This window comes from Pseudomonas sp. Irchel s3h14, from assembly GCF_900187425.1.
GTDB lineage: Bacteria > Pseudomonadota > Gammaproteobacteria > Pseudomonadales > Pseudomonadaceae > Aquipseudomonas.
Genome location: NZ_FYDJ01000021.1, coordinates 1 through 56,221, shown reverse-complemented (window position 1 = coordinate 56,221; position 56,221 = coordinate 1). Strand labels below are relative to the sequence as shown.

58 protein-coding genes and 4 tRNA genes (1 of these 62 cut by a window edge) are annotated in these 56,221 nt (G+C 59.2%); 13 read left to right on the top strand and 49 right to left on the bottom strand.

The annotated features are described in order from the left end of the window. From CKW16_RS26685 to CKW16_RS26625, 13 genes are all read right to left on the bottom strand, one after another. Window positions 1-92, bottom strand: partial view of a TatD family hydrolase gene (locus CKW16_RS26685; protein WP_033056960.1) — the beginning only. The gene continues 694 nt to the left of window position 1, outside the view; the window shows 92 of its 786 coding nt (coding positions 1-92); its start codon is at window positions 90-92; the stop codon falls past the left edge of the window. Between the two features lie 14 nt (window positions 93-106). Next, window positions 107-463 (bottom strand): PilZ domain-containing protein, encoded by a 357-nt coding sequence (locus tag CKW16_RS26680; protein WP_033056958.1) that lies wholly within the window; start codon window positions 461-463, stop codon window positions 107-109. A gap of 42 nt (window positions 464-505) precedes the next feature. Beyond that, window positions 506-1,495 carry a DNA polymerase III subunit delta' gene (locus tag CKW16_RS26675; protein ID WP_033056957.1) on the bottom strand — a complete coding sequence of 330 codons (990 nt, stop codon included), beginning with the start codon at window positions 1,493-1,495 and terminating at the stop codon, window positions 506-508. Continuing rightward, window positions 1,488-2,120: a dTMP kinase gene (gene tmk / locus CKW16_RS26670; RefSeq protein WP_046049079.1), complete on the bottom strand. Its 633-nt coding sequence runs from the start codon at window positions 2,118-2,120 to the stop codon at window positions 1,488-1,490. The genes CKW16_RS26675 and tmk overlap by 8 nt, the downstream gene beginning before the upstream one ends. A 19-nt stretch (window positions 2,121-2,139) precedes the next feature. Further along, entirely contained in the window at window positions 2,140-3,405 is a 1,266-nt protein-coding gene (gene mltG / locus CKW16_RS26665; protein WP_095132063.1) for an endolytic transglycosylase MltG, read from the bottom strand. 3 nt (window positions 3,406-3,408) lie between these two features. Next, on the bottom strand, window positions 3,409-4,224 hold the full coding sequence (gene pabC / locus CKW16_RS26660) for an aminodeoxychorismate lyase (protein WP_095132062.1): 816 nt from the start codon (window positions 4,222-4,224) through the stop codon (window positions 3,409-3,411). Next, complete coding sequence (gene fabF, locus CKW16_RS26655) at window positions 4,224-5,468, bottom strand: beta-ketoacyl-ACP synthase II (RefSeq protein WP_095132060.1); 1,245 nt, start codon at window positions 5,466-5,468, stop codon at window positions 4,224-4,226. The genes pabC and fabF overlap by 1 nt, the downstream gene beginning before the upstream one ends. Before the next feature lie 111 nt (window positions 5,469-5,579). Then, a complete protein-coding gene (gene acpP / locus CKW16_RS26650) occupies window positions 5,580-5,816 on the bottom strand; it encodes an acyl carrier protein (protein ID WP_003442511.1) in 237 nt (78 codons plus the stop codon). 191 nt (window positions 5,817-6,007) lie between these two features. Continuing rightward, a complete protein-coding gene (gene fabG, locus CKW16_RS26645; RefSeq protein WP_095132058.1) occupies window positions 6,008-6,751 on the bottom strand; it encodes a 3-oxoacyl-ACP reductase FabG in 744 nt (247 codons plus the stop codon). A 16-nt stretch (window positions 6,752-6,767) separates the two neighbouring features. Beyond that, window positions 6,768-7,706, bottom strand: a complete 939-nt coding sequence (fabD, locus tag CKW16_RS26640; protein ID WP_095132056.1) for an ACP S-malonyltransferase — start codon at window positions 7,704-7,706, stop codon at window positions 6,768-6,770. Window positions 7,707-7,831: 125 nt separating this feature from the next. Further along, window positions 7,832-8,842 carry a phosphate acyltransferase PlsX gene (plsX, locus tag CKW16_RS26635; RefSeq protein ID WP_095132053.1) on the bottom strand — a complete coding sequence of 337 codons (1,011 nt, stop codon included), beginning with the start codon at window positions 8,840-8,842 and terminating at the stop codon, window positions 7,832-7,834. 4 nt (window positions 8,843-8,846) lie between these two features. Then, window positions 8,847-9,029, bottom strand: coding sequence for a 50S ribosomal protein L32 (rpmF, locus tag CKW16_RS26630; RefSeq protein ID WP_008152339.1), 183 nt, complete (start codon window positions 9,027-9,029; stop codon window positions 8,847-8,849). Window positions 9,030-9,042: 13 nt separating this feature from the next. Next, the gene (locus CKW16_RS26625; RefSeq protein ID WP_004371317.1) at window positions 9,043-9,570 is read right to left on the bottom strand and encodes a YceD family protein; all 528 of its coding nucleotides are present in this window, start codon (window positions 9,568-9,570) and stop codon (window positions 9,043-9,045) included. A gap of 106 nt (window positions 9,571-9,676) precedes the next feature. Between CKW16_RS26625 and CKW16_RS26620 the strand changes: the two genes are divergently transcribed. Continuing rightward, window positions 9,677-10,255 (top strand): nucleoside triphosphate pyrophosphatase, encoded by a 579-nt coding sequence (locus CKW16_RS26620; RefSeq protein ID WP_095132051.1) that lies wholly within the window; start codon window positions 9,677-9,679, stop codon window positions 10,253-10,255. Window positions 10,256-10,460: 205 nt separating this feature from the next. Here CKW16_RS26620 and sppA read toward each other — a convergent pair whose 3' ends face one another. From sppA to rluC, 3 genes are read right to left on the bottom strand one after another with little or no spacing between them, the layout of a single operon-like run. Next, window positions 10,461-11,450 (bottom strand): signal peptide peptidase SppA, encoded by a 990-nt coding sequence (gene sppA / locus CKW16_RS26615; protein WP_095132044.1) that lies wholly within the window; start codon window positions 11,448-11,450, stop codon window positions 10,461-10,463. Between the two features lie 26 nt (window positions 11,451-11,476). After that, the gene (locus tag CKW16_RS26610) at window positions 11,477-12,139 is read right to left on the bottom strand and encodes an HAD-IA family hydrolase (protein WP_095132040.1); all 663 of its coding nucleotides are present in this window, start codon (window positions 12,137-12,139) and stop codon (window positions 11,477-11,479) included. Then, window positions 12,126-13,088, bottom strand: coding sequence for a 23S rRNA pseudouridine(955/2504/2580) synthase RluC (rluC, locus tag CKW16_RS26605; protein WP_046049069.1), 963 nt, complete (start codon window positions 13,086-13,088; stop codon window positions 12,126-12,128). The genes CKW16_RS26610 and rluC overlap by 14 nt, the downstream gene beginning before the upstream one ends. Window positions 13,089-13,788: 700 nt before the next feature. Here rluC and rne point away from each other — a divergent pair. Then, entirely contained in the window at window positions 13,789-16,986 is a 3,198-nt protein-coding gene (gene rne / locus CKW16_RS26600; RefSeq protein ID WP_095132038.1) for a ribonuclease E, read from the top strand. A gap of 185 nt (window positions 16,987-17,171) precedes the next feature. Here rne and CKW16_RS26595 read toward each other — a convergent pair whose 3' ends face one another. From CKW16_RS26595 to CKW16_RS26540, 12 genes are all read right to left on the bottom strand, one after another. Beyond that, window positions 17,172-17,765, bottom strand: a complete 594-nt coding sequence (locus tag CKW16_RS26595) for an NTP transferase domain-containing protein (RefSeq protein WP_095132036.1) — start codon at window positions 17,763-17,765, stop codon at window positions 17,172-17,174. Then, window positions 17,762-18,745, bottom strand: a complete 984-nt coding sequence (locus CKW16_RS26590; protein ID WP_095132034.1) for an XdhC family protein — start codon at window positions 18,743-18,745, stop codon at window positions 17,762-17,764. Before CKW16_RS26590 ends, CKW16_RS26595 begins: the two co-directional genes overlap by 4 nt. Further along, window positions 18,745-21,066 carry a xanthine dehydrogenase family protein molybdopterin-binding subunit gene (locus CKW16_RS26585; RefSeq protein WP_095132032.1) on the bottom strand — a complete coding sequence of 774 codons (2,322 nt, stop codon included), beginning with the start codon at window positions 21,064-21,066 and terminating at the stop codon, window positions 18,745-18,747. Before CKW16_RS26585 ends, CKW16_RS26590 begins: the two co-directional genes overlap by 1 nt. Next, window positions 21,063-21,536, bottom strand: coding sequence for a (2Fe-2S)-binding protein (locus CKW16_RS26580; RefSeq protein ID WP_095132030.1), 474 nt, complete (start codon window positions 21,534-21,536; stop codon window positions 21,063-21,065). The genes CKW16_RS26585 and CKW16_RS26580 overlap by 4 nt, the downstream gene beginning before the upstream one ends. Before the next feature lie 246 nt (window positions 21,537-21,782). Further along, window positions 21,783-22,802: a UDP-N-acetylmuramate dehydrogenase gene (gene murB / locus CKW16_RS26575; protein ID WP_095132028.1), complete on the bottom strand. Its 1,020-nt coding sequence runs from the start codon at window positions 22,800-22,802 to the stop codon at window positions 21,783-21,785. Next, window positions 22,799-23,263, bottom strand: coding sequence for a low molecular weight protein-tyrosine-phosphatase (locus CKW16_RS26570; protein ID WP_095132026.1), 465 nt, complete (start codon window positions 23,261-23,263; stop codon window positions 22,799-22,801). The genes murB and CKW16_RS26570 overlap by 4 nt, the downstream gene beginning before the upstream one ends. After that, window positions 23,263-24,027 (bottom strand): 3-deoxy-manno-octulosonate cytidylyltransferase, encoded by a 765-nt coding sequence (gene kdsB / locus CKW16_RS26565; RefSeq protein ID WP_095132024.1) that lies wholly within the window; start codon window positions 24,025-24,027, stop codon window positions 23,263-23,265. The genes CKW16_RS26570 and kdsB overlap by 1 nt, the downstream gene beginning before the upstream one ends. After that, entirely contained in the window at window positions 24,024-24,209 is a 186-nt protein-coding gene (locus CKW16_RS26560) for a Trm112 family protein (protein ID WP_007945752.1), read from the bottom strand. Before CKW16_RS26560 ends, kdsB begins: the two co-directional genes overlap by 4 nt. 22 nt (window positions 24,210-24,231) lie before the next feature. Next, entirely contained in the window at window positions 24,232-25,242 is a 1,011-nt protein-coding gene (gene lpxK, locus CKW16_RS26555) for a tetraacyldisaccharide 4'-kinase (RefSeq protein WP_095132022.1), read from the bottom strand. Beyond that, window positions 25,242-25,673, bottom strand: a complete 432-nt coding sequence (locus tag CKW16_RS26550) for a biopolymer transporter ExbD (RefSeq protein WP_095132020.1) — start codon at window positions 25,671-25,673, stop codon at window positions 25,242-25,244. Before CKW16_RS26550 ends, lpxK begins: the two co-directional genes overlap by 1 nt. After that, window positions 25,670-26,305 carry a MotA/TolQ/ExbB proton channel family protein gene (locus tag CKW16_RS26545; protein WP_176471607.1) on the bottom strand — a complete coding sequence of 212 codons (636 nt, stop codon included), beginning with the start codon at window positions 26,303-26,305 and terminating at the stop codon, window positions 25,670-25,672. Before CKW16_RS26545 ends, CKW16_RS26550 begins: the two co-directional genes overlap by 4 nt. A 98-nt stretch (window positions 26,306-26,403) precedes the next feature. Further along, window positions 26,404-28,626: a DNA internalization-related competence protein ComEC/Rec2 gene (locus CKW16_RS26540; protein ID WP_095132016.1), complete on the bottom strand. Its 2,223-nt coding sequence runs from the start codon at window positions 28,624-28,626 to the stop codon at window positions 26,404-26,406. A 135-nt stretch (window positions 28,627-28,761) separates the two neighbouring features. Between CKW16_RS26540 and CKW16_RS26535 the strand changes: the two genes are divergently transcribed. Further along, window positions 28,762-29,280 carry a DUF2062 domain-containing protein gene (locus CKW16_RS26535; RefSeq protein WP_095132014.1) on the top strand — a complete coding sequence of 173 codons (519 nt, stop codon included), beginning with the start codon at window positions 28,762-28,764 and terminating at the stop codon, window positions 29,278-29,280. 143 nt (window positions 29,281-29,423) lie between these two features. Here CKW16_RS26535 and CKW16_RS26530 read toward each other — a convergent pair whose 3' ends face one another. The 4 genes from CKW16_RS26530 to CKW16_RS26515 form a co-directional block, all read right to left on the bottom strand. Beyond that, a complete protein-coding gene (locus CKW16_RS26530; RefSeq protein ID WP_010461900.1) occupies window positions 29,424-30,203 on the bottom strand; it encodes an ABC transporter permease in 780 nt (259 codons plus the stop codon). Beyond that, window positions 30,200-31,132, bottom strand: coding sequence for an ABC transporter ATP-binding protein (locus CKW16_RS26525; RefSeq protein WP_033056918.1), 933 nt, complete (start codon window positions 31,130-31,132; stop codon window positions 30,200-30,202). Before CKW16_RS26525 ends, CKW16_RS26530 begins: the two co-directional genes overlap by 4 nt. A 133-nt stretch (window positions 31,133-31,265) precedes the next feature. After that, window positions 31,266-31,889, bottom strand: coding sequence for a glutathione S-transferase family protein (locus CKW16_RS26520; protein WP_095132012.1), 624 nt, complete (start codon window positions 31,887-31,889; stop codon window positions 31,266-31,268). Between the two features lie 43 nt (window positions 31,890-31,932). Next, a complete protein-coding gene (locus tag CKW16_RS26515) occupies window positions 31,933-32,592 on the bottom strand; it encodes a transglutaminase family protein (RefSeq protein ID WP_095132010.1) in 660 nt (219 codons plus the stop codon). Window positions 32,593-32,841: 249 nt separating this feature from the next. On the opposite strand from CKW16_RS26515, the gene CKW16_RS26510 reads away from it, so the two are divergent. Both CKW16_RS26510 and CKW16_RS26505 read left to right on the top strand, forming a co-directional pair. Beyond that, the gene (locus tag CKW16_RS26510) at window positions 32,842-35,289 is read left to right on the top strand and encodes an acyl-CoA dehydrogenase (protein WP_095132008.1); all 2,448 of its coding nucleotides are present in this window, start codon (window positions 32,842-32,844) and stop codon (window positions 35,287-35,289) included. An 83-nt stretch (window positions 35,290-35,372) separates the two neighbouring features. Then, window positions 35,373-35,780 carry a PA2817 family protein gene (locus CKW16_RS26505; protein ID WP_008152400.1) on the top strand — a complete coding sequence of 136 codons (408 nt, stop codon included), beginning with the start codon at window positions 35,373-35,375 and terminating at the stop codon, window positions 35,778-35,780. A 165-nt stretch (window positions 35,781-35,945) separates the two neighbouring features. Here CKW16_RS26505 and CKW16_RS26500 read toward each other — a convergent pair whose 3' ends face one another. Further along, window positions 35,946-36,944: a LysR family transcriptional regulator gene (locus tag CKW16_RS26500; protein ID WP_095132006.1), complete on the bottom strand. Its 999-nt coding sequence runs from the start codon at window positions 36,942-36,944 to the stop codon at window positions 35,946-35,948. A gap of 91 nt (window positions 36,945-37,035) precedes the next feature. On the opposite strand from CKW16_RS26500, the gene CKW16_RS26495 reads away from it, so the two are divergent. The 6 genes from CKW16_RS26495 to CKW16_RS26465 all read left to right on the top strand — a co-directional run bounded on the left by CKW16_RS26495 (window position 37,036) and on the right by CKW16_RS26465 (window position 42,152). Next, window positions 37,036-37,662 (top strand): hypothetical protein, encoded by a 627-nt coding sequence (locus CKW16_RS26495; protein ID WP_095132004.1) that lies wholly within the window; start codon window positions 37,036-37,038, stop codon window positions 37,660-37,662. 92 nt (window positions 37,663-37,754) lie between these two features. Next, a complete protein-coding gene (locus CKW16_RS26490; protein ID WP_095132002.1) occupies window positions 37,755-38,525 on the top strand; it encodes a 2OG-Fe(II) oxygenase in 771 nt (256 codons plus the stop codon). Window position 38,526: 1 nt separating this feature from the next. Next, entirely contained in the window at window positions 38,527-39,165 is a 639-nt protein-coding gene (locus CKW16_RS26485) for a LysE family translocator (protein ID WP_046049049.1), read from the top strand. 636 nt (window positions 39,166-39,801) lie between these two features. Next, window positions 39,802-41,034, top strand: coding sequence for a type II and III secretion system protein family protein (locus CKW16_RS26475; RefSeq protein ID WP_095131998.1), 1,233 nt, complete (start codon window positions 39,802-39,804; stop codon window positions 41,032-41,034). Between the two features lie 119 nt (window positions 41,035-41,153). Continuing rightward, on the top strand, window positions 41,154-41,864 hold the full coding sequence (locus tag CKW16_RS26470) for a hypothetical protein (RefSeq protein WP_095131996.1): 711 nt from the start codon (window positions 41,154-41,156) through the stop codon (window positions 41,862-41,864). Between the two features lie 18 nt (window positions 41,865-41,882). Continuing rightward, window positions 41,883-42,152 carry a DUF3613 domain-containing protein gene (locus CKW16_RS26465; RefSeq protein WP_095131994.1) on the top strand — a complete coding sequence of 90 codons (270 nt, stop codon included), beginning with the start codon at window positions 41,883-41,885 and terminating at the stop codon, window positions 42,150-42,152. Between the two features lie 323 nt (window positions 42,153-42,475). Here CKW16_RS26465 and CKW16_RS26460 read toward each other — a convergent pair whose 3' ends face one another. The 12 genes from CKW16_RS26460 to CKW16_RS26405 form a co-directional block, all read right to left on the bottom strand. Continuing rightward, window positions 42,476-43,438 (bottom strand): type II secretion system F family protein, encoded by a 963-nt coding sequence (locus tag CKW16_RS26460; RefSeq protein ID WP_095131992.1) that lies wholly within the window; start codon window positions 43,436-43,438, stop codon window positions 42,476-42,478. 29 nt (window positions 43,439-43,467) lie between these two features. Beyond that, window positions 43,468-44,454, bottom strand: a complete 987-nt coding sequence (locus CKW16_RS26455; RefSeq protein WP_095131990.1) for a type II secretion system F family protein — start codon at window positions 44,452-44,454, stop codon at window positions 43,468-43,470. Next, the gene (locus tag CKW16_RS26450; RefSeq protein WP_095131988.1) at window positions 44,451-45,884 is read right to left on the bottom strand and encodes a CpaF family protein; all 1,434 of its coding nucleotides are present in this window, start codon (window positions 45,882-45,884) and stop codon (window positions 44,451-44,453) included. The genes CKW16_RS26455 and CKW16_RS26450 overlap by 4 nt, the downstream gene beginning before the upstream one ends. Before the next feature lie 3 nt (window positions 45,885-45,887). Further along, complete coding sequence (locus CKW16_RS26445; RefSeq protein WP_095131986.1) at window positions 45,888-47,108, bottom strand: AAA family ATPase; 1,221 nt, start codon at window positions 47,106-47,108, stop codon at window positions 45,888-45,890. Continuing rightward, complete coding sequence (locus CKW16_RS26440) at window positions 47,102-47,596, bottom strand: TadE/TadG family type IV pilus assembly protein (protein ID WP_095131984.1); 495 nt, start codon at window positions 47,594-47,596, stop codon at window positions 47,102-47,104. The genes CKW16_RS26445 and CKW16_RS26440 overlap by 7 nt, the downstream gene beginning before the upstream one ends. Further along, on the bottom strand, window positions 47,596-48,075 hold the full coding sequence (locus CKW16_RS26435) for a TadE/TadG family type IV pilus assembly protein (RefSeq protein WP_095131982.1): 480 nt from the start codon (window positions 48,073-48,075) through the stop codon (window positions 47,596-47,598). The genes CKW16_RS26440 and CKW16_RS26435 overlap by 1 nt, the downstream gene beginning before the upstream one ends. Window positions 48,076-48,083: 8 nt before the next feature. Next, window positions 48,084-49,430, bottom strand: coding sequence for a TadE/TadG family type IV pilus assembly protein (locus tag CKW16_RS26430; protein WP_095131980.1), 1,347 nt, complete (start codon window positions 49,428-49,430; stop codon window positions 48,084-48,086). Between the two features lie 75 nt (window positions 49,431-49,505). Beyond that, entirely contained in the window at window positions 49,506-50,312 is an 807-nt protein-coding gene (gene cpaB, locus CKW16_RS26425) for a Flp pilus assembly protein CpaB (RefSeq protein ID WP_095131978.1), read from the bottom strand. A 15-nt stretch (window positions 50,313-50,327) separates the two neighbouring features. Then, window positions 50,328-51,656 (bottom strand): AAA family ATPase, encoded by a 1,329-nt coding sequence (locus CKW16_RS26420; RefSeq protein ID WP_095131976.1) that lies wholly within the window; start codon window positions 51,654-51,656, stop codon window positions 50,328-50,330. A 2-nt stretch (window positions 51,657-51,658) separates the two neighbouring features. Further along, window positions 51,659-52,189, bottom strand: a complete 531-nt coding sequence (locus tag CKW16_RS26415; RefSeq protein ID WP_095131974.1) for a prepilin peptidase — start codon at window positions 52,187-52,189, stop codon at window positions 51,659-51,661. 27 nt (window positions 52,190-52,216) lie between these two features. Next, window positions 52,217-52,411 carry a Flp family type IVb pilin gene (locus CKW16_RS26410; RefSeq protein WP_095131972.1) on the bottom strand — a complete coding sequence of 65 codons (195 nt, stop codon included), beginning with the start codon at window positions 52,409-52,411 and terminating at the stop codon, window positions 52,217-52,219. A gap of 158 nt (window positions 52,412-52,569) precedes the next feature. Then, entirely contained in the window at window positions 52,570-52,761 is a 192-nt protein-coding gene (locus CKW16_RS26405) for a Flp family type IVb pilin (protein WP_095131970.1), read from the bottom strand. 410 nt (window positions 52,762-53,171) lie between these two features. Between CKW16_RS26405 and CKW16_RS26400 the strand changes: the two genes are divergently transcribed. Further along, a complete protein-coding gene (locus CKW16_RS26400) occupies window positions 53,172-54,041 on the top strand; it encodes a helix-turn-helix transcriptional regulator (protein WP_095131968.1) in 870 nt (289 codons plus the stop codon). Window positions 54,042-54,113: 72 nt separating this feature from the next. On the opposite strand, the gene CKW16_RS26395 is transcribed toward CKW16_RS26400, so the two are convergent. From CKW16_RS26395 to CKW16_RS26380, 4 genes are all read right to left on the bottom strand, one after another. Then, a tRNA-Gly gene (locus CKW16_RS26395) sits at window positions 54,114-54,189 on the bottom strand. 3 nt (window positions 54,190-54,192) lie between these two features. Then, window positions 54,193-54,268: transfer RNA gene (locus CKW16_RS26390), tRNA-Glu, on the bottom strand. A 105-nt stretch (window positions 54,269-54,373) separates the two neighbouring features. Next, window positions 54,374-54,449, bottom strand: a tRNA-Gly gene (locus CKW16_RS26385). Between the two features lie 2 nt (window positions 54,450-54,451). Beyond that, window positions 54,452-54,527, bottom strand: a tRNA-Glu gene (locus tag CKW16_RS26380). A 389-nt stretch (window positions 54,528-54,916) separates the two neighbouring features. On the opposite strand from CKW16_RS26380, the gene CKW16_RS26375 reads away from it, so the two are divergent. Then, complete coding sequence (locus CKW16_RS26375; protein ID WP_176471606.1) at window positions 54,917-55,675, top strand: hypothetical protein; 759 nt, start codon at window positions 54,917-54,919, stop codon at window positions 55,673-55,675. Window positions 55,676-56,221 lie beyond the last annotated feature (546 nt).

Below are 56,221 nucleotides of genomic sequence, written 5' to 3'. Positions count from 1 at the left end.
CGCAGACGGGCCGCATCAAGTGCAGCATCCAGTGAGCCGTCGTGGGCGGCGAGGTCGAGGCGATCAAGGTGGCAATGGGAATCTACGAGCATAAAAGGGCTGCAACTTACATCGTATGAGTGGGACGGTCGGACTTCAGGGCTCCGGCCAGATGGGTTTCGATTCGACTGCGCGCGGTATTGTCGCCATCGTTGAATTGTACGCCGACCCCGGCGGCCCGGTTGCCCTGCGCACCTTTGGGGGTGATCCAGGTGACCTTGCCGGCGACCGGAATCTTCTCCGGCTCGTCCATCAGGTTCAGCAGCATGAATACCTCATCGCCCAACTTGTAGCTCTTGTTGGTCGGGATAAACAGGCCACCGTTCTTGATGAACGGCATGTAGGCCGCGTAAAGCACGGACTTGTCCTTGATCGTCAGGGACAAAATGCCGTTGCGCGGCCCCGGATTGACGAGTTCATTCATGCTGACCTCCGTTGCTGATGCTCAGAGTCTAGGCACAGACGATCACTTCTGGGTAGGCAAACCCACCCATTGCACCAACAGCGCCTCCAGCAACAACACCCGATTGAGGTTGGCTTTGCTCATCACTTTCTGGCGCTGGGCGAGGATCCAGTCCTGGATATTCAGGACTTTGTCCTGGCCGGCTTTCTGCGCCAGGTACTGAATCACCTTGCGCATGTCCGTCAGTCCCAGGCCTTCTTCGTCCTGAGTCAGTTGATAGCGCAGGATCAGGCTCGACCAGTCGCAGAACCAGTCGAACAACAGCAACAGCGGAATCGCATTCCAGCCTTCGGCCAGTTGCGTCGGTGACTGTTGCTGCTTGAGCAACTTCTTCACGCCATCGACCACCAGCGCCCGCTGCTCACGCACGCCCTGGGCCTGCAAGTTGACAGCGGCCAGTGGCGAACCGGCGGCCAGGGTCAGCAACTCGACACGCTCTTCTTCCGAGCAGTCCGGCAAGGCTTTCGCCAGCCACGCCAGACTCATGGCTTCGCTCGGCAATGGACAAGCCTGCTGCACGCAGCGGCTCTTGATGGTCGGCAACAGACGACTGGTCTGGTGGCTGACCAACAGCAAAACGGTATCGCCGGAAGGTTCTTCCAGGCTTTTGAGCAAGGCGTTGGCGGCGTTGATGTTCATCGACTCGACCGGCTCGATCAGCACCACTTTGCGGCCGCCCATCTGCGCGGTCTGAACCACGAAGCTGACCAGATCACGAACCTGATCGACCTTGATCGCCTTATCGGCTTCTTCCGGTTCCAGAATGTAGTTGTCAGGGTGACTGCCGGCCTTGAGCAACAGACAGGATTTGCATTCGCCGCAAGCATCATGGGCGGCGCTCGGACGCTGGCACAACAAACTCGCCATCAAACGCTCGGCCAGTGCACGCTTGCCGATTCCGGCCGGGCCATGCAGCAGATAGGCGTGGGCATGTTGCTTGCGACCGGCCAAATGCTGCCAGAGACTGTCCTGCCACGGATAGGCTTCAGCCACGGGTCAACTCCAGCAGGCGCGGCAGCAAGGCATCCAGTGCCTGCTGAACCTGCGCCAACGGCTGGGCGGCATCGACCAGGACATAACGCGCAGGATCCGCTTCAGCACGCTTGAGGAAAGCACTGCGCACCGCATCAAAAAAGGTTCGGCCTTCGAGTTCGAAACGATCAAGACGACCACGAGCACTGGCGCGGGCCAGGCCCACTTCCACCGGCAGATCGAAAATCAACGTCAGGTCCGGGCGCAGATCGCCCTGGACGAAGGCTTCCAGGGTCGCGATGCGCTCCAGCGACAGGCCGCGGCCGCCACCCTGATAGGCATAGGTCGAATCGGTAAAGCGATCACACAGGACCACCGCACCGCGGGCCAGTGCCGGGCGAATCACCTCGGCCAGATGCTGGGCTCGCGCGGCGAACACCAACAGCAACTCGGTGTCGGGGTTCATGACTTCGTCAACCGGCGCCAGCAGCACTTCGCGAATCCGCTCGGCCAACGGCGTGCCGCCTGGTTCGCGAGTCAGCACGACCTCGATACCCGCGGCGCGCAGGCGCTCGGCCAGGTATTCGCGATTGGTGCTCTTGCCGGCCCCTTCCGGGCCTTCCAGGGTAATAAACAAGCCAGTCACAGGCAGTCCTTAGTCAGAGTCATTGCGGGCTTTGCGGCGCGGTTGCATCCGGTTCGGGCGCGGGTGCGGCTGCGGGTTCTTGAGCGGGTTCTTGCGCCGGCTCCGGTGATGGCGACGGGTCAGGCGCTTGCGGCTCTGGTGACGCCGCCTGAGCAGGCTCTTGCGGCGGCACTTGCGGCAAAGCCTCGGAGGCGGTGTCGGGCGAAGCAGCCGGGATCGGTGCCTGCTCATCCGTCGCCTCTGGCGCCGTGGTCGGCGCGGGGCTGGAGCGGTAGTCGGCACGGCGCTTGATCTGGAACTCACGCACAGCGTTATTGTGCGCGTCCAGATCATCGGAGAACACGTGACTGCCATCACCACGAGCCACGAAATAGAGGCTATTGCCAGCCACCGGATTCAACGCTGCATGAATCGCTTCGCGGCCGACCATGGCGATCGGGGTCGGCGGCAGTCCCGAAATCATGTAGGTGTTGTACGGCGTCGCTTCCTTGAGGTGGGCGCGAGTCAATTTGCCGTTGTAACGATCACCGAGGCCATAGATCACGGTCGGATCCGTTTGCAACAACATGCCCATTTCCATGCGCCGTACAAATACGCCAGCGATTTGCCCGCGCTCCTGCGGCACGCCGGTTTCCTTCTCCACCAACGAGGCCATGATCAGCGCCTGATAGGGTTCGGTGTACGGCACGTCAGCGGCGCGCTGGCTCCACTCCTTGGCCAGGACTTCGTCGAGGCGGTCGTAGGCTTTTTTCAGCAGCTCGACATCGGTCATGCCGCGCACGAAGCGATAGGTGTCAGGGAAAAATCGCCCTTCCGGAAAAATCCCGGTGTGGCCGAGTTTGTCCATCACCTCGCTATCACTCAAACCGTTGAGGGTCTTTTCGAGTTTTTCATCCTTGGCCAGAGCAGCGCGGACCTGATGAAAATTCCAGCCTTCGACCAGGGTCAGGCTGTACTGAACCATTTCCCCGCGTTTCCACAGGTCAATCAGGCCTTCGACGGTCATGCCGGGCTGCATGCGGTACTCGCCCTTGTGCAACGGTTGTTTGGCGAGATTGAAGCGCCAATACACACGCAGCCAGAAAGCATCCTTGATGACGCCATCGGCTTCGAGTCGATAGAAGGTGCGGGTCGGTGTCGTTCCTTTGGGCACTTCCAGCAGCTCTTCCTGAGTGATGTTCAGCGGCTGTTCCAGCGCCGAATGGATTTTCCAGGCGGAAGCGCCCAGACACAGCCCTGCCAGAACCAATCCGGTTTCCAGCAGCAGCAAGAATTTACGTCTCACGTATCAAGCATCCAGTAGCGCGCGGGCAATGGTTTGGAGTTTACGGGTGAGCGGACCAACCGGCCAGCTTAGTGCGGCATAGGCGCGCACCGGCCAAACGCCATACACGCTGTTGCAGACAAAGACTTCATCAGCCCATTGCAGCTGATCGAGGGTGATGTCGGTGATTTGCGTGGGGATCCCCAATGACTCGGCTTGAAACAATAATTCGGCACGCATCACGCCGGCCACGCCGCAGCGTTTCAAATCAGCCGTGATCAACACGCCATCGCGGATCAGGAACAGATTGCTGAACACGCCTTCAATGACGCGCCCGGCCTGATCGAGCATCAAGCCTTCGGCATGATCGGTGTCTTGCCATTCGGAGCGGGCGATGACCTGCTCAAGACGGTTCAGGTGTTTGAGTCCGGCGAGCAGAGGCTGTTTGGAAAGCCGCGTCGCACAGGGGAACAGGCGAACGCCCTGCTCCGCATGGGCAGCAGGATAAACCGCAGGAGGGTTGCCCAGCATGATGCGGCGCGCCTGAGCCGAAGGATCGGGCGCATAGCCGCGCGCGCTTTCGCCACGCGTGATGATGAGTTTGAGCACACCTTCGCCCAACGCTTGGGCATAGGTCAGTAACTCAGTGCACACAGCCGCATGGTCGAGATTAATTGCCAACCGCTGGCAACCCTTGACCAAACGCACCAGATGCCGATCCAGCAGCACCGGAGTGCCGTTGCGCACAGCGATGGTCTCGAACAGACCATCACCGTAAGCCAGGCCGCGATCCTTCAGCGACAAAGCGTCAGCCGGCTGACCGTCGACCCAGCTGTCCATCAGTCAGCGAACCGGCGGAACACCAGCGAGCCGTTGGTGCCGCCAAACCCGAAGGAGTTGGACAACACCACATCGATATCCATATTGCGCGCGGTATGCGGTACGAAATCGAGGTCGCAACCTTCGTCCGGCTCATCAAGGTTGATGGTCGGCGGCGCTACCTGGCTGTTGATCGCCAGCACACTGAAGATCGCCTCGACCGCGCCCGCCGCACCCAACAGGTGACCGGTCATGGACTTGGTCGAACTGACCGCCAGCTTGTAAGCGTGATCGCCGAACACCGACTTGATCGCACAGGCTTCGGCAAGGTCGCCGGCCGACGTCGAGGTGCCGTGAGCATTGACGTACTGAACCTGATCGCCATTGATCTTGGCATCGCGCAGCGCATTGGTAATGCAACGTGCAGCACCCGCACCATCGGCCGGAGGCGAAGTCATGTGGTAGGCATCGCCACTGGTGCCAAAGCCGATCAGCTCGGCGTAGATCGTCGCACCACGGGCCTTGGCGTGTTCCAGTTCTTCCAGAACCAGAGCGCCGGCACCGTCGGACAGCACGAAGCCATCACGGCCCTTGTCCCATGGACGGCTGGCGCGGGTCGGTTCGTCGTTGCGGGTCGACAGTGCGCGGGAGGCTCCGAAGCCGCCCATGCCCAGACCGCAAGCCGCCATTTCAGCGCCGCCGGCAATCATCACGTCGGCTTCGTCGTACATGATGTTGCGTGCCGCCATGCCGATGCAGTGCGTACCGGTGGTACACGCAGTGGCGATGGCGTAGTTAGGTCCCTGTGCGCCCAGATGGATGGACAGGAAACCGGAAATCATATTGATGATCGAGCCTGGCACGAAAAACGGAGAGATCCGTCGTGGGCCGGAATCATGCAGTGTGCGGCTGGTTTCTTCGATATTGGTCAGTCCGCCAATACCCGAACCCATGGCCACGCCGATGCGCTCACGGTTGGCGTCGGTGACTTCCAGACCGGCGTTACGAACTGCCTGAAAACCTGCGGCAAGACCGTATTGAATGAACAGGTCGAGCTTGCGAGCTTCCTTGACCGACAGGTATTCCTCGACATTGAAGCCCTTTACCGAGCCGCCAAAACGGGTGGAATAGGCAGAAAGGTCGGTGTGTTCGATCAGACCAATGCCACTGCGGCCAGCCAGAATGCCCTGCCAACTGCTCGGCACATCCGTGCCCAGTGGCGACAACATACCCATACCGGTGACTACGACGCGTCTACGCGACACAGCACTCTCCTTTTTCAAATGACGACGACTTTGCATCAGGCCTAAAGAAAAAACCGCACGCCGTGATGGCAGTGCGGTTTTTCCATGACAGCAAGCAACGATTACAAGCTATTAAGCCTGATGGTTAGTAACGTAATCGATTGCGGCTTGTACAGTAGTGATCTTCTCAGCTTCTTCGTCAGGGATTTCGGTCTCGAATTCCTCTTCCAGAGCCATCACCAGCTCAACAGTGTCAAGGGAGTCGGCACCCAGGTCTTCAACGAAGGAAGCAGTGTTGACCACTTCTTCTTCTTTAACGCCCAGTTGCTCAGCAACGATTTTCTTGACGCGCTCTTCGATGGTGCTCATACCTTGTTTTCACTCCTAATGGACAAATTCAGGCAGCTGGCCAGTGGGTAAGTGTATAGAAAGACTTTTCAGTTTTTCAACTGAAAGCTTCACTCCTCAAACCCGACGACCCTCTGCCTATAAATAGATTGCAGCTTTATAACGGATTTTAGACAGCTCGTATGACATTTTTTTGAAGCAACCCGTCACATTTAACTCATGTACATCCCGCCGTTCACCGGGATTGTAGCCCCAGTAACGTAAGCCGCACCGTCGGATGCAAGAAAAGCGACCACAGACGCGATCTCTTGAGCTTGCCCCAGACGGCCCAGCGGAATCTGCGTCTGCAAGGCTTCACGCTGTGCCTCGGGCAGTTCGCGGGTCATATCGGTGTCGATGAACCCAGGGGCCACCGAGTTTACCGTAATCGAACGCGAACCGACTTCACGCGCCAGTGAACGGCTGAAACCTTCCAGACCGGCCTTGGCGGCTGCGTAGTTTACTTGGCCTGCGTTGCCCATGGCACCCACAACCGAGCCAATACTGATAATTCGTCCCCAACGGGCTTTGGTCATACCGCGCAAAACGCCCTTGGACAGGCGGAACAGACTGTTCAGGTTGGTATCGACGACGTCATGCCATTCGTCATTTTTCATGCGCATCATCAGATTATCGCGGGTGATACCGGCATTATTGACCAGGATCGCCGGAGCACCGAACTGCGATGTAATGCTCGCCAGTACTGCAGCAACGGATTCGTCGCTGGTGACATTGAGTTCCAGGCCAGTGCCTTGAATCCCGTTTTCCTTCAGGGTTGCCGCAATGCGCTCGGCACCCGAGGCAGATGTCGCGGTGCCGATAACGATGGCGCCCTGACGACCCAGTTCCAGGGCGATAGCCTGGCCGATACCGCGGCTCGCGCCAGTGACCAGTGCAACTTTACCTTGCAGACTCATGCAGGCTTCTCCTGATTCAAGCCAACGCTGCGCGGGCGGCAGCGAAGGCGTCGGGGGTATTGAGGTTGGATGTCGACACGCCTTCGGCGCAACGCTTGTTCAGACCAGCCAGCACTTTACCTGGGCCACATTCGACCAACTGGGTAGCACCTTTGGCGGCCAATGCCTGAACCGATTCGACCCAGCGAACAGGCTTGTAGAGCTGTTCAAGCAGATCGCGCTTGAGGGTTTCCAGATCGGCCGGCACAGTGGCGCTGACGTTTTGAACCACTGGAATCTGCGGCGCCTGCCAGTCGATCGCAGCGATCGACTCGGCGAAACGCTCGGCCGCCGGACGCATCAGCTCGCAATGGGACGGCACGCTGACCGGCAATGGCATGGCGCGCTTGGCACCACGAGCCTTGCAGCCTTCGATGGCACGCTCGACCGCAGCCTTGGCACCGGCGATGACCACTTGACCAGGGGAGTTGAAGTTGACTGCACTGACCACTTCGCCTTGCGCCGCTTCGGCGCAGGCTGCCAGCACATCAGCATCGTCCAGACCGAGAATGGCGGCCATGCCTCCTTGCCCGGCCGGAACGGCTTCCTGCATCAACTGACCACGGCGCTGGACCAGCTTCACCGCGTCACCCAGGCTCAGACTGCCCGCGGCAACCAGTGCGCTGTATTCGCCCAGGCTGTGCCCGGCAACATAAGCCGGACGCGCGCCACCTTCAGCCAGCCACAGACGCCACAAGGCAATCGAGGCGGTCAGAATGGCCGGCTGGGTTTTATCGGTTTGATTGAGTTGCTCTTCCGGCCCTTGCTGGGTCAGTGCCCACAGGTCGTAACCCAGAGCATCGGAAGCTTCTTTGAATGTTTCGAGGACAACCAGATGTTGCGCGCCCAACTCGGCCAGCATGCCGAGGGACTGCGAACCCTGTCCCGGAAAGACGAATGCGAGGGAAGCAGACATGTAACAAGCCCCTAATGATCTTGTCGTCGGAGAATTGACGTCCCGCTTGGGGGACGCAAGAAACTGACAGTTGGATGGCAAATTGAACTGAGCGGTCACATTTAAGCATTGTCCGACGAAAACGCCTAAAGCAACAAATCCTCCAGGCGACCGTGAATGCGTTCCGGCAGGTTTTCCTGGATCTCGATCAAGGCGCGCTGAATCGCACTCTGGAAGCCCTGAACCCCCGCCGAACCATGGCTTTTCACCACAATTCCCTGCAAACCAAGGAAACTTGCGCCGTTATGTCGCGCAGGCGCCAGATCAGCTTGCAAGCGCTTCATCAGCGGCAATGCCAAAGCACCGACCACTTTCGACGCAAGGTTTTTCTTGAACAAGGCTTCGATGCGCCCGGCAATCATGGTCGCCAGGCCTTCGCTGGATTTGAGCAGGATATTGCCGACAAAACCGTCACATACCACCACATCCGCCTCGCCACGGTACACACCGTCACCTTCGACAAAACCGATGTAATTGATGCCGCGAGCACTCTGCAACAAGGTGGCCGCCAGCTTGACCTGCTGATTGCCCTTGATGTCTTCAGTACCAATGTTCAGCAGCGCCACTCGCGGACGAACGATGCCCAGTGTTTCCGCCGCCACCGACCCCATCACGGCGAACTGCAACAAGTGCTCGGCGCTGCAATCGACATTGGCGCCCAAGTCGAGCAACTGGCAATAACCCTTCTGCGTCGGAATCGCCGCCACCATCGCCGGCCGATCAATGCCCGGCAAGGTCTTGAGCACGAAGCGCGACAACGCCATCAGCGCACCGGTATTGCCGGCACTGACACAGGCCTGGACCTTGCCATCGCGCAGCAACTCCAGCGCCACGCGCATCGACGAGTCGGGCTTGCCGCGCAGGGCTTGAGCAGGTTTTTCGTCCATGGTGATGACTTCGGACGCCGGAGCAATCGACAGACGCGAGCGATCCACAGCCGATTGGCCAGAGAGCAATTCTTCAAGAAGGGAGGATTGACCGACGAGGGTCAGATGTAGCGAGGGCGTAGCAGACAGACAAGCAAGGCTGGCCTGAACAATGCTGCGGGGACCGAAGTCCCCGCCCATTGCGTCAATCGCGATGACTTGAGCAGACAAGTGATTACTCGTCAGCGCCCTTGTCGATCACTTTACGGCCACGGTATACGCCTTCTGGCGATACGTGGTGACGCAGGTGAATTTCACCGGTGGTTTTTTCTACAGACAGAGTGCTTGCCGTCAGGGCGTCGTGCGAACGACGCATGTCACGGGCAGAGCGGGATTTTTTGTTCTGCTGAACAGCCATAATTGATTAACTCCTAAACGTTTGGGTCACGCTTTAACTGCGCCAATACACTGAACGGGTTGGACCGCGTTACCTCGTCCTCGCTCGGTTCGGGCTCATCGAGACCCGCCGGCTGCTGGCATTCTTCCGGATGATGAGCAGGCACAATGGGCAAGGCGAGCAGAAGCTCCTCCTCGATCAGTGACTGCAGATCCAAAGGATCTTCGCCCAGTTCCAGCACGTCATAACCTTTCGGCAACGACTGGGTATTCGCACCCTCCTTCACCACAGCATAACTGCATTCGCTATGGATCGGCAGGGTGACCAGCTCAAGACAACGCTGGCAAACCATTTTGACTTCGGTGTCGATAAAGCTGTGGATTACCACAGACTTACGTTCATCTCGTTCAAAAACGAATTTAGCCTGCACCGTACCGACAGTGTCGGAAAGCGGGTCGCAGAGTCTCTCCAAATCGGCCAGCAGCAGTTCACCTTGAAGGGTGGTGCCACGATCAGCCAATTTGCGCGGGTCAACGTGAGGTGGAATCGGGTCATTCAACATAGGCGCAGCATTATAGGGATGCCCCCAGCCATGTCAAAGGAAATTCAGCCCTGTCCGTCACTTGCAAGCCTCCGCTAGAATTCGCGCCTGTCTTCTGGAGATGCGCATGCTGCCTTTATTACTCGCTTCAAGCTCGGTTTATCGTCGGGAATTGCTGGCCCGCTTGCAGCTGCCGTTTACCTGCAGCTCGCCGGATATCGACGAAAGCCATCGTCCGGGCGAGTCCGCTATCGAGCTGGTCAAGCGCCTCGCCGAGGAAAAAGCACGCGCGCTGGCCGGCAGCCACCCCGCTCATCTGATCATCGGCTCCGATCAGGTCGCGGTACTCGGCGAGCGGATTATCGGCAAACCGCACACCTTCGAAAAGGCCCGCGAACAGCTTCTGGACTCCAGCGGTGCCAGCGTGACCTTCCTCACCGGCCTGGCGCTACTCAACAGCCAGACCGGTGAATGCCAGGTCGACTGCGTGCCGTTCACCGTGCACATGCGCTCGCTCGATCAGGCACGCATCGAACGCTACCTGCGCGCCGAACAGCCCTATGACTGCGCTGGCAGCTTCAAAGCCGAGGGTTTGGGGGTGAGCCTGTTTCAAAGCACCGAAGGCCCTGACGCCACCAGCCTGATCGGCCTGCCATTGATTCGCCTGGTGGACATGTTGCTGGCCGAAGGCATTGAAATCCCCTGAACACCACAGCTCTGTAGCAGCTGGCGAAGCCTGCGTTCGAGTGCGCAGCGCTCGCAAATCCGGATTGCGCGGTTTATCTGAAAGGTTGCGGTGTATGGTTTGGCGAGCGCTACGCACTCGAACGCAGGCTTCGCCAGCTGCTACAGAGACCGCGCAGACATAAAAAAACCGGCCACTTGGGCCGGTTTTTTATGCCGAAGGAGAATCAGCGCAACGAAGGTCCCTGGAAGCCCATCCACATCGCCAGATGCTCAGCCACGCTGGCACCCAGTTTTTTCGAGAAGCGATCGAATGGCGACTCCTGAACGGTGAAGTCCACCAGCTCTTTCTCGCCGATCACGTCACGCGCCACCGAACTGGCATTTCCCAGGCCATCGATCAGGCCCAGCGACAGTGCCTGCTCACCAGACCAGACCAACCCGGAGAACAACTCCGGATGCTCCTTGTCCTTGAGACGGTCGCCACGACCTTTCTTGACGCTGCTGATGAACTGCTGATGAGTGGTATCGAGTACGCCCTGCCAGAACTGAGTTTCTTCAGGCTTCTGCGGCTGGAAAGGATCGAGGAACGATTTATGCTCGCCGGACGTGTAAGTGCGTCGCTCGACACCCAGCTTCTCCATCGTCCCGACAAAGCCATAGCCGGCTGCCGTCACACCAATGGAACCCACCAGGCTCGCCTTGTCGGCGTAGATCTGATCCGCCGCACTGGCGATGTAATAAGCACCGGAAGCGCCCAAATCCGAGATCACCGCGTAAAGCCTGGTGTCCGGATGCAGGCCGCGCAAACGGCGGATCTCGTCATAGACGTAACCCGACTGCACCGGACTGCCACCCGGACTGTTGATTCGCAGGATGACACCTTTGACCTTCTTGTCCTCGAACGCTGCACGCAGGCTGCCGACGATGTTGTCAGCGCTGGCTGGCTCCTTGTCGGCAATCATGCCGGTCACGTCGATCAGCGCGGTGTAGTTGCCACTGCGGGTGGCAGCTTTTTCCATGTCCATCAGCGGCGTGAACAGGATCAACGCGCCAAACAGGTACACAAAGGTCAGCAGCTTGAAGAAAATCCCCCAGCGACGGGACCGGCGCTGCTCTTGCACGCTAGCCAGCAGGGTCTTTTCCAGCAGCTTCCAGCTTTTCTCGTCACCGCTCTCTGCGCTCGCCTTGGCGGGCGCTTTCCATTCGTCGGTCATGACATCCACCCCAGAAAAAAAACCTATTAAGCCCGCTGACTCAGCCAGGCATGCAATTCTGAAAAACGATCAATAGCCAGTGCCGGCTCGAATAATTTCAACGCTTCGATCGATTGCGCGCCGTAGCTGACAGCCACCGAATCCATGCCGGCGTTGCGCGCCATCTGCAAATCAAAGGACGAATCGCCCACCATCAGTGCCTGCTCCGGGCGAACCTCGCAGTGAGCGAGGATCTGCTCGAGCATCAACGGATGGGGTTTGCTAGCGGTTTCGTCAGCCGCGCGGGTGATATCGAAATAATCTTCCCAGCCGTGAGACTTCAGCACCCGATCCAGCCCGCGACGAGCCTTGCCGGTCGCGACCGCCAAGTGATAACCCTCAGCACGAAACGCTTCCATCGACTCGACCACACCCTCGAACAACGGCGAAGGCACGGCTTCCGAGGCGATGTAGTGATCAGCATAGTACTCACGGAATGCGATCAGCTCAGCATCGCTGATTTGCGGATACAACGTGCGAATCGCTTCCGGCAGACCCAGACCGATGATGCCTTTGACAGCAAAATCATCACGCAACTGAAATCCGGAGCGCTCGGACGCGACGTGCATCGACTCGACAATCCGACCAATGGAGTCGGCGAGAGTACCGTCCCAATCGAAAATCAGCAGTTTGTAATCAGATGGGCGCACTCAATCGCTCCACGGTTTTGGCCCACATCTCGTCGACCGGCGCCTGCAACTTCAGCTCACCACCATCCGGCAGCGGCACGGTCAGCATGTAGGCGTGCAGGAACAGGCGCTTTCCGCCCAGGTCACGAATCTCTTTGCTGAAGCCTTCATCGCCATATTTGGTATCGCCGGCGATGCAATGCCCGGCGTGCAAGGTGTGGACGCGGATCTGGTGAGTCCGGCCGGTAATCGGCTTGGCTTCGATCAGGGTGGCAAAGTCGCCGAAGCGGCGCAGGACCTTGAACACGGTCACGGACTCCTTCCCCTCCTCCTCGTCGACCTCGACCATACGCTCGCCGGAGCGCAGGTTGCTCTTGCCCAGCGACGCTCGGACTTGCTTGATCGAGGCCGCCCAGTTGCCGCGAACCAGCGCCATGTAGCGCTTATCGACGCCATCGCCGCGCAATGCCGTGTGCAAGTGACGCAGCATGCTGCGCTTCTTGGCGATCATCAACAGGCCGGACGTATCACGGTCGAGACGATGAACCAGTTCAAGCTCTTTGCAATCGGGACGCAACTGACGAAAGGCTTCGATCACCCCGTAAGTCAGGCCGCTGCCGCCATGAACCGCGATGCCGCAAGGCTTGTTGATCACGATCAACGCCTTGTCTTCGAAGACAATCGAGGCTTCGAGGCGCTGCAGCAGGCCTTGGGCCAGCGGCACCGGTTCGTCGCGCTCAGGCACGCGAACCGGCGGCACGCGCACGATATCGCCCGCCTGCAGCTTGTATTCGGGCTTGATCCGACCTTTGTTCACCCGCACTTCGCCCTTGCGCAAAATGCGGTAAATCAAGGTCTTGGGCACGCCTTTAAGCCGAGCGAGTAGGAAGTTATCAATACGTTGGCCGGCATATTCCGGCGAGACCTCCAGCAGTTGTACGGCTGGGGTCGAAGGGGCAGTAGTCGTCATGGCGCGGATGATAACAATTTTTTATGGAATTGAAGCACTTAATCATTGCTGCTATAGTCGCGAACGCCGCCAAAAGTGGCCTGGACAGCGGACTAACGGTCAAAAACCGGCCCTGACCAACGCAATTCACGAGGACGAGAGGCCGTCCTACGGGGCTTTCGCTACGAAACGGTAGAGTTTGCAGTTGTAACGAGCGCAGGTGACATGAGGCCTGAAGCATGCCGCAAAGCAGAGTTTTCACTCGCCTTGCGAGCAAATATTCACGGCCAGTTCACAAAGTGCAGTCAGCTACGAACAACCCCGAGCGAACGCTTCGGAAACAACGCCTAAATTAGCCATGATGCGTGACCTCCCCTTTCGGAGCTCACGGTAAATGCCAACCCGCTGCGGATTCTGCGCGCGGCAGCACCCGAATTATCAGGGATACGTGTAGGGTGGAGATGCACAACCGCTGGACTGTGTAGCAATAGGCTTTATCAAGACGCTTCATCTCGTCCACAGCCGCTGGTTGATTCCTCCTCCTGACTGAGTGCTTAAGTAGCCACAGCAAGCAGGACGCGTACGTCGCGACGCCGGCCCAATTGGTCGGGGTTCGCTAGACACTGGAGTGTCCAACCACTCCTGACGCACCTGACACCGACCATGAGAAGTCGTGTGTGCCGAACGCCGTTTCCGGCAGCCCGGAAACCGACGGTACTACATGAAAAGAATGCTGATTAACGCAACTCAACCCGAAGAGTTGCGTGTTGCACTGGTAGATGGCCAACGCCTCTACGACCTGGACATCGAATCCGGTGCACGCGAGCAGAAAAAGGCCAACATCTATAAAGGCCGGATTACTCGCATCGAACCAAGCCTTGAGGCTGCCTTTGTCGATTTCGGCTCTGAGCGCCACGGCTTCCTGCCCCTCAAAGAAATCTCCCGCGAATACTTCAAGAAAGCCCCCGAAGGCCGCGTCAACATCAAGGACGTCCTGAGCGAAGGCCAGGAAGTCATCGTTCAGGTCGAAAAAGAAGAACGTGGCAACAAGGGCGCAGCCCTGACCACCTTCATCAGCCTGGCCGGTCGTTACCTGGTTCTGATGCCGAACAACCCGCGTGCCGGCGGTATTTCCCGTCGCATCGAAGGTGAAGAGCGCAACGAACTGCGTGAAGCCCTGAACGGCCTGGTTGCACCAGCCGACATGGGTCTGATCGTTCGCACTGCCGGCCTGGGCCGCAGCAGCGAAGAAATGCAGTGGGACCTCGACTACCTGCTGCAACTCTGGACCGCCATCAAAGAAGCCTCGCTGGATCGCTCCGCGCCGTTCCTGATCTACCAGGAAAGCAACGTGATCATCCGCGCCATCCGCGATTACCTGCGCCAGGACATCGGCGAAGTGCTGATCGACAGCGTTGAAGCCCAGGACGAAGCCCTGACCTTCATCCGCCAGGTGATGCCGCAGTACGCCAGCAAGATCAAGCTGTACGAAGACAGCGTTCCGCTGTTCAACCGTTTCCAGATCGAAAGCCAGATCGAGACCGCTTTCCAGCGCGTCGTTGAACTGCCTTCCGGCGGCTCCATCGTTATCGATCCGACCGAAGCCCTGGTGTCCATCGACATCAACTCGGCGCGCGCCACCAAAGGCAGCGACATCGAAGAAACCGCTCTGCAGACCAACCTTGAAGCCGCCGAAGAAATCGCCCGTCAGTTGCGCTTGCGCGACATCGGCGGCCTGATCGTCATCGACTTCATCGACATGACCCCTGCCAAGAACCAGCGCGCCGTGGAAGAGAAAGTCCGCGAATGCCTGGAAGCCGACCGCGCTCGCGTGCAAGTCGGTCGCATCTCGCGCTTCGGCCTGCTGGAAATGTCCCGTCAGCGCCTGCGTCCATCGCTGGGCGAAAGCAGCGGCATCGTTTGCCCGCGTTGCAACGGCACCGGCATCATCCGTGACGTTGAATCGCTGTCGCTGGCGATCCTGCGCCTGATCGAAGAAGAAGCCCTGAAAGACCGCACTGCCGAAGTTCGCGCCCAAGTGCCGATCCCGGTCGCCGCGTTCCTGCTCAACGAAAAACGCAACTCGATCACCAAGATCGAACTGCGCACCCGTGCCCGCATCGTCATTCTGCCGAACGATCACCTCGAAACGCCGCACTTCGAAGTGCAGCGTTTGCGCGATGACAGCCCGGAAGCCGCGGTCGGTCAGTCCAGCTACGAAATCGCTGCTGCCGCTGCCGAAGTCGAAGAAGTCCAGCCAGCCGCTGCGACCCGCACCCTGGTTCGCCAGGAAGCCGCGGTCAAGACTGCTCCGGCCCGCGCCAACGCTCCGGTTCCGACCGAAGTCGTCGCTGCCGCACCTGTTGCCGCACCGGCCGCCGCGCCAGAGCCAAGCCTGTTCAAAGGCCTGGTGAAGTCGCTGGTCAGCCTGTTCGCAACCAAGGAAGAGCCTGCTGCTCCGGTTGTGGTTGAAAAACCAGCGACCACCGAGCGTCCGGCCCGCAACGAAGAGCGTCGCAACGGTCGTCAACAGAGCCGCAACCGTAATGGTCGCCGCGATGAAGAACGCAAGCCTCGTGAGGAACGTGCACCGCGTGAAGAGCGCGCACCACGTGAGCCACGCGAAGCCCGCGAGGAAACTCCAGCAGTAACAGTCGCCCGCGAAGAACGCGCTCCACGTGAAGAGCGCGCACCACGCGCTCCTCGTGAAGAACGTGCACCGCGCGCTCCTCGCGAAGATCGCAAACCACGTGGCGATCGTGAAGAGCGTCCGGTTCGTGAATTGCGCGAGCCTCTTGATGCTGCTCCGGCCGCTGCTGCTACTGTTACCGCTACCGCTGAAGAGCGTCCAGCTCGCCAGCCACGTGAAGAACGTGCTCCACGCCCACCGCGTGAAGAACGTCAGCCACGTGCCGAGCAAGCCGCTGCCGCAGTAGCTGAAGAAGAGCTGGTTACCAACGAAGAGCAACTGCAGGAAGACGGTCAGGACGGCACCGAAGGCGATCGTCCGCGCCGCCGCTCCCGTGGCCAGCGTCGTCGCAGCAACCGTCGTGAGCGTCAGCGCGATGCCAACGGTAATGTGATCGAAGGTTCGGAAGAATCCGAGTCCGCCGAAGGTAACGAAGCTGCCGAAACCAACGAAGCGCCAAGCGCTGCCGATCTGGCCGCCGGCCTGGCTGTTACCGCAGCCGTTGCCAGCACCGTGATCAGCGCTCCAGCCGAAGCACAGGCTAACGAGCAAGCCGAACGCGCGACTGCCGCCACCCTGGAAACTGCTCCAGTGGAAGCGCCAGTGGTTGAAGCAACGACTCCGGTCGAAGCCACCGCCGCTCCGGAAATCGAAGTCGCCCCGGTTCGTGAAGTACAGCCTGTCGTTGAAGCTGCCGCTGAGCCAGTGGTTGCCGCAGAACCGGTTGTCGAAACAGTGACCGAAGCTGTCCGTGAAGTTCGCGAAGAGCAAACCGCGTTCAACTGGGTTGCCGAGCCAGCCGCCGCCGAAGCGCCAGAAGCCGAGGCCATGGTGTCCGAGCCAGTGGTTGCTGCTGCCGAGCCTGCTCCGGTGGTTGAAGCGCCGGTTGTTGCCGAAGTGGCCGTACCGGAAGTCGAAGCTGCCCCTGTCAGCGCCCTGACGCCAAGTGGCCGTGCACCGAACGATCCGCGTGAAGTGCGTCGTCGCAAGCGTGAAGAGGAGCGTCTGCAGAAGGAAGCCGAACTGGCTGCCGCTGCTGCTCCGGCGGCTGTCGAACCAGCACCGGTTGTCGCTGAAGTCGTCGAGGCAGCACCTGCCCCGGCTGCTGAAGTCGCTGCTGCCGAACCCGCTGAATCGGTGATCGACGAAGCACCGCGCTCCGTTCAGGAAGCGGTAGAGCAACACGAGCAAGCCCTGGAAAAAGAACACGAGCCTAAACCTCTCGTCTGATTCCATCGGCCACTAAAAAGCCCCGCCTGGTGATCCAGGCGGGGCTTTTTTATGTCTGCGGTTTCGATCGTTCCCACGCTCCGCGTGGGAATGCCTCAAGGGACGCTCCGCGTTCCAGCTCTCGAGAGGGACGCGGAGCGTCCCGGGCTGCATTCCCACGCAGAGCGTGGGAACGATCATTACGATCATTGCGGGTAGATCAATTTCTCTGGAACATCCACATCCCACAACACCCCGGGATCGTCCACGGCCACCTCGACGACTCTCGCCTGCGCAAACAACGCCTTGGCGCCTCGATCACCGGACAACGCCCTCAATGCCGAACCAAAGCTGCGCCCAAATCCCACCGGATGCCCATACTCGCCTTGATGCACCGGAACACTGACGGCGTCATCAGCAATCCCCGCCACCACACGTTCAATACTCGACGGCAAGATAAACGGCATATCCCCCAGCACAATCAACCAGCCGCCGAGCTGCAGACACGCCGCCACCCCGGCCGCGATGCTGTCGCCCATGCCGGTCGATTCGATCAGCACAATCTCGCAACCATAAGCCTTGGCCATACGGATCACTTGTGGTCGATCCACAGTGGTCACCAGGACGCGCTTCTCAAGGGAGGCCGGCAAATTCACCAGCACTTGCTCGATCATCGAATGAACAGCACCCTCGCGTCCCGTGCAATCCGCCACCAGCTTGTCCCTCTCGGCACCGGCCTCCTGTCGAAACCGACTGCCCTGCCCCGCTGCCAGCACAATGACGCCGATGGGCTCGCTCATACCACCTCCTGCAACAGCTTCTTCTGCTTGAGCTCGACGCCGTTTTTGATCGCCACGATTTCGGCCAGCAGCGACAAGGCGATTTCCGCCGGTGTGTGGCTGCCAATGTGCAAACCGATCGGACCATGCAGCCGATCGATTGCCTCTTGTGACAAGCCTAGCTGAGCGAGGTTGTCCCGGCGTTTCTGGCTGTTGATCCGCGAGCCCAGCGCACCGACATAAAACGCCCTGGAATCCAGCGCCGTGAGCAGGGCCATGTCATCGAGTCGAGGATCGTGGGTCAGCGCGACGATGGCCGTACGCTCGTCAGTCTGGATGCTGAGCACCGCGTCATCGGGCATGCCCGAAACAAATCGTCCGTGCTGCTCTTCCCAGCCGTAAACGAACTCGGTACGTGGATCGCAGATCAGCACTTCGAAATCCAGCAGCCGCGCCATCTCGGCGACATAACGGGACAACTGCCCCGCACCGATCAGCAGCAACCGCCAACGCGGGCCGTAAATGGCCCGCAGCGTCTTGCCGTCGAACGTCAGGACATCCGTCTTGTCAGCCGGTTGCAGCATGACTTCACCCGTCTCGACACTGAGTGAGCGAGCAACGATTTCATGCGCCTCGCAGCGCGCCAGCAACTCGGCGACCCAAGCCGGATCGCCGACTCGCTCCTCGGTCAGGCGCAAGGTGCCGCCGCACGGCAAACCGAAGCGTGCCGCCTCCTCACGGGTGACGCCGTAAGTGATCAATTGCACCGGCGGCCCATCGGCGGGAATACGACCGTCGTGCAGCCGGGCAATCAAATCGTCTTCGACACAACCACCGGACACCGAGCCAATCACCACGCCATCTTCACGCAAGGCCAGCATGGCGCCAGGTGCCCGAGGCGCGGTGCCCCAGGTCTGGACCACGCTGTACAACACCACCCGCTGACCGGCGCGGCGCCATTCGAGCACGCTGCGCAGGACATTCAGATCGACGCTGTCCATCAGGCCTGCGCCTTCTGCCAACCTTGCAGCTGATAACGAACCGGCAAGTTGCGGATGCGCTTGCCAGTGGCGGCAAAGATTGCGTTGCACAGCGCTGGCGCAATCGGTGGCACGCCCGGTTCACCGACACCGCCCAATGGCACGTTGCCTGGCGGCGTGACCAGATGAACCGCGACCTCCTTCGGTGCCAAGGACATGCGCGCCACTTCGTACATATGGAAGTTGTCCTGCTGGACCTTGCCGTCCTTGAAGCTGATTTCCCCCAGCACCGCGTTGCCCAGACCCATGACACAGGCGCCTTCGAACTGCGCACGAATCCGCTCGGGGTTGATCTGCGGACCGCAATCCACCGCGATGTCGGCCTTGTGCACGATCAGCGTGCCGTCGTCTTTGACTTCGACCTCGATCACCGCCGCCACATAGGTCACGAAACTGTAATGCACTGCCAGCCCCAGGCCTCGGCCCTTGGGCAACTCGCGGCCCCAACCGGCGGCTTTGGCGGCAGTTTCCAGCACCGTACGCATCCGCGCCGTGTCGATCGGATAGCGCTCGGGGGATTCGCCGTAGTTCCACTCTTCACTCAAGGTACGAGGATCGATCTGCCGGTCCGGGCCGAGCAACTTGATCTGGTATTTGAGCGGATCCTGGCCGGCCTTGTGCGCCAGTTCATCGACAAAGCTCTGAATCGCAAACCCGTGAGGAATGTTCGACACCGAGCGATACCAGCCAACGCGTGTGTGAATCGCCGCTTCCGGGTTTTCCAGGCGCACGTTGGGGATCGCGTAAGCCATGTTGGTGAAGCCCATGCCCAGCTCGAAGGCCGCCTCATGGTTCATGCCCGGCGCAAACAGCGCGGTGATGCTCGGCGCCACGGTGCGGTGCAACCAGCCGGACGGCAGGCCGTCCTTGTTCAGGCTGGCTTTCAGGTACTCGGCCGACACCGTGTGGAAATAGGAACAGTGGATGTCGTCTTCACGGGTCCATTGCACCCGCACTGCCTTGCCAGGGAATTCCTTGGCGAGGATCGCGGCTTCAATGATGAAGTCCGGTTTGGATTTACGACCGAAACCGCCACCGAGTAAGGTGACGTTAAAGGTGACGTTATCGAACGGAATGCCGAGGCGTTCGCCAATTCGTTCACGGGAGACTTGTGGCGCCTGGCTTGGGGCCCAGGCTTCGCACACACCGTCCTTGAAGCGGGCGATGGCGACCATCGGTTCCATCGGCGCCTGCGTCAGGTGCGGCAGGTAATAGGACGCTTCGAGCGTGCTGTTGGCACTGCCCATGGCTTCGTCGATGTTGCCGGTATTGCGCACCACTTTGCCGGGTTTGAGGGATGCGGCTTCAATTTCCTTGCGGTAGGCGATCGAGTCGTAGCTGGCGTTGGGGCCATCGTCCCACTCGACTTTCAGCGCTTCGCGGCCCTTGATCGCCGCCCAGGTATTGCTGGCGACCACGGCCACGCCGCCCAGCGGTTGAAACTCCAGCGGCAGTGGACGATTTTCGATCTGAATGACCTTGATCACGCCCGGGACTTTCATCGCGGCGTTGGAGTCGACGGACTTAACCTTGCCGCCGTACACCGCAGGACGTGCAATGGTGGCGTAGAGCATGCCGTCGAAATGTACATCTGCACCGTAAATAGCGCGGCCATTGACGATGTCGGCACCGTCAATAGCCTTGGTGCCTTCCTTGCCGATATAGCGGAATTCCGACGGCTGCTTGAGCCGCAGGCTGTCACGCGCCGGTACCGCCAGCGCACCGGCTGCAGCGGCCAAAGCGCCGTAACCCAGCTCACGACCGGTCGGTTTATGGATGACTTTATGCAGCTGTGCATGGCATTCGCTGACTGGCACTTTCCACTGTTCGGCAGCGGCTTGTTCAAGCATGGTCCGTGCGGCAGCACCGCAGCGACGCATCGGCTCGTACCAGTGACGCATGCTGCGCGAGCCATCGGTGTCCTGGTTGCCGAAGCGCACTTCGTCGCCCGGCGCCTGTTGCACCTTCATCATCGCCCAATCGGCTTCCAGCTCATCGGCCACCACCATCGTCAGGCTGGTGCGCACACCCTGGCCCATTTCCGAACGGTTGCAGACCACGGTCACTATGCCGTCAGCGGCAATGCTGACGTAAATCTTCGGATCATCAACCCAGCCGTTGGGCATGCCATCGGCGCCGAATTTCTTCTCTTTCTCGGCAGCGAAAGCGTCTTGCCAGCCCCAGCTCGCCACCAGAACCAACGCACTGGTGGCGCCGACACCCTTGAGGAAACCGCGGCGACTGAGGTTGCTCAGCGCGAAATCATTCGGTAACGGGCTCATGCCTTGGCCTCCTTCAGGTGAGTGGATGCCTGGCGGATGGCGGTCTTGATGCGGTTGTAAGTGCCGCAGCGGCAAATATTGCCGACCATTGCCTCTTCGATCTGTTCGTCGCTGGGGTTCGGGTTGGTCTTGAGCAGCGCCGTGGCGGACATGATCTGCCCGCCCTGACAGAAACCGCACTGGGCCACGGCGGTGTCGAGCCAGGCTTGCTGGACGACTTGCCCGACCGGGTCGTTGTGCAATTCGTCGATGGTGGTGACGTTCTGCCCGTTCACGGAACTGATCGGCGTGATGCACGCCCGCGCAGGCTGGCCGTCGATATGAATCGTACAGGCACCGCACAGCCCCATGCCGCAGCCGAATTTCGTGCCTGGATGGCCGCCCGCTACATCGCGAATAGCCCACAGCAGCGGCATCTCGTCCGGTACATCCATTTTGTAGTCTTGACCGTTAAGCTTCAGGGTATTCATGGGCACGCCCGCATAGTTATTGGTTATGGGGTCGAGCAATCTGCCGCCAGAGGGGTTGGCGGTTGGCATCACGCAGATCGGCTCAGGCTAATGAGGCTCTCTTATGCGGACGGTAGCGTCTGCATCGGGCCTTTGATGGAGCAAACGTTTGCATCGTTAGGTGGCTAAGTTAACCCAGCATTAACAAAAAAGCCCTGCAACGTTAAACGTGTGCAGGGCTTTGAGATCAGTTTTGAAAGCGTAGCCTCAATACCGATTGGGCTCCATTTCCAGGTCAACATGGAAACGTTCTGAAATGTCTTTCTGGATGCGTTGCGCCAGGTTCAGCAATTGCAGACCGGTCGCGTTGCCATAGTTGACCAGCACCAACGCCTGCAATTTATGCACGCCGGCATCGGCGTCACGGAAACCTTTCCAGCCGGCCCGCTCGATCAGCCACCCTGCCGCCAGTTTCATCTGCCCGTCGGGTTGCGCGTAGGCCACCAGATCCGGGTATTCACCTTTGAGTTGCGCGACGAGCGCCGCTGGCACCAAAGGATTCTTGAAGAAGCTGCCGGCATTGCCGAGTACTGCCGGGTCCGGAAGCTTTTCGTTGCGGATGCTGCAAATCGCCTGGCTGACATCGGTGGCGGTCGGGTGATCGATACCTTGCTCGGTCAGGCGCTGGCGCACCGGGCCGTACTCCAGATGCAGGTGCGCGGCGCGGTCCAGGATGAACCGAACCCTCAGGATCAACCAACGCCCCGGTTCCTGTTTGAACAGGCTGTCGCGGTAGGCGAAGTTGCATTCTTCCAGGGTGAAGTCCCGCAGGTTGCCGGTCTGACGATCCAACGCGGTCAGGCCGGCGAACACGTCCTTGATCTCCACGCCATAGGCGCCGATGTTCTGCATCGGTGCCGCACCGACGGTGCCGGGAATCAGACTGAGGTTTTCCAGACCCGACAAACCCTGCGCCAGGGTGTGCTGCACGAACGGATGCCAAGGCTCGCCGGCCTCGGCTTCGATCACGACTTTGCTGCCGTCATCGCTCAGGATGCGAATCCCGCGCGTGGCCATGCGCAGCACCAGCGACTGGATATCGGCCGTCAGCAGCAGGTTGCTGCCACCGCCGATCACCAGCAGCGGCACGTCATGTTCCACCGCATAGGCCAGGGCTTCACGCACGTCGGCATCGCTGTGGGCCTCGGCAAACAGTCGGGCCTGAACATCGACGCCAAAGGTGTTGAACGGCTTGAGCGAAACCCGGGCGTGCACCTGCAAACTCATAACCGTCCCTTCAATTCGATCACCAGCAAATCACTGGCGCGCTCGATCAGGTCCAGCACCTGCTCGAAGCCTTGGTCGCCGTCGTAATACGGATCCGGCACTTCATCGATTTCCGACTGATAGCGACGCAGGAACAGATCCAGCTCGGCCTTGCCCCTGGCCGGTTGCAAGGCCTTGAGGTTGCGCAGATTGCTGTTGTCCATCGCCAGAATCAGGTCGTAGGTGGCGAAATCGGCGCGGGACACTTGCTGGGCGCGCTGAGCGGACAGGTCATACCCGCGCAGCTTGGCCGCCGCCTGACTGCGCTTGTCCGGGGCCTTGCCGACGTGCCAGTCACCGGTGCCGGCGGAAGCGACTTCGATTTGATCGGCCAGCCCCGCTTCGCGCAGTTTGTGTCGCAACACGCCTTCAGCCGTGGGCGAACGGCAGATGTTGCCCAGGCAGACAAACAAAACCCGCATCAGGCCTCCAGCAGGCGACGAACGCGCTCAAGGTCTTCAACGGTATCGACGCCGGTCGGCGGTGCGATCAGCGCGTCGGCGACGTGAATCCGCACGCCGTGCCACAGGGCACGCAGCTGTTCCAGGGATTCGGTATTTTCCAGCCAGCACGGGCCCCAGCTAACGAAGTCATGCAGGAAACCGGCGCGGTAGGCATAGATGCCGATATGCCGACGATACGGCACGCCTTCCGGCAATTGCTCGCGGCTTTTGGCGAACGCGTCGCGGGCCCACGGCAACGTGGCACGACTGAAGGTCAACGCCAGACCATCAAGGTCGCTGACAACCTTGACCACGTTGGGATTGAACAGGGTTTCCACGTCTTCGATCGGCTCGGCCAGCGTGGCCATGCGCGCTTCGGTGTGGGCGGCCAGGTTGGCGGCAACCTGATCGATCACACTCGGCGGGATCAGCGGTTCGTCACCCTGGACGTTGACCACAATGGCGTCGGGCGCCAGGCCCAGCTTCGCGGCGACTTCGGCCAAACGGTCGGTGCCGGAATTGTGATCTTCGCGGGTCAGCACCACTTCAGCGCCAAACCCGTTGCAGGCCTCGACGATGCGCGCATCGTCAGTGGCAACCACCACGCGCTGAGCACTGCTTTTGCTCGCCTGTTCCCAGACGTGCTGGATCATCGGCTTGCCGGCGATCAGCAGCAGCGGTTTGCCCGGCAAGCGGGTGGAGGCGTAACGCGATGGAATGACAACGGTAAAGGCTGTGGTCATTTATCCAGACGCTCGTCGGTGGTCAGGGTGCGGGCTTCGGTTTCGAGCATCACCGGGATGCCGTCGCGAATCGGGTAAGCCAGGCCTGCGCCCTTGCTGATCAGCTCGGTTTTGTCGGCGCTGAGCTTGAGCGGGCCTTTGCAGACCGGGCAAGCGAGGATATCGAGCAATTTGGTGTCCATGAGCATTCCCTGGATAAATGGATTAAGGCAAAAGACGAGCCGGCAACAGGCGCATCAGCTGCGTATCGAACCAGGCCACGAAGGCCGGCGATGGCGCAGCATCGACCGCCAGGTACCACCAATCGGCAGCGGCGAAGGCACGGCACTTCACCGCGTCCTTTTCGGTCATCACCAACGGCAATGACGGTGTGAAATTCAAGGCCTGCACGCTGTATTCGGCGTGGTCGGCAAACGCATGCGGAACTGGCTGCCAGTGTAGCGTTTCGAGGGTTGTGAAGAAACGTTGCGGATTGCCGATCCCGGCCACGGCGTGCAGCGCCTGGCCAGCGGGAAAGTGGTCAAGGGGACGCCGTTCGCCACTTTGCAGATTGATCAATTCGGTGGGTTGAAGCTGGAAGGCAAAACCGCCGTCGCGATCGGCATCGGCACCGTTGTACAGCACCGCGTCGACGCTTTGCAGGCGCTCGGCCGGTTCGCGCAATGGCCCGGCGGGCAGGCAGCGCTGGTTGCCCAAACCTCGGGCGGCGTCGATCAGCACCAGTTCAAGGTCGCGGGCCAGACGGTAATGCTGCATTCCGTCGTCGGACAGGATCAGGTCCAGTGGCTCACTCGCCAGCAGCGCTTTGACGGCACGGCTGCGGTCGGGGTCGATCATCAACGGAACGCCGGTACGCTGGACGATCAACAGCGGTTCGTCGCCTGCGATCTCGGCGCTTTGATCCGCCTCAACCCGCCACGGCAGTTGCGGCGGTTTGGCGCCGTACCCCCGACTGACCACGCCGACCCGCAAACCACTGCGCTGGCAGTGCTGGATCATCCAGAGAATCAGCGGCGTCTTGCCGGTGCCGCCGACGGTGATGTTACCGACCACGATCAGCGGCACCGGCGGTTGATAGATCTCGCCCTCACCCGCCAGAAAACGCTTGCGCTTGTTCATGACCACGCGCCGATACAGCCACTCCAGCGGCTGCAACAGCTTCAGGGCCGGATGACCTTGGTACCATGCGGCGAGCAAGCGATCGGACATGGCCATCAGGGTGCGGGCGGCGCCGCCTCGACAGTGGTCATGCGCAGGTGGCTGAAACCGAGTTTACCGGCGGCGTCCATGGCGGTAATGACGGACTGATGCTGGGTCTTGCCATCAGCGCTGATGGACAGCGGCAGTTTGGTGTCGCCATTGGATTCTTTCTGCAGCGCGTCCATCAGGGTCGCCAGGTCGTTCTTGGGCAATACCTGATTATTCACCGAGAAGGCGCCTTCGGCACTGATTGCAACATCCACGTGTTTGACCTGCTGGTCTTCGGCAGGCGAACCGCTGACCGCTTCCGGCAGATCGACACGCAACTGGGTTTCACGGGTAAAGGTGGTCGTCACGACAAAAAACAGCAGCAGGATAAACACCACGTCAATCAGCGACGCGAGGTTGATGTCTACCGTTTCCCGCGGTTTGCGGCGGAATTTCACGCTTTGCCCCCATTCAGGTCAACATCACGGTCACCCTGTACCACCTCGACCAGTTTGATCGCTTCCTGCTCCATGCCCACCACCAGTTCATCGATCCGGCGTTGCAGGAACCGGTGGAAGAATACCGCCGGAATACCGACCATCAGGCCTGCGGCCGTGGTGATCAGAGCCTTGGAAATACCGCCGGCCAGCACCGCAGCGTTAGTGCCCATGCCCGTGCCCATGAACGCGCTGAAAATGTCGATCATGCCGAGCACCGTACCCAACAGACCCAGCAATGGGGCCATGGCAGCGATGGTGCCCAACGCGTTGATGTAGCGTTCGAGCTCGTGGATGACCCGCGCAGCAGCCTCTTCGATGCACTCTTTCATGATCTCGCGACCATGCCTGGAGTTGGCCAGGCCAGCGGCAAGGATCTCGCCCAACGGCGAGTTGGCGCGCAGTTCCTTGAGTTTGTCTTTATTGAGTTGTTTATCCTTGATCCAGACCCAGACCTGCCCGAGCAAATGCTCCGGGGTCACACGGCTGGCTCGCAGGGTCCAGAGACGTTCGGCGACGATCGCCATGGCTGCGATGGAACTCAGAATGATCGGTATCATCATCCATCCGCCGGATTTGACCAATTCCCACACAGTGACAGTCCCCTCGAAAAAGTGCGCCACTCTAACATAGGGGGTGAGCGCACCGAAGACCGTGATGTCGCATCCAGTCGGTCTTTAATCCCTGCGGGTTACTGCGCAGAGCGCCAGAAACGCCGTTCTTGACGCATCGTCCATGGCGGCTTGAAGCGTCCCAGTTGCAGACGGATGGCACCTTGCTCGGCGCTGTCATGGATCGATATGCCGCGCTTTCGATAGCGCGCCATGATCGTGGGATGGGGATGACCGAATGAATTGCCCTGGCCGCGGGAGATCAACACCGCTTGGGGCTGCAACACGGCAAGCAACGCCATCGATGACGAACTGCGACTGCCATGGTGCGGCGCCTGCAACCAATCGGTGGTGACGGCCAGTGGACTGTCGAGCAGCGCCCGCTCGGCTGCGGCATCTATATCACCTGTCAATAACAGACGCTCACCGTTGGCTTCTATCTGCAGGACGCAGGATTTTTGATTGCTGTCGCTGGCCGAAGACCACTGCCAGAGCTGGAACCTCACATCATCCCAGACCCATTGCTTGCCACTCTCGCAGCCTTCCGCCTGCAATTCGGCCGGCAGCGCCAGGGGATCGCCACTGACCACCCGTTTCACTGGCAGGCCATTGGCAACGGCCCGGGCGCCGCCCGCATGATCGGCGTCGGCATGGCTGATCAGCATCAAATCGAGCCCCTCAACGCCCAGTTTGCGTAATGTCGGCAGCACCACCCGCTCGCCCAGGTCGAAATCGCCGAAACGTGGCCCGGTGTCATACAACAGTGTGTGATGACGGGTGCGCACCAGGATGGCCAAACCCTGACCGACATCCAGCTGCCAGATTTCGGCCATGCCTTCCGGCAAGACCTGCCGGGGTGGAAAAACCAGCAACAACAGCATCGGCCAACCCAACGAGCGAAACGGCACACCCCGAGGCATTAATAGTAGAAAGGCACCGAGTGTGCCCAGCGCCCATATCCACAACGGGATCGCCACCGGCACCCACGCGGGTAAATACCCGGCCATCAGAGCCAGGCCCTTGAACAAAAGGTCGATCAAACCTCCTGCCAACCACAGCAACCCTTCGCCCACGTAAGGAAGGGGTAAAAACAACGTACCCAGCAATGCCGGAGGCAGCACTATCAGGCTGATCCACGGCACCGCGAGCAAATTGGCCACCGGCCCGCTGAGACTGATCGGCAACCCGAGCACCAGCAGCAACGGGCACAGACCGATCGCGATCAGCCATTGGGCGCGGGTCCATGTTTGCCACCAACGCCATGGGCCCAGCCGACCACCGAAGGTGAAGATCAACACCGCCACCGCCGCGAACGACAGCCAGAAACCCGGTTGCAGACTCGCCAGCGGGTCGAGCAGCAAAACACCGTCGAGCGCCAGCAACAGCGGCCACCAGGCGCCGAGGTGACGAAATCGCAGGCGCCACAACAGCACCAGGCCGATCATCACGCAGGCCCGCCGCACCGGCACCTCGAAACCGGCCAGCAGCCCGTAACCGAGAGCGGCCGCGAACGCCAGTCCACAGGCCCACGGCAGCCAAGGCAAGCGTTTCGGCCACAGGCCATAACGGGCCAGCCCAGCGATCAGCAGATACACCAGCCCTGCCAACAATCCGATGTGCTGTCCGGATATCACCAACAGATGAACGGTGCCGGTGTCTTGCAGCACCTGCCAGTCTTCGCGACTCAGTCCGGCGCCATCCCCCAGCACCAACGCCGTCAGCGCACCCGTTCGCCCCTGGGCATCCACGGCCTGCAAGCGCTGACGGATGCCGTCGCGCCAGGCCCACTGGGCTTCCTTGAGTCGCTGGCCATCCTTGACCGTCCCGGTCGCGCCGATGCGTTGCGCCAGCAGCCAGGCGTCGTAATCGAAGGCATGGGGGTTGAGCAGCCCCGCAGGACGCTTCAACTTGACCGCCAGTCGCCACTGTTCGCCGCTGTTGACTGGCGGCCCGTCATACCAGGCCAGACGCAGCAGTTGCGGCACCTTGCCATGTCGGGACCGGGCGTCCGCCAACTCGAAACGCACGACGGCCTCATTGTTCTGGGGCAATCCCGTCACCCGACCTTCGACCCAACGGGTTTCGCCATCGAGGCTGATCGGCAGCCGATCGTCCAGCGCCCACTGCGCATTCGCGCCTGCCCAACTGAAGCCGAACAGGAAAAATGCCAGTGGATAGCTGCGAAACGGCAGCAACATCAAACCGATTACCGGCAGCAACATCCATAACCAGACCGGTGGTAATACCGGTAAAAAACGCAGGATCAACAGACCCAACGCCAGCGCCATCATCCCTGTGCGCATACGCCCGTCCTTGAGAGTCCCCTCCTAGGCATAGCCGGCTAATCGCACAGGCATCGTTATTAATTGTCACAAAGTCTGAATGGGCGGTTCATAAAATCCAGACATACTTGCCGCCTTAACCGACCGAGAAGCCTTATGCCCCGGCGCTTATTCAAACGTTACATGCCAGACCCGATCATCATCAGGGAACACAAGTCGTTACGCTTTCTCGGCACCCTGCTGCATGACCCGAACCTCTGGCACCTCAACCGCCATTCCGTCGCACGGGCCATGGCTGTGGGTCTGTTCGCGGCGTTCCTGCCTATTCCGCTGCAGATGCTGCTTGCCGCCATTCTCGCCATCATCGTGCGCGGCAACATGCCGATTGCGGTCAGCCTGGTCTGGCTGACCAACCCGATCACCATGCCGGCGGTGTTCTTCTGCACTTACCAGACCGGCGCCTGGCTGATGGACGTTCCTACCCGCCATTTGCCGGACGAGCTGACCTGGGAATGGATCAGCGGCGAACTCTCGACGCTTTGGCAGCCGTTCTTACTCGGCTCGGTGGTGACGGGACTGGTGCTCGGCGCGCTCGCCTATTGCCTGACCATGATGTACTGGCGTTGGTGGGTCGGGCGGCAGTGGCGGCGGCGCCAGAAAAGACGGACGCAGTAAACGCAAAACGGCCTCCATTGTTGGAGGCCGTTTGTTTTGCAGTGTCTGGGCTGACGCCTTCGCGAGCAAGCTTTGCTCCTACAGGTACGGTGGCGCCCTTGTAGGAGCAAAGCTTGCTCGCGATGCAGGCGACTCGGTATCTCTTATGTACGCATCCCACGACCACTGACCAGCAGCCGTGCACAACCGATGTACAACACCACCGTCGCCACCAGCATGAAGGTGATCGCCACGCTGATCCTGATGTCCGAAACGCCAAGAATGCCGTAACGGAACGCGTTGACCATGTGCAGCACCGGGTTGGCCAGGGACACCGTCTGCCAGAATGGCGGCAGCAAGGAGATCGAGTAGAACACCCCGCCCAGGTAGGTCAGCGGTGTCAGCACAAACGTCGGGATGATCGAGATGTCATCGAAGTTGCGCGCAAACACGGCGTTGATGAAGCCCAGCAGCGAGAAGATCGTCGCCGTCAGCACCACCACCAGAATGGTCACGCCCAGGTGATGCACCTGCAACTCGGTGAAGAACAGCGACAGCAGGGTCACGATGAGCCCGACCATCAAGCCACGCAGCACGCCACCCAGGGTGTAGCCGATCAGAATCGTATGCGGCGACACGGGCGACACCATCAACTCTTCGATGGAGCGCTGGAACTTGCTGCCGAAGAAACTCGAGACCACGTTGCCGTAGGAGTTGGTGATCACCGACATCATGATCAGCCCCGGCACGATGTACTCCATGTAGGTGAAGCCACCCATGTCACCAATCTGCCGGCCGATCAGATTGCCGAAGATCACGAAGTACAGAACCATGGTGATGGCCGGCGGCAGCAGCGTCTGCGGCCAGATCCGGGTAAAGCGTTTGACCTCTCGGTAAACGATGGTGTTGAGGGCAACGAGGTTGGGTTGCAGCTCGGAACTCATACCGCCACCTTCGACAGATTTTTCTCCACCAGGGACACGAACAACTCCTCGAGGCGATTGGTTTTGTTACGCAGGCTCAACACTTCGATGTTCTGCTGCGCCAATTGGGTGAACAGCGCGGTGATGCCCATGGCCTTGTCGACCTGAACTTCAAGGGTGTGGCTGTCGAGCAGCTTGGTCGGGTAACCGAGCAACTGCGGCGCGGTTTGCAAAGTGTTTTTGAGGTCGAGCAGGAACGTTTCCACATGCAGTTGGCCGAGCAACTGTTTCATGCTGGTGTTCTCGACGATGGTGCCGTGGTCGATGATGCCGATGTTGCGGCACAACTGCTCAGCCTCTTCCAGGTAGTGGGTGGTGAGGATGATGGTGATGCCTTTCTTGTTCAGCTCGGTGAGGAACGTCCACATCGAGCGACGCAGTTCGATGTCCACACCCGCCGTCGGTTCGTCGAGGATCAGCAGGCGCGGTTCGTGGACCAGCGCACGGGCGATCATCAGTCGACGCTTCATGCCGCCGGACAGTGAACGCGACGGCGTATCGCGCTTGTCCCACAGGCCCAGTTGGGTCAGGTACTGCTCGGCGCGTTCCTTGGCGATTTTCGGCGGGATGCCGTAATAACCGGCCTGGGTCACGACGATATCGAAGGTTTTTTCGAACTGGTTGAAGTTGAATTCCTGAGGCACCACGCCGATGGAGCGCTTGAGCTGCGCAGGATTCTTGTCCAGGTCGTGACCGAAGATATTCACCGTCCCGCTGGTCTTGTTCACCAGGGTCGAGAGAATGCCGATGGTTGTGGATTTGCCGGCGCCGTTAGGGCCGAGCAAAGCGAAAAAGTCACCTTCGGCGACGTCCAGATCGATACCACTCAAGGCCTGGAAACCGTTGCCGTAGGTTTTGGTTAGCTGCCGGATGGACAGAGCGGAACTCATATCGGATTTACGCACCAAGAAGGGAAGAAAGGGATAAATAAGGCTGGGCGGCGACTGATACAACCGCGGCGCACGAGCGCAATGGTGCTTGTCGCCGCCACACAAGTACAGTCAAGTGTGTCGATAGTGAGTATTAAGTCAACGCGGTCATAACCGCTTTCTGATACGCCGGACGCTGTTTCAGGCGTGCATACCAGGCTTGCAGATGAGGCTGCGGCGCGCGCTCGATCGGCATCTCGAACCAGGCATAAATGAAACTGCCCAGAGGAATGTCGCCCATGCCGATCTCATCGCCGGACAGGTACGGTTGGGTCGCCAGCGCCTGATCGGCCATGGACAGCAGGCTATCGCACTCCTTGATCGCGGCGTTGATTGCGGGCCAGTCCTGCTTGTCTTCCGGCGTGCGCAATACGCCCCAGAACACCGTGCGGAACGGCCCGGCAAAACTTGAAGTGGTCCAGTCCATCCACTTGTCGGCAGAGGCCCGGGCCTGCAGATCCTCTGGATACCAGGCTGTGCCGTTGGCGTGGCGAGCCATCAGGTAACGCACGATGGTGTTGGATTCCCACAGCACGAAACCCTCGTCTTCAATCACCGGCACGCGGCCATTGGGATTCATCGCGCGGTACTCCGGCGTATCGACTACACCAAAGGCGCCGCCGGCGTCGATGGCTTCATAAGCCAGGCCCAGCTCCTCGGCGGCCCACAAAGGTTTTCTGACATTCGACGAGTTTTTCCGACCCCAGATCTTCAGCATGACCGCCTCTTTATGGATGAATGCGCAGGCAGCATACGCCGGATCAGGCGCGACTCAAATCGCTCTGCATGTCACCCAGCAGTGCAGGCAGTGCGTCGCTGAACAGATGCGGATAGCACTTCTCGAGGTGATCGAAAAAGAACGTTTCAGGCACGTCGGTGAACTGGCCGTGGTCGATCAGGTATTCCATCAATGGCTCGCCGTCGCGATTGAACGGATGGAAAACGCTGTCGTTGATGCCGTCGAATTCCAGTGGTGCGACATTGAACAGTTCGCACAAGCCTTGGTTGAACGCTGGTGTGGCTTTGACCCAGCTGTCGTTCAGGTAAAGCTCCGTATAACCGTGCATGGCGAACACGTCGCTCTTGAGTAGTTCAAGCAGGCGCGGCGTCGACAAATGATTGCGCACGTCCGCCAGACCGATCCGCGCGGGAATCCCGCAATGCCGAGCTGCACCTGCCAGCAGCGTGGCTTTGGGTACGCAATAACTCTCCCCCGCTGCCAACGCATAACTGCCGCGCAAGGTTTCCGGGTCGCGACTGAAGGTGTAAGGGTTGTAACGCACGGCTTCGCGCACGGCGTAATAGAGATTGATCGCCTGTTCTAGAGGATCGCGACGGCTGCCGCGATGTTTTTCGGCGAACTCCACCACCGACGGGTGGTCACTATCGATGAAGCGGCCGGGACTCAGATACTCGTGCATGAGAACAATCTCCTGGGGAAGCCACGAGTCTAGCGACACGTTCAGCACAGAGATAACGACGTTTCGGCCAAACATGGACGCTTTGCCGCCCGCCCAACGAACGATTTCCGCGGCCTGCTGCCCATCGGGCCTACAAAACTCATCCATGGTTTCCCACGAATTCAATCACATCGCTCTGACCACCCTGTTTTGCGGATGCCGTCTAAGCTCTGAAAGTTGGTTTTGCCCTGGTTTCACGGAGGATTAAATATGCTGCTGTTGTGGATACTGGTTCTGGTTGTCGGGATTGCTTATTTAGCCCACCGACGCATCGCTCCACTGCCGGCCTTGGGTATCGTTGCCGTCTACCTGGTGGCGATGGGTGTTTTCAGCCGCGCGCCAGGTTGGCTGTTGCTGATTTACTGGGTGTTGATCGCGGCTGTGGCTGCGCCATTGTTGTTGCCCGACCTGCGCCGCAAATTTTTCAGCGCGCCGCTGTTCAGCTGGTTCCAGAAAACCCTGCCTCCGATGTCGGAAACCGAACGCGATGCCATTGAAGCCGGCACCGTGTGGTGGGACGGCGAACTGTTCAGCGGTCGCCCGGACTGGAACAAATTGCTGTCCTATCCAAAAGTGCAGTTGAGCGAAGAAGAACAGGCCTTCATCGACGGCCCGACCGAAGTACTCTGCACCATGGTCAGCGACTGGCAGCTCGGTCAAACCATGGACTTGCCGGCCGAAGCCTGGACTTACATCAAGGAACAAGGCTTCTTCGCCCTGATCATTCCCAAAGAGTTTGGCGGCAAGGGTTTCTCGGCCTATGCCCACTCTCAAGTGGCGATGAAACTGGCGAGCCACAGCGGCGATCTCGCGTCCACCGTGATGGTCCCCAACTCCCTCGGCCCGGCCGAACTGTTGCTGCATTACGGCACTGACGAACAACGCAACCATTACCTGCCACGACTGGCGCGCGGTGACGACATCCCGTGCTTCGCATTAACCGGGCCACTGGCCGGTTCCGACGCTGGAGGCATGCCCGACACCGGGGTCATCTGCAAAGGTGAATGGGAAGGCAAGGAAACCTTGGGCCTGCGCCTGAACTGGGAAAAGCGTTACATCACACTTGGCCCTGTCGCCACCCTGCTCGGCCTCGCGTTCAAGGCCTACGACCCGGATCACCTGCTGGGTGAGGAGGAAGACCTGGGCATCAGTCTGGCATTGATCCCGACCGATATCGCCGGTGTGGAAATCGGTCGTCGCCACCTGCCCCTGGGTGCGGCGTTCATGAATGGTCCGAACTCCGGCAAGGATGTGTTCGTGCCGCTGGAGTTCCTCATCGGCGGCCAGGAAATGCTCGGCAAGGGCTGGATGATGCTGATGAATTGCCTGTCGGTCGGGCGTTCCATTTCCCTGCCAGCAGTGGGCACCGGTATGGCCAAGTTCACCAGCCTGGTGACAGGCCAGTACGCCCAGATTCGCGAGCAGTTCAATGTGCCGATTGCGACTTTCGAAGGCATTCAGGAAGCCATGGCGCGCATCGGCGGCAACGCCTGGATGATGGATGCCGCGCGGATGCTGACCGCCAACGCTGTGGATCTCGGCGAGAAACCGTCGGTGCTGTCGGCGATTCTCAAATACCACCTCACCGAACGCGGCCGCGAATGCATCAGCCACGCGATGGATGTGCATGGCGGCAAAGCAATCATCATGGGGCCGAACAACTACCTCGGTCGCAAATGGAACGGCGCGCCGATTTTCATCACGGTAGAAGGTGCGAACATTCTCTCGCGCAACCTGATGATCTTCGGTCAGGGTGCGATTCGCTGCCATCCCTTCGTACTTAAGGAAATGGCCCTAGCCGGTCGTGAAGACAAGGATCAGGCCCTCACCGAATTTGATGGCCTGCTGCTCAAGCACATCGGTTTCGCCGTGAGTAACGCCGCCAGCACGCTGGTGCTGAACCTTGGTTTCGGTCACTTCGAACACGCGCCAGGCGACAAGCTCAGCCAGGGCTACTTCCGCGCCCTCAATCGCCAGGCTGCTGCGTTCGCCATGCTCGCCGACCTGAGCATGATGCTGCTGGGCGGCGAATTGAAACGGCGCGAACGTCTGTCGGCACGTCTTGGGGATGTGCTCAGCAACCTGTACCTCGCCTCCGCCGCACTCAAGCGTTACCACGACCTCGATTCACCGGAGCACATGGCACCGCTGTTTACCTGGGCCATGGAAGAAAGCCTGGGTCAGTCGGAACGAGCGCTGGATGAACTGCTGACCAACTTCCCGAACAAGGTGTTGGGTTGCCTGTTGCGGGTGATCGTGTTCCCGTTCGGTCGTCGTCACAAAGGGCCATCGGACAAACTCGGCGCCGAAGTGGCTGCGGTGATCGGCCGTGCCAAGGGTGATCCGACCCTGGAGGAGTTGCTCGGCGGTTGCTACCGGCCGCAATCCACTGATGACCCGGTTGGCGCCCTGCAACATGCGTGTAACCTGCTGAGTGCCGCGCAACCGTTGCGCAAAAAGCTTCACATCGCGCTCAAAAGCGGCCAGGTCAAACCGGTCGCCGGGGAACACGTCATCGATGCAGCGCTTGAGGCTGGCGTGTTGCAGCCCGTGGAAGCGCAGAACCTGCGTAACGCCGAAGCGGCGCGGCGCAAGGTGATTGATGTCGATGATTTCGACAAAAAGGAGCTGGCGCTGGGCAAAGGAAAGGTCCGCTGATCCATCCTGCGTCCTCTACCATGTAAAAAAGGGCGCGGGCGCTTTATACTCCCGCGCCCGTTTTGCTCTTGAGGACTTATCTCGTGTCCAATGTCGTTGCCGATCATCTTGTCTTGCTCGACCACCTGCGCAGCATCCTGGTCGCCGTAGGTGAGGCCGAACAGGTTCCCGAAGAAAGCCATGCCTTGTTCCTGGAGCGCTTCGACGAACTGCGTGCGTTGCTGCCGGTCGACCCGATCGAAAGCCAATACCTGGGCCAGGACATTCTGTGCCAGGTGATCACCCGCTACCCGCAAATCGCCCACCTGGTCCCGCGCGACCTGCTGTGGTACTTCGCCGGTGACTGCCTGCATTACATGCCCGACGATGAAATCGACTTGTATCAGGCGCTGGAAGAACGTCGTTTCGAAGCTGAACAAAACGACGAACCGTTCGACTGGAACCAGGAAAAACAGCTGCTGGCGATGTCGAAAGACGACAGTAAGCACTGATCCCCGGTCAGAAATGCAAAAGGCCCGCATGGTTGAACATGCGGGCCTTTTTTGTGGCATTGCCGAGTGCTGCGGTGTCTGGGTGGACGCCTTCGCGGGCAAGCCTCGCTCCTACAGGGTTAGCGCTACGCCTGTAGGAGCGAGGCTTGCCCGCGAAGGCGTCCTTCAAAGCAACCCATCACTCTCGGGCAACTCATACTGCGCAGCGACTTTTCCCAAAGCACTGGGCTTGCCCGGCTTGCTCAGGGTCGGCTCCCTTTCCAGGCACTCCACCAGATAGTCAATCAGCACCCGTAACTTCGGTGGCAGATAACGGGTCGGCGAATGCAGCAGCCAGGCACCGCCGTGGTAAGACGCCAGGAAAGTCCAGTCCGGCAGCACCTGCACGATCAGCCCCTGCTCCAGCGCATAACGTGCGGTGAAGTACGGCAGGCTGCCAATCCCGATGTGCTGCAACACCGCGCCCAAACGCACGCCGGTGTGATTGGCCGCATACCGTCCGCGCACGCCAACGGTTACGGCCTTGCTGCCTTTCTTGAATTTCCAGCGTGCATCGCTAGGCGTTTCGCCCAGATAGATGCAGCTGTGGTTGAGCAAGTCGTGGGGATGGGTCGGTGTGCCGTGTTCGGCCAGGTATTGCGGCGTTGCACAAAGCAAATGATCGATGGTGAGCAATTGCCGCCCGACCAGTCCTGCAGGTGGCCGTTCTGTAATACGAATCGCCAGATCAACGTTGTCGTCGATCAAATCCACCTGGCGGTCCTCAAGTAACAGCTCCACATCCACTTTGGGATAACGCCGCAGAAATTCCGGCATATGCGGATGAATCACGAATCGCCCCACCGCCTTCGGCACACTGACGCGCACCAGTCCTTCCGCTTCATGGGTGAACTGACCGCTGATTTCCATCACCGACTTGGCTGCGCTGACCATCTCCTGGCAACGCTTGAACACCTCTTCGCCACCGTCGCTCAAACGCAGTTTGCGCGTGGTTCGCTGCAGCAAACGGGTGGCGAGCGCCTTCTCCAGGCGCGAAATGCTGCGACTGACCGCCGAGGGTGAAGAACCCAACTGGCGAGCAGCCTCGGAGAAGCTGCCGGTCTCGACAACCTTGACGAAAATCGCCATTTCACCGAGCAGCGGTAGTGGAAGATTTATGCTCACAGCGCAACAGTCCTTTGATGTTTGAACGGATTATCACGCAATTCCACGCTTCATATAATAAAAAATAGAATTGTTAATAAGGGCATGGAATATGACGCTTCGCCTCTTTTTCCATAGTGATGACCTCAAAGCCAATGTGGAAGTCCTGGATTGCACGCCCCACGAGAACGAATTTGCCGTGGTGCTGCGCGCCACGTTGTTTCATCCCCAAGGCGGTGGACAGCCCTTTGACACCGGCTGGATCGGCGAAAGCCAAGTACTGCGGGTGGTTCAGGATCCAGAGCGGATCATTCATTTCGTCGAGCATCCGGTAAAACCGGGCATGACTCAGATTCGGGTCGACGAACAACGCCGCCAGTTCAATTCACGCATGCATTCCGCCGGCCACCTGATCGGCCACTTTGTCCAAGCGCTAGGTTGGATGCCGATCAAGGCTCATCACTGGCCGGGCGAAGGACGCGTGCAATTCAAACCGGCAGAGTCGGCAAAAGAGGTTGATGCCGAGATGATTCAGCACGGCATCGAGCAGTGGATCGCCCATGATCTGCCGCGCCTGACGTCGATGCGTGAAGGCGCCCGGGAAATCGGTTTCGGTGACCTGCCCGCCTACGGCTGCGGTGGCACCCATGTACGCAGCCTGAAGGATTTGGGCACGGTCACGATCGCTTCCCTTTCACTGAAGAAGGGAACGCTGTCAGTCCACTACAGCGTGGATTGAGCATTTGGGCGATGCCGTTCCTGTCATCGCCTGACGCCGGGGGAACCTGCGCTCGCGGGTTCTGTTGACTATCTGATAGATGGACCTAAGACATGATGCTTGACGTCGAGCGTCTCGATGAGACGTGCATAAAAAAACTGGCCAACGAAGAAGTCCTCGCCATCCGCGTCAAAGGCTTGTTGCCCAAGCCGCTGGCGATTCAGATTGGCGACAAGATCCTCGCCCCCGGCTTCGAAGGCTATATCAATGCGCCGAGCATCGGTCGCATCGGCATGGCGTTTTATGAAGCAGAAAACCAGCCGCTGCTGATCGAAGATTATTTCGAACGCGCCACCCGCAATATTGCGGAATTGCGCAACCGGTGTGCGCCCTATTCATCCCCCGTCGACACCCTGCGCTGCATGCTCGACGAGTCCTGGCCGGCGGGTGCGCACCTGGAGAATCTCTACGGTCGCAAGATGTATGTCGGGCTGTCCCGGGTGGTGAAACCCGGGATCTGTTTTCTGGCCCACCACGACATTTTCGCCAAGGACGCCCCGGACAGTTACCAGGCCAGAAGCCTGGAAGCGCAGTTCGCCTGCAATGTTTACCTGAACATGCCCACCGAGGGTGGCGCACTGCAGATGTGGGACCACGACATTTCCCCGGACCAGTTCGACGAAATGCGTGGCGACAGTTACGGAGTCGATCCGGCTCTGCTCGGGACACCGACCCTGGAGATTCTTCCCGAGCCGGGTGATTTCATCATGTTCAATTCGCGCTGCATGCACTCGGTGACACCGGGCGTGGTTGATCCGCGTTTGAGCCTTTCGTTCTTTGTCGGCTATCGCGGCAATGCTTCACCCCTTACTTTCTGGAGTTGAGATGCTTTCGAACTACCTGGGCGAGTTTCTGGCGCTGGCAACTATCCACTTTCTGGCCGTGGTCGCACCCGGACCGGACTTCGCAGTGACCATCCGCCAGAGCGTGCGCTTCGGTCGACTGGTCGGGATTTGCACGGCGCTGGGCATCGGTGCGGGCATTTCCGTGCATGTGCTTTACACCCTGTTCGGCGTCGGCGCATTGATGCATACCACGCCTTGGCTGTTGACGGTGGCCAAGGTCGTGGGCGGCGCCTACATTCTGTACCTCGGCGTAAGCCTGCTGCGCAGCCAACCCAAATCTATGCCGGAGGGTGAAAAAAATGCAGACGAACCGATGGTCGAGCAAACACTGCTAAAAGCGTTTACCACCGGGTTTCTGACCAATGCCACCAACCCCAAGGCGACACTGTTTTTCCTGGCAATCTTCACCACGATCATCAGCACCACGACACCACTCAAGATTCAGGCGCTATACGGTCTCTGGATGTGTTTCGTGAACGCACTGTGGTTTGTCATCGTTGCGCTGTTCTTTTCAAGCAGCAGGGTGCGGTTGCTGTTCATGCGCCTGGGGCACTGGTTCGAGCGGAGCATGGGGGTGATCCTGATCCTGTTTGCCGGTCGGTTGATTTTGTCGATGTAAATACGCGTGAATCGAGCAGGAGGCGGCTTCACAGCCGCCGTCCTCTCACACCACCGTACGTACGGTTCTACGGACTGGACACTCAGCATAACCCGTCAATATCAGGCAACCGCACTGCGCTACAACCTTGCCCGCACCGCTCGCCCGCCCGCCTTTCTCCAGCCTTTGCACCCGTGGTTTTTTATAAAAATCATGGCACTTTGGTTTGATTGAACTAACGTCAAGCAATAAGAAGTCATAACGGCTCGAGTTTTCACGTTAGCTTCAGTGATCAGATGGTGAATAGGCAAAAGGAGTTACCTCTCTATGATCCTGTCAGGCGTTTTCCGGCTCTGTACCTTCATTGCCGATTACTTTCCGGGGGAGCCAGGTCGGCGGACAGTACCGTCCATAGCCGCAAGTTTCGCTCTGGCGGGCAGTCCAGGTAACCGGATCACTAAAAACCGTTTTAGCAAAGGTCGCTCGCTGTCCAGGCAGATCAGCGAATTGCGCCCGCTCGTGTGTAGCACGTAAGGAATAACACCAAGGCCATGGACAAGTGGTCTGACGCATTGGGGGGGATAGTCCGGTCCCCGTGAAGTGATCCGTGACAAATCAGTCAGCCTAAAGATGGCCTATCCAGTGAGGATGTATTAAATGAGCCTTCGTCCCGTGCCCGCTTTCAAGCGAATCATCCATGGCCTGTTCTGGACAGGCCTCAGCGTGAATGCGGCTCAGGCCGCGCCGAGCAATTGTTCGCAACTGGACAATTGGCCGACAACGTATGAGGTCGGCCAGGGGCTGCAAAGTGAACTGCGCAGCCCCGTTCCGGTAACACAACTGGCGGTGGGTGACCCGAAAATTGCCGACGTGCAATCCAGTGCCAACAGTGGCAACAACGCCTTCATACTCACGGGCGTTGCACCGGGGACCACCAGCCTGATGGTCTGGACCGCCTGTTCGAAAACGCCGCGCCAAAGCATGGTGTTCGTCAAGGGTAAGGCCACCGCGGCGCTGACCAGCGTCTCGACAATACCTTCCGAAGACCCGCTGTTGCCGATCCAGGTGCAAACCGACATCCGCTTCGTTGAAGTCAGCCGGACCAAACTCAAGGAAGCCAATGCCTCGATTTTTGGTCGCCAAGGCAACTTCCTGTTCGGCTCGCCGAGAACCTTGCCCACCATCGACGGCATTGTCAGGCCGTCGTTGCCGGTGAACAACGACATGTTCAACCTCTCCTTTTTGTCCAGCGATACTCTGGTGTCGATCAACGCGCTGGAAGGCAGCGGTTTCGCCTACACCCTGGCACGACCAAGCCTGGTAGCGCTCAGTGGGCAGAGTGCGAGCTTCCTGGCGGGTGGTGAAGTGCCGATTCCGGTGCCCAGTTCAGGCAGCGATAACGTGTCCATCGAGTACAAGGAATTCGGTATCCGCCTGACCCTGACACCTACCATCGTCGGGAAAAACCGTATCGCGCTGAAGGTGGCACCGGAAGTCAGTGAACTGGACTTCAGCAACGCTGTGAGCATCGCCGGCACCATCGTTCCGGCGCTGACCATACGCCGTACCGACACCAGCATCTCCCTGGCCGACGGCGAAAGCTTCGTCATCAGCGGCCTGATCAGCACCCGCAACAGTTCCCAGATAAACAAGTTTCCGGGGTTGGGTGATATCCCGATTCTGGGGGCGTTCTTTCGCGACAACGCCATCAACCGTGAAGAGCGTGAACTGTTGATGATCGTCACCCCTCACCTGGTCCAGCCACTGGCTGTCAACGCAAAACTGCCGTCGTTGCCAGGCGAGCAACTGCGTAATTACGACCCGAACTTCTACCGCATGTTCTTCCTCGAACGTGGCGACTTCGACAGTCTCAGCGGGCTCTCGCAATGAGCCATGACCTGAACCAGACGTGTCTCGCCCTCACTCGTAACGGTGACCTTGAACGCTTGTCGGGCCAGATTTATTGCCACTGGCCAGGCGTTCAACGCGTTGTAGCCAGAGGACATTCGATGAAAGCAGTCATTGCAATAACAGCGACATTGATGCTCGCAGGCTGTGCGTCCAACGGCGTGTCTTCGCGGCCACCTGAATGCGCCAAGCCCGCTTCGGAGCAAGAGCTGGCCCTGAACCTGGCCGACAACATGGCCAACGATGGTCGTTTGTATGCCAGTCTGGCGAATCTTGAAGGTTTGCCTGACAGTCTGGTCCAGGTTCGCCTGCGCAAGGCCCGGGTGTTGCGCTTGATGGGGCGTAGCGAGGCGGCGCCGTTGTACGAAAGCTTGCTTCGCACCTGCCTGGCGGCTGATGGGGAACATGGTCTGGGCCAGTTGGCCGCAGCCAAAAATGATAACGCCGCCGCGACCCTTCACCTTGAGCGTGCGGTGAAGATGGCCCCCACCGACGACAAGATGCGCAATGACCTGGGGGTCGTCTACCTCAATCAGCGACGGATCCCGGAAGCGCGTTTTGAGTTCATGACCGCCATGGAACTCAAGCAGGCAAACACACTGGCGGCACTCAACATGGTGACGTTGCTGATCTACCAGGATAACTGGAAGGCGGCTTCCGAACTCGTGACCCGCGCCGACTTGAGCCCCAAGCAAGTTGCGGAGGCTCAGGCCCGCGCGGAAAAACTCAAGGCCTCCGCCAACAAGGTGGTGGCTTCCGAGGGGAATCGCCGGACTGAGGTAGCCGATGCCTCTTCCAGTGCGAACAAGTAGAACGTACGAGGAGTCGAGATGAAGACCAAAAGACTTTTGATCGTGTGCATGGCGTGCCTGTCCACCACTGCCTGGGCCATTGAGCCGGGCCCCTCTTCGCCGTATCAACAAGGCACCGAGCAGTGGTTGCAACTGCAGATTCGCGGTGTGGTTGCCTCCCCTCACCTGCAAACCGCTTCGGCCACTGAACGTGACTTGGCCATGCAGCGCTGGCTGAATAGCTTCAACTACCCGATTCCGGAATTTTATGACCAGGATGCAGCGGGAGAAATGAGCACCGGCAACTGAGGCATGTCGATGGGTGATCAGCCTCTGGCGTAGTCCAGAGTAGCCTGGCTGCAAAGCCGGGCTTAATGTCGTGTGCAGGAAAGCAGTGGTCTCTACACATTATTCAACCCTGGCCGGATTACCCCGAAGCTGTCGCAGGTTCGGGCCGCGTTCGGACGATCATTTGATTCAGAGGACCAGGCAACGAATTGCCTGCCAGAAAAATCAAAAGATCGTCCGAACGCGGCCCGAACCTGCGGGAAATGTGTAGATCCATGACAGGAAAGTGCAGATCAGGCTCGGGTGGCAAGGCCATCGCGCTCGACAGCCTCCGGCCGTTTACCTCACCCGAATGCTCTGAACACCCCGATCATGGCAGGGCCGATAGCGACCAGAAAGAAGCTCGGCCACAGACAGAAGATCAGTGGAAATATCAGTTTGGTGCCGATTTTCGCCCCCATCTCTTCGGCGGCCTGCGTACGCCGGTCACGGAATTCGTCGGAATAGATGCGCAGGGTATCGGCCACGCTTGTACCAAAGCGGATACTTTGCGCCAAAAGGCTGACCAGCCCTTGTACATCATCCAGACCAGTGCGCAGGGCCAGTTGTTTGAGCGCCTCGGTACTGGTAATGCCCGCGCGTATTTGCGCATTGACCAGGGCCAGTTCTTCAGCCAGTTCGACCTGACTGACCGACATCTCCTCAGCCACCCGTTCGATGGTCGCGGGCAGGGCCAGGCCCGACTCCACGCACACCACCATCAGATCCAGCGCATCCGGAAACGCGGCACGCAACCGACCTTGTCGCAACTGCTTACGCTTGGCGACATAGAGCCCTGGCACCAACCATCCGATACCGGCCACCAGGACCACCAACAGCAGCCCCATGATCAGGGAAATCCTGGGAATCATCGGCAACAGCAGCAACGCAATACCGATCAATAACAGCGGCAACATCAAGCGCACTGCCCAGTACATCTGCACCGCCGACGAGGAACGGTACCCCGCATGTATCAACAGGGTCTGGGTGGCGGACGTCTGAGCCGATTCGGCCGAGCCAAAGCGCTGGCCGACCCGCTCCAGCAACAGTTGCAGATTACCCGGAGTCTCCTGCCCTGCGGTGTTGCCTAAATGACCACGCTTGATCAGCGCCAGACGACGCTGCACCGGATCCTGAAGCCCCATCATCAGCAAAATTACGGCGACGACCACAAGCACCGTACTCAAACCGATCAAGCCGATGAACAACAGACGCGCCAGCTCCTCGTTCCCCGTGACCCGACTGAACAACCCGAGTAAAAAGTCCATGACCTGTACCTCCCGGTAGCGAATACCGCTTAAACCTGAATCCGGATGATTTTGCGTATCCAGAAAATCCCGAGCAACATGGCGCAGAACGCCCCGATGATCAGCTTATGGCCTATGGGATCATTGATCAGCACAGGCAGGTAACTGGGGCTGGTGACTACGATAGCGATCGCCAGCAAGAAGGGAATCGCCACCAGCACCCAGGCCGACATCCGCCCTTCCGCCGACAGGGTTTTGATCTTGCGCTGAAAGCGGAAGCGCCCGCGAATCAGCCGACTCAGACGCTCCAGCACCTCGGTCAGATTACCGCCTGTCTCGCGATGGATGAGGATCGAGGTCACCAGCATCATCACCGTCATGCTCGGCATCCTCTCAAGCAGACCGAGCATGGCCCGACGTACATCGTTGCCATAGTTGATATCGGCGAAGGTCAGACCGAACTCCTGAGCGACCGGCCCCTTATGCTCCTCGGCGACCAGGCGCAGGGTTTCGTTGAACGGGTGTCCAGCACGCAGGGCACGGCACATGGCATCCAGTGCATCCGGCAGGCCTTCCTCAAACGCAGCGAAGCGTTTGCCACGGTCACGAGAAATTTTCAGCAGTGGTACCCAGAACACTCCGAAGCCCGCCAGCAGCGCCATCCACCAGACTGACGAGATCATCCAGATCGAGATGCCTGCACAGGCGCCCAGGAACAGCCCGAGCAACAGCACCCGATAAGCACGATATTCATGACCGGACTGCTCGATCACCTGGGTCAGGCTCGCCATTAAGGGCAACTGCTCGAGCATGGCCTCCAGTGGTGATAAGCGCGTCAGGTATTTCTGCCGCAACACCGTCTGCATGTTGGGCTGATTGTTGGCTTTCTCCAGAACATGCAAACGGCCGCGGATGCGCTTGCGCATCTTGCCGGCCTCGCCGAACACCGGCACCACCACCCCCTGGGACAGGAGGAACACAGCGATAAACACCATGCCGAGGAACATCAGAATGAATTCACCAGGAATATGGCTCATGACTGCCGTGCCTCCATCCACTCAGGCCTGAACATCGTAAGCGGCAACTCGATACCGCGCTTGGCCAGCACATCGCGGAAGGCGGGGATCATGCCGCTGGGCCGAAAATCACCCAGTACTTCGCCGTTTTCGCCCACGCCGTGGCGCACGAAGGAGAAGATTTCGGTCATGGTGATGATCTCGCCCTCCATGCCGTTGATCTCCTGCACACTGACCAGGCGACGCTTGCCGTCCTCCTGGCGTTCCAGCTGGATTACCACTCCGATGGCCGAAGCGATCTGTTGGCGCATGGCCTTGATCGGGAAGGTCGCCCCGGTCATCGACACCATGTTCTCGATCCGCCCCAGGGCATCGCGTGCGGTGTTGGCGTGGATCGTGGTCAACGAGCCGTCGTGACCGGTGTTCATCGCTGTCAGCATGTCCAGCGCCTCGGCGCCGCGCACTTCGCCGATAACAATGCGGTCCGGACGCATCCGCAAGCTGTTGCGCACCAACTCCCGCTGGCTCACCTCGCCACGCCCCTCGATATTCGAAGGCCGGGTTTCCAGGCGTACCACGTGGGGCTGTTGCAACTGCAGTTCGGCTGAGTCTTCGATGGTAACGATCCGCTCGTTGTGCGGGATGAAACTGGACAGCACATTGAGCATGGTGGTCTTGCCGCTGCCGGTACCGCCGGAAATCAGCACGTTCAAGCGCCCACGGACAATTGCCTTGAGCAGCAGGGCAATGGCCGGGGTCAACGCCCCCACCTGGATCAGGCTGTCGGTATTGAGCAGGTCCACGGAAAAACGCCGGATCGACATGCTCGGACCGTCGATGGCCAGCGGCGGAATAATCGCGTTGACCCGCGAACCGTCCTTGAGCCGCGCATCCACCAACGGCGAAGACTCGTCGATACGCCGACCCAGGCTGGAGACGATGCGGTCAATGATGTTCAGCAAATGCTGATCATCGCGAAAGCGCACATCGGTGCGTTGCAGCTTGCCGAAGCGCTCGACATACACTGAGTCATGCCGGTTGACCAAAATGTCGGACACAGTGTGATCGGCCAGCAACGGTTCCAGAGGACCCAGGCCGAGCACCTCGTCGGTGATCTGCTTGATGATTAACTGGCGGCTGACGGTACTCACCGGTGCCGTATGCTCATCGAGCAGGCGCTGGCAAATATCGCGAATCTGCCGAGCAGCCTCGGCCTGCTCAAGGGAGTCCAGCAAGGACAGGTCCATGACCTTGAGCAACTGCTGGTAGATCTTTTCCCGCCACTCGGCCTCCACCGGGGTGACCTGGCTTCTGGTTTCGTAAAGAACGTCCGGCGCTGTACGCTCCCACGCCATTATTTCCTCTGCCGGATCCAACAGGTCGTCGCCCGGTTGGGCAGCGGCGGGTTTACCGGACTGTTTGCGCAAGCGGTTACGAAAGTCGCTGATCATGGGTCATCCCCCGAAAAAACGGTTGAAGGCACGTTTGAGCAAGCCTTTGTTGCCGGCCAGCTGTTGACCGACCAGGTCCTCGGTCATGTTGCGCAGTGCAGCAGTGATCGCTGCCCTCGGCGCATGCAGCCCCAACGGCACGCCAGTGTTCTGACTCTGGCTGACCAGATTGAAGTCGTTGGGTAACTTCGACAGATTGGTGCAACGCAGCGCCTCGCCGATATCTTTGAGGCTGACCGCTGCCGCCTTGTCATAGCGGTTGACCACTATCTGCAATTGATCCCCACGCACGCCCAGGTCTTCGCGAAGAATCCGCACCAGGGAGCTGGCATCGCGCAGATGGCTGACACTCTGTTGCACCACCACGTACACCCGATCCACCTGCTCCAGCACAGAGCCGGTGAGGTGATCGATTTGCCGCGGCAGGTCGATCACCACCCAGCCATAGCTGGCGCGGGCCAACTGCAACAGGGTGTCAAGTTGCTCGGGTTGGGTATCCTGCGGCAAACACAGCTCACCGGCCCGACCGCCCAGCACATGCAGGGTCGGGCTGAAGTGACTGCAAAAACCGCGTAACGCGACGCTGTCCATGCCGTCGATCTGGTGCAACACCTCCAGATGGCTGTGCGTCTGCGCCACATCCAGATAATGCGTCACGCTGCCAAATTGCAGGTCCATATCCAGCAACAGGGTGCTGCCACCCTTGATGCTGAGTTGCTGAGCCAGGTTGCAGGCCAGCAGGGTTCCGCCAGAGCCGCCCTTGGCGCTCATCACGGCGATCAATTTTCCTTCTGCCCCACTGCCGGTCCGAACTTCCGTGACCAGACGATTCAAGGCGGCGACCAGTTCGGTCTCGGCGATGGGCTCTGGCAGCACGTCCCGGGCACCGGCCTGCATCGCCAGGCGCATGGCTTCCTGTTCGCTCAGCAGTCCGCATACCAACATCGGCGGACGCTCATGGGCCGGGCGCTGCAACAGTGCCGACAGTTCTTCACGCCACAGGTGGCTAACGCGCAACAGCAACAGATCGGGCATCCGGTCCAGACCGTAGAGCGGGTCGACATGCCCATTGCTCACCAGGCGAGTACTCACCTCCAGGCTGGGCATGCGTTGGCAGACACCCTGCAGATCGCGCAAAGAGGTGGCATCACGGCTGCTGATCAGCAACCGGAGCCCGGTTTTGCCAGTCGAGCTGGAGACTGGAGTTTCCTTGGTATTCAGCATGGTGTGATCTCCCCGGAATCGGAATGACGCCCGAGGCTTTCGCGTGGCAACGTTGCCCTGAATGCGGGCAAGGTAATGGGCACGCGGAGCCCGGGAATAAACAGATTGAATACGAAGTTTTGCAGACTCAACCGGACATAGCGGATGGCACGAAAACCGCTGGCGCTGACCAGGTCAGCGGGGTTGGCCACCAGAGCACCATTGACGTCCAGATAGGTCAACGTCAGGTTAGTGGTAGCCAGATTGCCGATCAGATGGCTCGTACCTGCGTCGGTCGCGGCATTGAATATCGCCCGCCGCAGAACCACCGGATCGTTGATATTGCACACCGAAGCCAGGCGCGTACCACGCCGTACGGCTTCATCCAGTGCATTGACCGTGAAGTACAGGCGGCCCATTTCCAACACGCCGAACAACAGCGTGAACACCAGCAGACCAATGAAGGCGAACTCCACCGTATAGGTGCCGCGCATGCGTTTTCTGTTCATCACAGTGCCCTCATCACGGTAGTGGCGACCAGCGGAATGCTCAGCGCAATTTGATTACCAAAGAACCCCCGAATCGAGCCGACACAATTGCCACCACCAATCACCGGGCAGAACGTGTAAGTGATGGTGACCCGCACATGGTCGATACCCACTGCGGCGACGACCACGTTGCCAGTCGTCAGCCCTGACAACACAGCGGTCCCGGTGTTGGCAGGCACGCCATACACCGCAACGTTTTTCGTCTGGGTCAGTAGCGTATTGCTCAGAGCGACCTGACCAAGCGTCGAGTCCCAGGCCTGGCTAGCGACGAAACGGTCGGCATCGCGGCTGGCCTGCAGCAGCACGTTGTACTGATAGAGCATGCGGCCGAACTCACCGAAGGCCAGCAACAGCAACAGCAACACCGGCAGGACGAGGGTGAATTCCACCAGGGCCAGGCCTTGCTGGCGCTGCCGACTTTTAAATCCATGAAGTCTCATGACGCCCCCTACGAGTCAGTGCTCGGAATGCCAGTGCCGCTGCCGAGATAGGTTTTGTAGAGCTGAATGATCTGCGGCCCGGAATCGGTTGACGGCGAGGGGCCGGCCACATTGTCGCCTTCGCACTCCTTCACGAACTGTCCGAAGATCTGCGCGTCCCCACCACCGCCATCCATTGGCTGCACCACGAAATAGCAGCCAAAACCGAGGACGGGGATCGAGGTTGAACCGCCCTGCTTCCCGGTGCAGTTGCCCACCACGATTTTCATCATCCGGCGCTCGAACACCCCATTGCTCTGACAGCCACTGGCCCCTGCCACACACGCGGCAGTACTCGCACGCCAGTCGTTGTAGTCAAATATCGCGTTGCTGCCCGCGGTGAGATTGCCGTTGCTCGAGGTGACGGCTTGCCCCTTGTACTTCACTTGTGGCGGGCTGACTGAGTCGTCGTAAATGATTGCCGGATTACTGGACGTGGTCACAAGGTCCGGCGGATAGTCCGAGGCGCTGACCGGGCCGTTATAGATGCCGAATCGCGTATTCAGGCCTTGAGACGCAGGGCCGACCATGTTGCCGGGTGAGGTCTGGACATTGTCCCCCTCATTGCGGCAAACCTTGCCGCCTCCGGCCAATTCCTCCCTGACGCTACTGCCACCCGAGCCAAAATCGAGCAACTGAAAGTTGCCTGGACCAATGGGCGACGAATTGCCGGCCGCCGTCTTCAATACTTGCAAATCACCAAACTGAAAGCCCCAGAACATGCCGGCGCCCGGGTTGTATTGAGTCGGGTCGCCACAGACCATCAAAGGCGCGAGATCACAAGGACTGGTAGGGCTGGGTCCAGCGGTGGCGATCGCCGCCACCGCTTTGGCCCCCAGGCCGCCAGTGCCGAATACCTGAGCGAAGTTCCAGAAAAATCCCGTCAGGCTATAGTTCGGTACCGATACCCGAACGTACTTGGCATCCGAAGGCCCAGGAAAGGAGAAAGGTCCATAGACGGTTTTCGCCAGTTCTACCACCGCAAATGTGCCTGGGTTGCCGCCAATAGCCGTGGCCAATTCGTTGTTGCCCGTGGCATTGGCATTTTGCATCAGCGTATTGAGCGCGGCAGCCTTCGTCACGGCGTCAATGTTGGTACCACCTTCCACCTGACTCAGGGTTTTGGCGCCACTCAGGGCGGCGGCGTCCACCGCATTCTGCAGGCGCGTTTTGTTCAGCATCATATGCCCGCCGTCCAAAGCCAGCGCCGCCACCATGCCAATCACCGCCAACGCGATCACCATCAATACACTCACCGATCCTTCCTGGCGCCTTGGCGTCGCAGTGAACGGCCGTTGAATACGAAGATTCATCATCAAGCCCTCATTTGCCGATACTGATCCGGATCGGCTCCGCCAATACTTTGGTGCCCGGGCACCCCTACCGCCCTGTCAACGTTTGACCACACTGGCTTCGGTCCCGCGGATAACGGTAATAACCCCGCCACCCTCGCCACTGCTGCGCTGTACCACGCGTTTTGGTGCCGCAACGGCGGCCACAGCCATGGCCGGCACAACAGGCGCAACGGCTGCGGTTTTCTTCTCGAGGTTCAGTGGGTTACGCAGCGCCAGTTGCAACTTGCCTTCCGTCTGCGCCGTGACCAGTGCTTCCGCTTCAGAGGCCGACATCTCCAGCGTCACTGCGCGCACCACCACTGGTTGGGTCTTGTCGGTACCCGCCGTCTGATCCACCGCCAACACCCGCAAGTTCTCGAGGATGGTCCTGGACGTGGCGCTGTTACTGCCGGCATTCGTGGTTTTGGTCGCCAGTACATCGACCCGGTTACCCGGCAACAGGAATCCGCCGACACCGACCACATCGTCCACACGTACCGATATGGCGCGTTTGTCGGGGGCAATCAAAGAGGCCAGGGTGCTGCCACCCAGGTGCTCACTCAGACGCGCACCGCGCACAATGTCGCCCCGTAAAATGTCGAACGTAGCGATCTTGCCGACTGCTTTTTCGCTGGAATCGAAGGCATCGTCCGGGATCGTGTCCATGGGCATGCGTACGGTCGTGACCTGCTGGGCCTCGACCATCTGCCCGAATGGAATCTCTACCGTGGCGACCACCACGCTTCGAAGGTGGTCATCCGGGCTGGCGTTGAGACGTGCGCTCAGCCAGGAGTCGGCCATCCATGCAGCCCCAAGGCCCATGACCAGGGAGACGCCTATCAGGGAAAGAGTACGAGAGCTCATGTCAGTATCTCCGTATCAAAGAAAATTGAGCTGGACGAAGTAGTTGTGCCAGGCCCATTCCAAATCTTGCGGTGACAGTGGTCCGGAACCGCCCATATAACGCTGACGATCGAGCGCCATGTTCAGGAGATCGCGGGGATGGCAAGGCACCAGGGGCATGCCTTCACTTGCATAAAGCCTTTGCAGCACATAACGCACCAGCAGCTGGTCATAAGGCATGCCCAGGCGCTCGCTTTCCTGACGCCAGATCTTTTCGTACTCCTCGGGCTTCAGGTAACCGAACTGCAGCTTGTAGCCAATCCGGCGAAGGAAGGCCTCATCGGCCAGCTCCAGAGGATTGAGGTTGGTGGAAAACACCAGAATCAGATCGAACGGCAGTTCGCAATGCCGACCGCCGCCCAGGTTGATGAAATCGCGTTTCTCTTCCATCGGGACGATCCAGCGATTCAACAGCTCGGCGGGTGCCATGCGCTGGCGCCCCATGTCGTCGATGATGAACAGGCCATTGCTGGCCTTGAGCTGCAAGGCAGCCTGGTATTGACGGGTGGAGGGGTCATAACGAACGTCCAGCTGCTCCATGGTCAATTCACCGCCGGTAATGACGATCGGGCGTTTGCAGCACAGCAGTCGACGGTCGATCCCTTCGTTGAGCATCAGATTGTTCGTTTGACTGTTGTCATTCAGACGCTGATGCACCTGCGGGTCATAGATCTCGATCACCGACTCGTTGATGACGATGGCATGAGGCACCCAGATGGCCTCGGCAAACAGACGAATCAGCCGACTGCTGACATAGGTCTTGCCGGTACCCGCAGGGCCATAAATCATGATCGCGCGCCCGGAGTTCATCGCCACACCCAACTGATCGAGCATCCCCTCCGTGAGCACTACGCCCGCGAGGGCATTGCGCATATCGTTGGCGTTGATGCGACCATGGTGAATGGTCTGTAGTTTGAGCAGGGAACGGTAGGTACTCACCGGGAAAGGTGCCGCACCGATATAGCCGCTGCGCGACAGGGCATCGCGGGCGGCACTGCGACCGCGCTCGGTCAAGCTATAACGCAACATCTGCCCGCCCGTTTGACTCACCTGGCCAAGCACTTCGACACGACCATCCTTGCGCAGAAACGCCAGGATCTCTTCAAGTACCGCGCCGGTCAGCGCCAGGCGCTCCACCAGACGCGACATGTCCATCACGCCGGCATCAAACAAATGCTTGCACACCAACTCACCGAGAAAACTGTCGGTCAGACCCGTCTCGCGGATTGTGCATGGCTGAGGAGCCAGTCGTTGCACCGCGCCCCGATCGCAGGGGTAGGCATCACTATCGACGATGGCGTGCATGACTAACCTCCCAATCCACCGGCAACCAGTTGCCAGTAGACGCTGTTCAAAGTGCCGATCAATATTGCAATCGAATAAGGAAAAGGCTTACCAGCTACTTCATCTGAAGTCGGCGCAAAATAGGCGTGCGCTCTTAGAATCAACCAATAGCGCTCCAGGGTCTGAAGCAATTGGCCTCGAACCAGTACGATCAAAAGACCGCACACGCCACCGGCGATCAGGCTGAAAAAGGCAGCCCACAACGCGAAATGGATGGGTAGAAAACTGCCGACCATGGCCATCAACTTGACGTCACCGGCAGCCATGCCACCCAAGGCATACATCGGCAGAAACAGCCCAAAACAGATCAGGATGCCCAGCAGGCTGTCACCCAACCCGCTGACACCACCTGAATACATTTGACCGACCAATCCCAGGGCAAGTCCCAACAGGACCAGCATGTTGGGAATACGGTGGCGACGCAGATCACTCACCACCGCCACGCCCAAAAGTCCTATCAGTAAAACAGTCGATACCATCAGTTCCGTGGACATGGCGTGTCTCCCTACTGGGATTGGTCGTTAGCACGCAACGTTGCTATTGGCGGCCTTGCACAGCGATGTGATATGGGTATTCACCTCGCCTCCAAGTTTCAAGAACATTGCGGCAACAGCGACCGTAATCAGCCCACCCGCCACCGCGTACTCCACGATGGTCAGGCCGTTTTCATCTTTGACGAACTTCAGTACCGAAGCCTTGATTGTTTGCAGAGTCATTTTGTTCTCCCACTCCAGCGGTCAAACCGCTCAGAGCATACGTTGGTAGAGAAAACGCGAAGCCCATTAAGAAAGTAGTCCGGAAGCCTCATCAGCAAAATAGAAGCAACTGTCTACTTCATGGGCATCGCCATGTCAGCCAATGGAAATTACCGTTATCAGCAAGCAGCACCTTTGACCGCAGCGCACAGTCCTGTGATTTGGGTATTCACCGCGCCTCCAAGTTTCACGAACATTGCGGCGACAGCCACCGTAATCAAACCACCGGCCACCGCGTATTCCACAATGGTCAGACCATCTTCGTCTTTGGCGAACTTCACTACCGAAGCCTTGATTGTTTGCATGTTCATTTTGCCCACCTCACTCGAAAGTTGTTTTTTCTGAGGCAGTACGTTTTGCGCTGCCTGATGCAACCTTAGTAAGGGTGAAGGCATAGGCGTTAGGAGGATTTTGCACATCGCTAGGACTTTATTGCGGAGTTGCCAAATAGGGGTTATTGGCCTTTGCAGAAGTAACGGGAGGGGTAAACAAGGCATGGCAGGGCAAATGCGATTGTCATTGATTCACAAGCGATAAGCGGTTCAACCCGGGGTCATCGAAAACACACGAGCAAACAGTCGCCCGCGGCTGCTTTCCAGGCAACACATATAGCGAATAGAACTAAAACTCGCCTTTCCTATCGAGATTAAATCTGCAAAGTGATGGCACATTGACGATACTGCTTAGCGTAAAGAGTCACTAAGAATCCAAGAGTAGAGACATGACGTCCAACTTGACCAGAAGGCCAACGCTCCTATGGATCGATCTGACTCATGATCGATCCACGAAAGAACTCATCGCGCAGTTCGAGGGTACCTGCGACTGCAAACTGGCGAAAAACTCCGTGCTGCCCATCGGGGAACACGCAGACATGATCTGCATCCATTTCGATCGCCCCGATACACCAGGCTTGAGGCTGTTGCTGGAGATCAAACGCAGCGCACCGGCCATCCCAATCACCATGTTCACCGTGCAGCACTCAGAAGAACTGGCCGTCTGGGCCATGCGTTCCAGCGTCTGGGAATACATAGTGCTCCCCGTCTCGGTCACCGAGAGGAGTCGCTACCTGACGGCTGTAGTTCAGCTCTGCGAGCTGCGCCGGAATGTTACCGACCACCGCAAGACACTGCTTATCGACCACTCCCCGACCCTGCCGGACAGCATCCGGCTGACCTCCGGGCACCAAAAACATCAGGCACTGAGCAATATCATGCTGTACATCGAGCAGCACTTTCGGGACAGCATTGATCAGAGGGATTTGGCGCAGCGCTGCGGCATGACGACATTTCGCTTCAGCCGCCTGTTCAAGGAAGCCAATGGACTTGGCTTCACGGATTACATCTTGAACAAGCGCATGGACTTCGCCAAAGAACTACTCGACAACAGCCAGATGCCTATTACCAGCATCGGCTATGAGGCCGGCTTCAAGGATCCTTCCTACTTCGCTCGTGCCTTCAAGCAGTTCGCAAACTGCACGCCCAGCGAATACCGCTTGGCACGCCAACTCAGAGCGACTGCAGCTGCGCAAATGGTGCACGATGAAAAAACCACTGAAGCGCTCGAAAGCCTGGTGCAAAGCCTCAGCGGTTGATGCTGTTTTGTTGATGCTGTTTTATACGCGCACACAAAAACGCCGCTCATTGAGCGGCGTTTTTGTTAAATATGGAGCGGGAAACGAGACTCGAACTCGCGACCCCGACCTTGGCAAGGTCGTGCTCTACCAACTGAGCTATTCCCGCAAATGGCGTCCCCTAGGGGACTCGAACCCCTGTTACCGCCGTGAAAGGGCGGTGTCCTAGGCCACTAGACGAAGGGGACACGCTAACTGAAACACATGGTGTGTATTTCAGTGCCCAAATCCGCATCCGAAGATGCTGGTTCTGGTTTCACTCAGCGCTGCCCGAAAGCAACACCGTTTAAAATTGGAGCGGGAAACGAGACTCGAACTCGCGACCCCGACCTTGGCAAGGTCGTGCTCTACCAACTGAGCTATTCCCGCATTGGCGTCCCCTAGGGGACTCGAACCCCTGTTACCGCCGTGAAAGGGCGGTGTCCTAGGCCACTAGACGAAGGGGACACACGTACAACATTCACTCCCTACCGCGTTTCGCTGTGTGCTTTACGCTGTAAGTGGCGCGCATTCTATGGATGGATTGAGGGGGCGTCAACCCCCAGATATAAATTTATTTAAATCAATGACTTCGCCCTGCTTTGAGACACTAATCCGGCCTTTCCGTCGCCCGGGGTTTGACGCCTATATTCTGACACCCGCCAAGACGTTATAGTCCACCCACGCCAAAGATGATGGCAATGTGCACCACGCTATTACTTATATAAGCAGGAACGCGGCCGATACAGGCAGTGCAGTAGCCGATTCAACTCGCTGAGCGGCGCTATGCGTCCCAATGCCAAGCCACTACACTCGCACGCGAACCCCATAAAGAGGTCTTACCGGTGACACCACTCATGATCACCCTGCTAGTCGTAGCCGGGATCGCACTATTGATCGCCATTGGCTACATGAACCATGTGGTGGAAAACAATAAGCTGGAAAAGGCCCGCGCCAAGGTTGAACTCAACGATCGTCTGCGTCGTTGCGGCGAAATCACCGAGACCTTTCCCGGCCAATTGATGACTCCGGGCCTCAAGCTGCTGTTGACCCGTCTGGAATTGAACGTCTGCCAACGCCTGCTCAATCTGGAAAAAACCAGCTCCAATCTCAAGGCACGGATTGGCGAACTGAGCGCCTTGGTCGGCCAAGGCGAATCGATCCCGGTCAACAACCCGCCGGCACCGATCCAGACCGAAGCCAAAGCCAAGGACGTACGTTTCCTGCTCGAAGCCCTGCACGGCCAAATCACCCGCGCCGCACAGGACGGCTTCCTGCCAACCAACGAAGCCAAACGCTGGATCCGCGAAGTTCGCCACATCCTGGTCCTGCTGCACATCGAATTCTTCAACAACCTCGGCCAACACGCCCTGCAACAGAACCAGCCCGGCCAGGCCCGCCTGGCGTTCGAACGCGGCGTGCAATACCTGCGCAAACAGCAGGAACCCCAGGTCTACGCCGAACAGCTGGAATACCTGGAAAAACTCCTGGCTCGCGCCAACGCACAAGTCATGGACAACATCGCCCCGGTAGAAGGCGAAGTGAACCAACTGACCGTAGGCCTCAAAGACGTCGAGGCCGATGCGGACTGGAAGAAAAAAGTGATCTACGACTGATCACAAAAAAACAGAAAGCCGCCTAAACAGGTGGCTTTTTTTTGCGTTGAGTTTGGCGTGTACACCCAGGAAAGATAGGCCGGCTGTCAGGCCGCCATCGCGAGCAAGCTTTGCTCCTACAGAGTCAAAAGCAGAGCGGCATACACCGCACCGCCCCTCACCACTCAACAGGCCGAGCGTTAGCTCGCCGGCAGCTTGTGATCTTGATCCACCCGCCCCTTCGGGGGGCTGAGTGGAGGTGTTCATCTGGGGGGAAGGCGCGCAGCGCCGTTCGACGCAGTCGAACACATCGAGAGGAGGTCGAAGCGAAGCCGACCGGAGGCGATGCCCCCAGATGAATGCCGGAACGAAGGAACGCCGAGCCTAAGCGAGGGGCCGGACGCTCGGGGGCGTGACCTTTTGGTTCCTTTTGGGGCGTTCGGTACGTGTCAAGGTACCTGTCGCCTTGCTCCTACAGTTGTTAGCCCGTTGCGCCCCTAATTTCAGGGCGTTCCGGGTTTAAATACACCGCATCTGCGAGCTTCCAGTTCCGTGTCCGAGTACTCC

What these genes read in the sequence shown, in the direction of transcription:
- acpP (WP_003442511.1), bottom strand. Translation starts at nt 5,816, where the DNA reads ATGAGCACCATCGAAGAGCGCGTCAAGAAAATCGTTGCTGAGCAACTG.
- CKW16_RS26580 (WP_095132030.1), bottom strand. Translation starts at nt 21,536, where the DNA reads ATGAATACCCTGAAGCTTAACGGTCAAGACTACAAAATGGATGTACCG.
- sppA (WP_095132044.1), bottom strand. Translation starts at nt 11,450, where the DNA reads ATGACCGACGAATGGAAAGCGCCCGCCAAGGCGAGCGCAGAGAGCGGT.
- pabC (WP_095132062.1), bottom strand. Translation starts at nt 4,224, where the DNA reads ATGGACAGCTGGGTCGACGGTCAGCCGGCTGACGCTTTGTCGCTGAAG.
- CKW16_RS26485 (WP_046049049.1), top strand. Translation starts at nt 38,527, where the DNA reads ATGCTTTCGAACTACCTGGGCGAGTTTCTGGCGCTGGCAACTATCCAC.
- CKW16_RS26440 (WP_095131984.1), bottom strand. Translation starts at nt 47,596, where the DNA reads ATGAACAGAAAACGCATGCGCGGCACCTATACGGTGGAGTTCGCCTTC.
- CKW16_RS26375 (WP_176471606.1), top strand. Translation starts at nt 54,917, where the DNA reads ATGATCACCCTGCTAGTCGTAGCCGGGATCGCACTATTGATCGCCATT.
- murB (WP_095132028.1), bottom strand. Translation starts at nt 22,802, where the DNA reads ATGAGTTTGCAGGTGCACGCCCGGGTTTCGCTCAAGCCGTTCAACACC.
- CKW16_RS26680 (WP_033056958.1), bottom strand. Translation starts at nt 463, where the DNA reads ATGAATGAACTCGTCAATCCGGGGCCGCGCAACGGCATTTTGTCCCTG.
- CKW16_RS26490 (WP_095132002.1), top strand. Translation starts at nt 37,755, where the DNA reads ATGATGCTTGACGTCGAGCGTCTCGATGAGACGTGCATAAAAAAACTG.
- CKW16_RS26590 (WP_095132034.1), bottom strand. Translation starts at nt 18,745, where the DNA reads ATGGACAGCGTCGATCTGAATGTCCTGCGCAGCGTGCTCGAATGGCGC.
- rluC (WP_046049069.1), bottom strand. Translation starts at nt 13,088, where the DNA reads ATGACGACTACTGCCCCTTCGACCCCAGCCGTACAACTGCTGGAGGTC.
- CKW16_RS26520 (WP_095132012.1), bottom strand. Translation starts at nt 31,889, where the DNA reads ATGCTGAAGATCTGGGGTCGGAAAAACTCGTCGAATGTCAGAAAACCT.
- rpmF (WP_008152339.1), bottom strand. Translation starts at nt 9,029, where the DNA reads ATGGCTGTTCAGCAGAACAAAAAATCCCGCTCTGCCCGTGACATGCGT.
- fabD (WP_095132056.1), bottom strand. Translation starts at nt 7,706, where the DNA reads ATGTCTGCTTCCCTCGCATTCGTCTTTCCGGGACAGGGTTCGCAGTCC.
- CKW16_RS26510 (WP_095132008.1), top strand. Translation starts at nt 32,842, where the DNA reads ATGCTGCTGTTGTGGATACTGGTTCTGGTTGTCGGGATTGCTTATTTA.
- CKW16_RS26585 (WP_095132032.1), bottom strand. Translation starts at nt 21,066, where the DNA reads ATGAGCCCGTTACCGAATGATTTCGCGCTGAGCAACCTCAGTCGCCGC.
- cpaB (WP_095131978.1), bottom strand. Translation starts at nt 50,312, where the DNA reads ATGAGCTCTCGTACTCTTTCCCTGATAGGCGTCTCCCTGGTCATGGGC.
- CKW16_RS26415 (WP_095131974.1), bottom strand. Translation starts at nt 52,189, where the DNA reads ATGTCCACGGAACTGATGGTATCGACTGTTTTACTGATAGGACTTTTG.
- CKW16_RS26470 (WP_095131996.1), top strand. Translation starts at nt 41,154, where the DNA reads ATGAAAGCAGTCATTGCAATAACAGCGACATTGATGCTCGCAGGCTGT.
- rne (WP_095132038.1), top strand. Translation starts at nt 13,789, where the DNA reads ATGAAAAGAATGCTGATTAACGCAACTCAACCCGAAGAGTTGCGTGTT.
- CKW16_RS26435 (WP_095131982.1), bottom strand. Translation starts at nt 48,075, where the DNA reads ATGAGACTTCATGGATTTAAAAGTCGGCAGCGCCAGCAAGGCCTGGCC.
- CKW16_RS26530 (WP_010461900.1), bottom strand. Translation starts at nt 30,203, where the DNA reads ATGAGTTCCGAGCTGCAACCCAACCTCGTTGCCCTCAACACCATCGTT.
- CKW16_RS26460 (WP_095131992.1), bottom strand. Translation starts at nt 43,438, where the DNA reads ATGGACTTTTTACTCGGGTTGTTCAGTCGGGTCACGGGGAACGAGGAG.
- CKW16_RS26495 (WP_095132004.1), top strand. Translation starts at nt 37,036, where the DNA reads ATGACGCTTCGCCTCTTTTTCCATAGTGATGACCTCAAAGCCAATGTG.
- CKW16_RS26625 (WP_004371317.1), bottom strand. Translation starts at nt 9,570, where the DNA reads ATGTTGAATGACCCGATTCCACCTCACGTTGACCCGCGCAAATTGGCT.
- CKW16_RS26405 (WP_095131970.1), bottom strand. Translation starts at nt 52,761, where the DNA reads ATGAACATGCAAACAATCAAGGCTTCGGTAGTGAAGTTCGCCAAAGAC.
- kdsB (WP_095132024.1), bottom strand. Translation starts at nt 24,027, where the DNA reads ATGACCACAGCCTTTACCGTTGTCATTCCATCGCGTTACGCCTCCACC.
- lpxK (WP_095132022.1), bottom strand. Translation starts at nt 25,242, where the DNA reads ATGGCCATGTCCGATCGCTTGCTCGCCGCATGGTACCAAGGTCATCCG.
- CKW16_RS26560 (WP_007945752.1), bottom strand. Translation starts at nt 24,209, where the DNA reads ATGGACACCAAATTGCTCGATATCCTCGCTTGCCCGGTCTGCAAAGGC.
- CKW16_RS26535 (WP_095132014.1), top strand. Translation starts at nt 28,762, where the DNA reads ATGCCCCGGCGCTTATTCAAACGTTACATGCCAGACCCGATCATCATC.
- CKW16_RS26540 (WP_095132016.1), bottom strand. Translation starts at nt 28,626, where the DNA reads ATGCGCACAGGGATGATGGCGCTGGCGTTGGGTCTGTTGATCCTGCGT.
- CKW16_RS26570 (WP_095132026.1), bottom strand. Translation starts at nt 23,263, where the DNA reads ATGCGGGTTTTGTTTGTCTGCCTGGGCAACATCTGCCGTTCGCCCACG.
- CKW16_RS26430 (WP_095131980.1), bottom strand. Translation starts at nt 49,430, where the DNA reads ATGATGAATCTTCGTATTCAACGGCCGTTCACTGCGACGCCAAGGCGC.
- fabG (WP_095132058.1), bottom strand. Translation starts at nt 6,751, where the DNA reads ATGAGTCTGCAAGGTAAAGTTGCACTGGTCACTGGCGCGAGCCGCGGT.
- CKW16_RS26410 (WP_095131972.1), bottom strand. Translation starts at nt 52,411, where the DNA reads ATGACTCTGCAAACAATCAAGGCTTCGGTACTGAAGTTCGTCAAAGAT.
- CKW16_RS26475 (WP_095131998.1), top strand. Translation starts at nt 39,802, where the DNA reads ATGAGCCTTCGTCCCGTGCCCGCTTTCAAGCGAATCATCCATGGCCTG.
- CKW16_RS26450 (WP_095131988.1), bottom strand. Translation starts at nt 45,884, where the DNA reads ATGATCAGCGACTTTCGTAACCGCTTGCGCAAACAGTCCGGTAAACCC.
- CKW16_RS26620 (WP_095132051.1), top strand. Translation starts at nt 9,677, where the DNA reads ATGCTGCCTTTATTACTCGCTTCAAGCTCGGTTTATCGTCGGGAATTG.
- CKW16_RS26445 (WP_095131986.1), bottom strand. Translation starts at nt 47,108, where the DNA reads ATGCTGAATACCAAGGAAACTCCAGTCTCCAGCTCGACTGGCAAAACC.
- CKW16_RS26455 (WP_095131990.1), bottom strand. Translation starts at nt 44,454, where the DNA reads ATGAGCCATATTCCTGGTGAATTCATTCTGATGTTCCTCGGCATGGTG.
- CKW16_RS26515 (WP_095132010.1), bottom strand. Translation starts at nt 32,592, where the DNA reads ATGCACGAGTATCTGAGTCCCGGCCGCTTCATCGATAGTGACCACCCG.
- CKW16_RS26465 (WP_095131994.1), top strand. Translation starts at nt 41,883, where the DNA reads ATGAAGACCAAAAGACTTTTGATCGTGTGCATGGCGTGCCTGTCCACC.
- CKW16_RS26595 (WP_095132036.1), bottom strand. Translation starts at nt 17,765, where the DNA reads ATGAGCGAGCCCATCGGCGTCATTGTGCTGGCAGCGGGGCAGGGCAGT.
- CKW16_RS26400 (WP_095131968.1), top strand. Translation starts at nt 53,172, where the DNA reads ATGACGTCCAACTTGACCAGAAGGCCAACGCTCCTATGGATCGATCTG.
- CKW16_RS26525 (WP_033056918.1), bottom strand. Translation starts at nt 31,132, where the DNA reads ATGAGTTCCGCTCTGTCCATCCGGCAGCTAACCAAAACCTACGGCAAC.
- CKW16_RS26420 (WP_095131976.1), bottom strand. Translation starts at nt 51,656, where the DNA reads ATGCACGCCATCGTCGATAGTGATGCCTACCCCTGCGATCGGGGCGCG.